Genomic DNA, 56,994 nt, shown 5'->3' on the forward strand with positions numbered 1-56,994 from the left:
TAGCCGAGATGAATGACTTTGTGTTCCTTGTCATGAACCCGCGAACGAAGCATGTCCCGTTTTATGATATTGCAACTGAGAAAGTGAACATTGACATTGAAACGGCTGATGCGTTTTTGATGTTTGATTATGATGGTACGGGATTTTTTGTCTTTTGGTAAAAAAATTTTTCGGTGATAGCGCCAATGCTATTTGTAAGGGAGTAACTGCAATGTACGTATGGTCTACATTAACGCATCATCGTGACAGATATGATGTTGAATTACACGGAACAAGGGTGTTTAGTGATACATGTTATCGTCAATATATTGAGAAGGCCGATCTTTTTTTACGGGAGTTGATAGGAAATGATGACTGTAATGTTTATATGCTCTGCATAGATTATTTTCAAAGCCCGTCCCGTGTTCAATTATATAAAAAGTTATGGAAAAATCTAGAATATGAATATGGATGGGATCTCGGATTGAAAGGGAAAGAACATGTGTTGCAAGTGAATGAAGGTGTTTACTTTTATGGGGTATGTGCGGTGGAAATGTCCCATCTCTTGGATCTCATCAATTGGGCACCATATGAGCGCCCATTACGGTTAGTGATCAGTAACAAAGATATTCAAGAGATAGATCTACTGTTATCACAAGTAAAGGTGGCGGATGGGGAACTGGATTTTAGCCCAATTTCTAACGGGAACTTTTTTGTCTTGATCGAAGAAGTTGATACAGAGATCACAATGGAGGCTCGGTCTGATGCCTTTCATCGTCTTAAAGGAGATGAACGCATTGATTCGGAGCGGCTACGCAATTTGCTTTCGGAAGCACAAAAAGCGTTTGTTGGAAAAGCAATAAATAAAGAGGCATTTGCTCAACTGAAAGAAGATGCCATGTATCATTGGGTGTTTATAGAGCAATTGGATAACGGCTGGGTGATCGCAAATATAGCAGCTAAAGATTTTCCGTGTTATTACTATGAAATTGGAAAAGATAGCGAAAGAGAATATAAGGGAACATTAGCTGAGTTTTTACAAGGAGATGAATGTATGGATATGTCAAGAGCTTACGAGGAATTCATTGAGGAAGTGGCAAGAAATGAAGAAGTTTGGACATTAGGTGGCCAAGATGGATGGGTCACGCTACGGGGACAAGATGCCGAATATAGCCTTGTCTTCTGGGGGACCTGCAAGAAGGCGGAGAAGGCACGGGATGGCGTGTGGGAAGAATGCCGTCCTGAAAGCATCCACATTGATCAGCTGTTGGGAGAAATGTTAGATGAGTTGGTTCAAGATAAACTAGAGATAAGTCTTTATATTGACGAGCAACATTCTATTTTAATGGATCCAAAAGAGTTAAAATCAGACTTATTGTATGAACAATATGAGATTGAGATGGAAAATATTGATGAGCCTGAGACGGTTGATGAATATAAAAAAGTATACGTGAATGAAGAGACGTGCACTGTGGAACAAAAAAAATCCATGAAGATAGATTATAGTGAAGGGATAGAAACGATAGATGAAGATCATTTCTTTGAACTGTACCGTGCCCCGAAGAAAAAGCGTTATGAAGCGTTTGTAAAAATGGTTTGTGATTATGAGGGAGTATATGCGCTAAAGAAAGATGGCGAATACGCAATGCTATCTATGGATGAAAAGGAATATGTGCCTTTTTGGCCTACGCGGGAGTATGCGCAATATTGTGCTGTGGATAGTTGGGAAGGATATGAGGTTGAATGTGTCAACTTTGAGGAGTGGAGACAGTTCTTCTTAATCTACCTTTTACGTAAAGACATTCATATCGCAGTTTTTCCAACACGGGCGTCTTATTTAGGTGTGAAGCCGGTTCAATTATTGATTGATATAGAGAAAGAGATGAGTAAGTATGCGTGATAAAAGAGAAGATGGCCTATGAAAAGCTATCAAAAGATGTTAGTTGGTTTTAAAGATGAAGATTTTAATTGCTACGCATCTAGAGGTGATTGGTTGTATGTAGCGAGTAAGACTGATACAAAGAAGGGACTGTTTCGATTATCTAGAGACCATCATTATTTTGTTACGTTAACTGAAAAAAGACTTCCAGCAGAATTTGGGGTTGTGAAATGTTTGGAAAAACCGATTACGGCTTTGGAACTGGCAAGAAAAGATTTCGATAGCAGGGAAATGGACCATCAACATATTACACGAGCGGTGCTTGAAGAATACGATTCCTTTTTGATTAAAGTAAATGCGCATCCTGAGCATACGCCGATGGCTACGACGTGGCTAGAGAAGCTCAATAAGGGATTAAGGAAGGAAAGGATGCTGCAGGTTCACAAAGTATTTTTTAGGCATCTTTCAAAGCAAGAAAAAGATGAATTATTGGGTGGGAGGCAGGCAAAGTTTAATTAATAGAACTTGAAAGTGCATTATTTTTATAGATCAAACTACCTATGAAAGAAGGAATATTTATGAAGCAACACTGTCCAAACTGTCAACGAGTTTTTACAACCGACGATTTATTAGATGCTAAAATACCATTCTCATTTAAATGTCGAAATTGTAAAGTGCGTATTTATGAGCTACGTGTGACTGCTATTTTGCTCGGGCCTATACTTTTGTTCACCGCTGCTTTGATTGTGCTAAGTGAAGCCATTCGCGGTTGGTTGGCACCGTCTGTGCCTGTAATAGAAAAAGTTCCAACTGTAGCGATTGTTTTTGTGTTCTTGTTTCCACTCTATTATTTTGGTATCAATATGTTCATAACTTGTTTGTACAAACGCGGAAGGTTTTTTGTCCGTAAAAAATTAGGGTGAGAAAAACCGTTTTAACCGATGCCATCATCCTTACAGCTGACAAAATAAGACAAAAAATGCATCACTGCGGTGTTACACTTAAATAAACAATTACACTTGTGACATTGGGGGATATTATGCAAAACACAAATGAGCCAGTGATCACGCTAACCAACACAGACACCACGACAGCAGAAATGTTGACACCAGAGATGATCATACAATTACAACAGTTAGAATGTTGGAGACGAGATCAGCAGTGGACAGAAGAAGTGATGCACGGATTGGCGGCAAACGCAGGAGCAAATCAAAGTCGTTTATTTTTCGATCAAATGATGTACACCGTCAAAAAAAGAGCACCTAAGCAGCTTGTCACGTTCATGAATGTTTATATACGTGGTTTGAAATATGGCGTTCATGTAAAAGACTCGTTTGAATACGCAGCGCTCTTTGAGCAAATACCATTATTAAAAGAGTTATTGGCACGTTATGCAGATGAGGAATCATTAAAAGAATGGATTGAGGTATACCAGTTTTTATCGAATATCGTTGAATTCTCTTGGAAAGCGGATAAAGTTTTTCAAACTGTTAGTGACTTAATTCATCGTATAAATGACAAAGAATTACAAGTACGGTTGTTTACTGCCCAATTAATTGCATGCGCACACCTAGGATATAAAGAGAAATTGGTGGCGGTTTTTAATATGGCGGAAAGAGAAGTTGAAGGATTAGAACAAAGTTTTATGAAAAATTCTTTAGTAAGTCGTATCGCCTTAGAAGCGGCATACATATCCTTTTATGTAAAAGGCGAATTTGATGCGGCCGAGAAATTGTATATGCAAGTGATCGCAAACAATGCAACCCCTTATGCATGGCTTGCTCGTGCCTCACATGGTCTATCTTTAGTAACATTATTTAAATCAAGGACGTTTTGTATGCGACAACTAAAAAAAGCAATGACTTACGCTAAAGAAGCGAATATGCTTGATTTCTATGACATGCTTGTGAACGAGGTTCATCCGTTTATACTAAATATGTATGGTGAGTACTTTGATGTAGAAGGTGTCGTACCAGAAGAGCAAGTTCATCAATACGTTGTTCGTGGTGATAAAGAAAGGGCGTTGCAATTGGCACAGGAAATGGAAGACAGTGGGAAAGGCAGCTCATTCTTAGTTTTCTATCGTGCAAAAGCATTGAAGAGCCTCACGTTATTGCAAGAAGCAAAACGCCAATTTGAAAACGGACGTTTTTCCTACATGATTTTTTTTGTTAATCGAGAGATTGCTAAAATGAAGGGGGAAATGACATAGACAATATTTAATCTACCCAAAATAAATGTTGTTGTCGCGGTGATGTTGCTGCGGCTTTTTTTATGCATTCTTTCTTGCTAAAATGGTATACATGTACATGACATTTGCAAATGAAAGAAAATCTTTGTAGTAGGGAGAGAAACGGAATGTACGGTCAACCATTGAGACAATCATTTTACCAACAACCTACACTTGAAGTAGCGAAAAGTTTGCTAGGTAAGGTTTTAGTAAAAGAGACGAGCGAGGGTATTGCGGCAGGGACCATTGTGGAAACGGAAGCTTATCTCGGACCTGAAGATCGCGCCGCTCATAGTTATGGAAATCGTCGGACGAAAAGAACAGAAGTGATGTTTGGTCCAGCTGGTCATGTATATACATATGAAATGCATACGCATTGTTTAGTGAATGTAGTCTGTGGCGCACTTGATATGCCCCATGCGGTATTGATTCGCGCCGTTGAGCCTTGTGTAGGAGAAGATTTGATGCGCAAACGGCGAGGAGACAACAAAAAGCGTACAGCTTTAACAAGTGGCCCAGGAAAGTTAACACGGGCACTCGGAATTACAAAAGCAGACTACGGACATCGGCTTGATCAGCCCCCACTCTATATTACAGAAGGAGGGATACAAATCAATGATGAACAAATGATGGTCGGGCCGCGCATTGGGATTGATGGGGCGAAAGAAGCGCGCGCGTATCCGTGGCGTTTCTGGGTGGAGGGAAACCCGTTTGTTTCAAGATGATGTAATCGTTATCCACTTTGTGTAATACGAATAAGACGAGCAGGGGTGCACCTGGTCGTCTCCATATGAAGTGGAAGTACGTGAATAGCACCGTTCGCTGATCTTTCCGAAAATAGAGTGGATGATAGTGATAAGAACTGTTCAGGCTCGTTGGTTTTGTTTTTGAGCAAAAAGTGCTTGCATTGTTGTCCGGTCTTGGACGAGATCAGCTAGCGTGTATTGATCTAGCACATTTAAATATGCTTGGAGTGCATTTGCTAAGATGTTCTTTAAGCCACACGCAGGAGAAATAATACATTGATTATTCTCTTTGTCAAAACATTCCACAAGATGGAAGTCTTCTTCTGTCTGCCGAACAACCGCGCCAATATTAATCTTCTCTGGTTGTTGTGCGAGACGGATGCCACCGTTGCGCCCTCGTATAGTTTGGATATAACCCATTTTTCCGAGTTCAAAAATGACTTTCATTAAATGATTTTTAGAAATGCCATACGCCTCAGCGATTTCTTGAATGTTTGCAAGCTTTCCTTGATTGTGCGTGTGTAAGTAGATTAACACTCTTAACGTGTAGTCAGAGTAAAGTGTGAGCCTCACTGGTTAGCCTCCTCTATCATCATTGATATCTATTATACTGATTTTTTAAAGATCTGTCTAAAGATGTGTCTAATTTTTTAAACATGTATTATACATATATATTTAAATCAATAAATAAACTACAATAAAGATGTATTTAAAATACATTTTAAAGGAGTGGATAGACATGGTGTCAGCGAAAACTGTGGAGATTGTTAAAGCGACAGCGCCAGTGTTAGCGGAAAAAGGAGAAGAAATTACCGCATGCTTTTATCAAAATATGTTTGCCGATCATCCAGAGCTATTAAACATATTCAATCATGCGAATCAAAAGCAAGGACGGCAGCAAGCAGCCCTGGCGCGAACAGTTTATGCAGCAGCGCTACATATTGATCAATTGGAAGAGTTGTTGCCGGTCGTCAAACAAATTGCGCACAAGCACCGTAGTCTCGGTGTGAAGCGAGCCGATTACCCGATTGTCGGTGCCCATTTACTACGGGCGATGAAAGAAGTGCTCGGCGTGGCGGCAACGCCTAATGTTTTGTCAGCATGGGAAGAGGCGTATGGTGTCATTGCACAAGTATTTATTGATGTTGAAGCAGATATGTATGAACAGGCAGCAACAGAAAAAGGGGGCTGGCATGACTTCAAGGATTTTACGGTTGTGCGTAAGGAAGAGGAGAGTACAAATATCACCTCCTTTTATTTAAAGCCACGGGATGGCGGGGAATTGCCACGCTATTTACCGGGACAATATGTCACTGTGCGTGTCCGAATTCCTGATGAGACATACATGCACAACCGTCAATATAGTTTATCTGCCGCGCCAGGAAAAGGATACATGCGCATTTCAGTGAAGCGGGAGGATGAGTGCGAGCCAAAAGGGGCCGTGTCCCTTTTTCTACATGAACAAGTGAAAGCCGGAGATGTTTTATCAATCAGTGCACCTGCCGGTTCATTTACGCTCAATGCCTCACATGATCAGCCAATTGTATTCATCAGTGGCGGTGTTGGTGTGACGCCATTATTATCGATGTTACAGACTGTCGCAGTAGAAAATCCAACCCGTCCTGTCACGTTCATTCAAGTAGCACAAGACATGACAGTGTGTGCGTTCCGTTCAGAGATAGAGGCTTGCTTGCACGAGTTGCCTGAGGGGAGAGGGCACCTTTGTTTAGGTGAACCACGAATCATTGCGCGCCAAATCAAAGAAATTTTATCGCAAATGTCTATAGAAGACAGTGATGCCTATGTATGTGGTCCCATTGGGTTCATGAAAATGGTCATTGACTTACTGCAACGAAGCGGGATGGATGGAGAAAATATTCATTATGAATGCTTTGGTCCTGACATGCCGCTGAAATAAAACAAGAAGTCGCATTCCTTTACTCAAAATGGAGGAGCGCGACTTCTTTACTTATTGTACAGTTTGTTTAATGTCCGCAATGATGTCACTTTGGTCAAGCTCGAGTCCATTGTAGCGCCGCACGACTTCGTGATCACCATTGATAAGGAAAAAGCTTGTCGAGTGGACGACTTCTTCTGGTGTATCACCATGTGCGACCGGAGAACGAAATCCTTCCGCTGAAAAGTCGACAATGGTTTCGACGTCATAGCCAGTTAAAAAGGACCATTGATCGGTGGCAGCGTTAATGTTGTCAGTGTATTGCTTCAGGTGAGCGGGTGTGTCTTTCTCCGGATCGACTGAGAAAGTGACAAAATGGATGTTAACGTTGTCCTTTTGTAACTGTGTCTGCAAATACCTCATGTTAGGGATCATTGTTAAACACACCGTTGTACAACTAGTGAAGGCAAAGCTTGCCAGCCAATATTGTCCGTCCAAGTCTGCTCGTGAGAATGATTCATTCTCTTGGTTTGTATAGGAAAAATCAGGAACAGTCAGCCCCGCCTCAGTCGCATCGAATTCAGATGAATGCCCAACCTCATACATCCAACTGCAGCCACTGAAAATGATAAGTAAAGCACAACTTGCTATGATGAAAATGTGTGTGCGTCCTTTCATGAAAATACCCTCTTTATCGTAAATTTAATGACGAGGAATATCACTAATCGTCATTTCACCGTCTTGGAGTTTTTCCTTTTTAAGCCATTGTTTAAACACATAGCCAATCATTGTCCCGTACACAATTTCTTGAAATACTTTCATTAACACACCAGCCAATTGTTGGTCTGTTCGTGCATCAAAGAAAGTCATGGATCTCGGTCCTCCGAACAGTGATAAAAGTGCGTCAGGTCCAACGTTTCCTGGCAAGCAAAAAGCCATTACTTTTGACCAAATAAGTGGATCAGTATACGTAGCATACATCGCTTCTGGTGCAAAAATAATGAGTGCGCATGCTGGGGTAATGAGGAGACCATTTGCAAAAATATAGAAAATACGTCGCAAATCTGGTAGTTTATACCCATTAGGTAACGGTGCAAGCATAAACCACCACATGAGGGCACTTGCTCCAAGTAATAGCCATTGATAGCCGCTATGTAGAAAGGGTGCTTGCATCAGCGTATCAAATATCATGGGAACATGGTAAAATGAAAACAGCCCATTAAAAAGTAATAGCGCGACAATGGGATGCCAAAAAAAATGACGAATCTTTTTTGCAGGTAATTTTGCATCGAGAAATATGTACCATGATTTGGGTATCCCAAGCAAAAGCAAAGGAACGGCAATAAAATAAGTAAAGACCATTTGCAACATATGAAATGTCATCATGACATGCCCAGCGACGAAAAACGGACTGCCCCAGCCAATATAAAGGGCACATAATCCTAATAGGAACAGGATCGGTCGCCCTTTTTTTCGTGCAAACCATATATATAATAGCGCAATGCTCAGGAGAGCAAATGCGAGTTCAGGTGTCCAGAGGGCGCGAAAACTGAGTTGTGATAACAACATTTCCACGGATATCCTCCTCCTTTATGGGTCGACAAACGTAGGACCGTGCTATTGCAAGACTATACCATTTTACTATAGCATAAAACAAGGAGAGAGAGAAATGACGTTTGCGGCATTTTTGTTACTTTTATTCTAGAGAGGAAGTTAATTTATGAGTGTAAGACATTTGATCGCGCTTGATTTGGATGGCACGTTGTTGCCTCGCAATCAGCAAATATCTCCCCGAACAAAGCGCGTATTACAAGAAGCAAGAGATGAAGGGCATGTCATTGTGATTGCAACAGGTCGCCCGTATCGTGCAAGTAGCAAATATTATCATGAGTTAGCGTTAACGACACCGATTGTAAACTTTAATGGGGCTGAGGTGCATCACCCGAGCAATCCGCAATATCCGAGAACAACTGCTTCTGTCAGTTTAGAAACGACGCATCATTTATTAGAAATATGCGATACGATTGGTGTAGAAAATGTGATGGTAGAAATGTCGAATGAATTTTACGTAGCACGAAACCATGGTTTTTTCATAGAACATTTACCAGGTTATACAGAACCCGCAGGCGTTGGATCATTACGTTCGCTCGTCCAAGCACCCCCGACGACGATGATGATTCAGTTAGAGAAAACACATGTACCAAGGATTCAAGTAGCATTAAATGAGTTGGGAGAATCGGATATTTTACATCGGTGGTGGACTGGCGACACGCATGTTTTGGAAGTCGCACCAAAGCACGTTTCAAAAGCAAGTGGTTTAAGCACAATCGCAGAAGCATACGGTGTGGAGCAGGCGCGTGTCATTGCCTTCGGTGACCAAGTAAATGATATGGAAATGATTGATTATGCGGGGCATGGCGTAGCGATGGGGAATGCAATTGATTCATTGAAGGAAATCGCGACAGCGGTGACGAAAACAAATGAGGAAGATGGGATTGCGCATTACTTAGAAAAGATATTATAACTAGTATTTTACTTGGATACAACATGCCCATGTCAGGCTGATGAGGGAGGGGAAATTTTGACGGCAACAGATATGATTGAAGTAATTGAATTGACATCCACATCGCCATTACAGACGAGGCAACAGCTCATCGCGCTATTTCAAAAGCAGCTCCATGAGATTACAACGCCGCAAGCTTTGGCGCAAGTGGAGGAAATGCTGGAGAGTGTGCTTGTACCTCAGTCTCAAGCACACTTGTTTGTAGCGCAGCTTGGGGGAGAAACGATTGCATTTGCCTTTTTTAACGTCCTTGTGAGTTTCCAAAAAGGAGGATCTTATATTTGGCTAAATGAGTTATATGTAGAGGATGCATACCGCAACCGAGGCATCGCTAGAAAATTGTTGTTAAAAATTGTTTACTGGGCTGAACATCGGAAAATGAAAGGGATTGAACTGGAGACGGGTTTGAATAATGAGGCAACAAAGGCATTGTATAACTCCCTTGGCTTTTACGAGGTTGTCTCAAAGCGATACAGTTTCCGCTTTTAAAGTAAGTTTTTGCATAAAAAAGGAGAAAAAGACGGCCATAATGAGCGTCTTTCCTCCTTTTTTGTGTATTAATAACAAATCTAGACATTCGTTTGAAGAATGCCCAATTTCTTTAAAACTGGGCGTTTGGCTTCTTTTTTTTGGTGCTGGTACATAGGATAAAGCAAGCTAACAAAAACGCGAGACAGGTTGGTTCATCTCATCTAAAGGAGGCTAGGGCATGCAGGAGGCTGATATCTTAATTGAATTTAAAGAAATTTCAATTAATCTATCGAAGCCAGCGCTTCATCGTTTCATTAAACAGATGATACGAGATCATTATCATCTTCATTGGCGCTATGACGCAAGTACCATATATTTGATGCTCCAGTTGGATGATGAGATGAACGAATTACCGTTTGAGCGAAATAAAGATTTTTTAACATTACGCGCAAACAAACTATGTATGGATGATCAGATTTTGGCAGAAGCTGTCGAGCAGTTATTACGAACAGAAAAAGGAGATGGCATTGTTAAGCGTATGGGTAGGGGCCCGATATCTATGACGTCTTATCAAAGTGGAGATATTGAGCTAATGATTGAAATAGATAGGAGTGAGAAAGGCATGACGAATAAACATGGGTCCATGACGCGTTACAAAGACAGTGGGGAAACGCTGAGGCCAGAGACGATTTATAATGTAACAATGATGGAGATTGATTACGCATTAATGGAGTTATTTGAGGCATTGGAGCTAAAAGACAAAGAAAAAATTGCATTGCAGAAACAGCGATTAAAAAAACTGGTATCAAAGAGAAAAGAGGTGGAACAACTGTTGTGATGAAATTGAAAGTCTGTTGCTGGCAAGCACACAACTGACGTGCTTGCTTTTTTCGGGGGAACAAAAGGGATAAAACGATACATATTAATAAATTCGTGCCGCATAAACAATGATAAACAATGATGGCACCTTTTATTTTAGAGCGAAAAGCATTACAATGAAAGGATACGGTGTAAGTAGGGGGTGCAGTGAATGAGAGCAGACAAGAATGATGTGTATGCGCGTATGATTAAGGAAGTGGAAAGAGCAGCGCAAAAGATTTACCGAAAACTTGTCTCTACGTTATATACAGCACCTGTACATATTGAATCACTTGTAAATGAATGGAAGAGAAACGAGGCGCAACTTTTTGAAGAAGCACCTTTATTTGTTTATATAGCCTGTCTTGAACAAGTTTTTTCCTTTGTGACATTAGAAGAATTGGTGCGATATGAACGGCGGTTTACTGATTTTGCACGCGGTATCACTGCAAACGTGAAGCAATTGCTAGAAAAACAAGATTTTAAGTCAAATGAACAATTTTTGACGCAAATGATTGTAACCAAATATAGTCGACATGCACGAGAGGAACGATCCCCGTGGACAATGTTGTTTCATATGTGGCAAGAAATGGCACCGGAGGAAGAGCTACAAAAGATAAAATTACAACTAGAGGAGCTGTATCCATTTAAGGAGGCAGCAAAATCCGCACAACTTGTCTGTGCCTATTTTTTTGTGCGTCTTCAAGAGGAAGAGCGCGCGCTATTAAGTTTGCAAGCACGTTCGTATGAGATCGAAACACAAGATGTGGCGATTCATATTGAACACTTGTCTAAGCGAGCACAATATATTGCTGTGAAGCGGTGGTTACAGGCATTGTTTCCTGGACAATCGATACATTTTGGTGCGCTGCAAATATATGCTGATCAAGCGGAAGTGGCACTTGCAGTACATCCAGAGGAAACGTGCATAAAAGTATGGAACCGATTTGTACAAAATCCAAGTGAGCGCACATTTATGATGTTGGTAGCGCCGTTAAATGAGACACAAACGGAGATCATATTACAAGATGTGCTGCCACGTTTACGCGCACGCTTGTTTTCTGATGGCGTAAGGTTATCATATGTGCAATTGTTGTATCGCTATCGCCGTTATGAGGAAGCAATGACATATTTTCTTGTGGATGAAGATCAGCCTTTCATGCTTTCCTCAGTGAAACGTGCGCTGTTACAGGCAGCAGCTGAAAATTACCCAGAGCAAGCAAAACCTATCTATCACCAATTTATTGTTCGTTTTGTGGAGAAAAGATCTCGTAAGCACTATATTGAAGCCGTGAATTATACAGTACAATTGCGTAAATTGTATGAAGCAACAAGTGATATGGAGCGATATGAGCATTTTCTTGAAAAATTAAAAGTGATGTACCGGACATCGCGAGTGTTTATAGAGGAGTTGAAGCGACGTGCCTGAGGAAAAAGTCATATTGCATGCTGGATGGTTAGCAAATGATGTGTTTATTTGGGGTGAACAAATGACAAATAAGCGTTCAGTGCAAACGGGCTTTGTGTATCCTTTTTTATTCGAGGCCTTTGAGTTGCGTTTGCGGCTTTACCGAGAAGATCCATCATCGTTCTATGGTACATTTATCCATACTACGCGCGCCCTAGTAGAAACGCCATTACATGGGCGCTTATTTCAGTCATTAGTTGGTGAATCGACCGTATATCAGGCAGATAACGATTGGAAAACGTATACATTTCCGGTTGAGGGCATTCGCTTATCAGTAGACGATCTTGCACAGCAATATGCTTTTTTGAAGACACGTGTGCACGATACACAATTTATTTTAGGAGACGATTTTACAGCTTTGCTTGTGTTTATTGATCAAGTACTGGATTTGATTGAGCGTGGGGCTGTTTGCCCGACAAATGAAGGGGCATGGGTACTTACGGTAGATGATGCATGGTACGAACAAATGAAACAACAATTTCCACTCGTATCTTATGCATTACGCTTAGAACAGTCAGCGGGGGTAAAGCCAGTTCAATTTTCAGTGGAGCGAGAAGAAACGGTTTTAAAAAGATTAGCAGATGCGGTTGTCCGTATGCTGATTGACAAGCCTCGTGTAAAGCCCGCATTTGTAAAGTGGCAATCATCTGTAGACGAAGTTTGGCAACCGTTTGTCGACCAATTAGGACACGGGCATAGGGGCAAGAAAGGACAAAAGAAGGCAAGGCAATCGATGCTTTCATCGCTAGGAATCACAGATGCAGTGCCATTTCAAACAGCGCTTACGCTTGTTGCGCCAAAGCAACCTGAAGAGGGTTGGTCAGTCTCATTGTCTGTCATTGATGTCAACCGTCCGGACATGATTGTGCCACTTGCACAAGTAAAAAAAGGTGCCCATCCGTGGCCAGTGGATCCGATGCCGAACATTCACATACACGTACAGACCATCTGTGTCGAAGTGCCTCTATTACAAGGGCTATCAGTTTCATCCCCGCAAGTATGTTTATCGGCTGACGAAGCATATACATTGTTTACAGTATATAGTGAACGCTTAAATGCACTTGGCGTTGAGCTCATTGTTCCAAAATGGGTGAAGAATCGATCACCACTTCAAGTTAAGATAAAAACACCTACGCAACTTCATGAGCGTTCTGTCGATCCTTTACTTAATTGGCAGACTGTCGCACATTTTGAATATGAAATTGCGCTTGGAGATCAGAAGATGGACCAGGAACAATTTCAAGCTTATGTAAATGAAAAACGCCCATTTATTCATGTCAACGGGCAATGGATTGCTTGGGATCCGATATTGGCATCGCGGTTACAGCAATATATGACTGAAATTCAGCAAAAGTTTTCATATATGGATGGATGGAAATGGTTTCATGAAGAAGATCCTGTGCAAATATGGGACGATGTCCATTTTGGTCTGGAATGGTCAGGAGAAATGAAAGAAAAGTTGATGATGCTCTATCGTGGCCAACCTGATGCTGTCGTGTTGCCACCAACAGTCGCTGACTCATTACGTCCGTATCAAAAACGAGGTGTCGAGTGGCTCGTTCATTTACGGCGTATTGGATTTGGCGGTTGTCTAGCGGATGATATGGGGTTAGGAAAATCATTACAAACGATTGTGTATATGCAATATGTGTTAAAGGCGCAACGAAAAGAAGGAAAGGAAGTAGCCCCATTTTTACTCATCGTGCCGACATCGTTACTATACCACTGGGCAGAAGAATGTCAGCGCTTTGCCCCAGAGCTACGCGTGTTTATCCATCACGGAAATGAAAGACTGGCTTTGGATGATGAACAACCTTTGAGAGTTGATGTTGTGTTAACATCGTATATGCTTGCGTGGCGTGATCAGTCCCTTTTTACGTCCGTTTGTTGGAATGGGCTCATATTAGACGAGGCGCAGCATATGAAAAATAAAGATACAAAACAACGGAGAGCGATACGTCGGATCGAAGCAACCCATCGCCTCGCATTAACGGGGACACCGATCGAAAATCGGTTGCAAGAACTATGGTCATTAATGGATCTTCTAAATCCATCTTTGCTCGGTTCGTATGCTTCATTTCAGAAGAAATACATTCGACCGATTGAACGTGATGGCAGTACAGTGCAACAGGAAACATTAAAAACATTCATTCGTCCATTTTTATTGCGACGGACAAAAGCAGATCAAGAAGTCGATATTCATTTGCCTGAGAAGCGGGAGGTAACAGAATACGTAACACTATCACAAGAGCAAGCGGCACTATATCAGGCAGTTGTCGATGATATTCGAACGCGTATCAAAAATGTCTCACGTGGAGAGCGACGCGCTGTTGTGTTACGGGCAATGACACGATTAAAGCAAATTTGTAATCATCCAGCGCAATTTTACAAGCGTTCGCAGACAGAGGCGCATGAGTCACGGAAATGGGATGCTGTCCTTGAAAAAGTTGCTGCGATTGCGGCGACAAAAGAAAAAGTGCTCATTTTTACACAGTATAAGGAAATGGGCAAATTGCTTTGTAAGGCATTGCAGCAGCAATTAAATCAACCTGTGCCATTTTTACATGGCGGGTTATCTCGAAAAAGGCGGCAAGAGGAAGTGCGGCAGTTCCAAGAGGAAGAGGACATTTGTGCGTTTGTTTTGTCACTTAAAGCAGGGGGAACGGGCTTGAATTTGACAGCGGCGACAAATGTGATTCACTATGATCGATGGTGGAACCCGGCAGTAGAAAATCAAGCAACCGATCGGGTGCATCGCATTGGTCAAACGAAGAACGTGTCTGTTTATAAATTTGTTACGACAGGGACGTTAGAAGAACGTATTGATCAACTGATTTTACGAAAACAGACACTGGTGGAAGGGATGCTAGCGCCATTGTCTGTTCCTTTAACAGAATGGAGCGATGAGGCGTTGTTGGCACTCATTCAGCTGTCTAACGAGGCGGGAGGAGGATCATGAGTGAAAGGCGTGTTTGTGTCATTTTGGGAGAAAGCGGCAACAACAGCAATCCCAACAGTAGAAGTAGAGAAGAACATGACGGAGTCAGGAACAAAAGAATGGCGGGCATTCATTTCTGCGCTGCAAGCGGAGGCGAAACGTGTAAGAGAAGAACGTTGTAAGTGATTGTCTAGATGAGTTGAGAAGTTTTTTTGAAAAGTGTATATTTGCCCTGTCTTTTTTAGGGGTGGGCGCATAAGGTAAGCATGAGGTCATATCAACCTTGTGAAAACCTGTCATGTAGGAGCGATTAGTCATGTCTGTGTATGTGCGGTATGTCGATCTTGATGGCTGTACGAACCGTTGCCTCTTACCAGAGCGCCCAAATGGATTTGCAATTTTTTTCTTTGCGGATCATGGCATTGATCGTGAGCTGCCCTTGAATCGATGCGAACCCTTGTTAAAGTGTTTATTGAAAGCGGGCTACACTGTGTTTACGTCTTCTTTGTATGGTGCTCATTGGGGGTCCAAGAGAGCGGTCCTGCATACAAAGAGACTGTTACACATGTTTTTAAAGCAAGAAACGGTGAATCGACGCATTTTTCTTTTGGCAGAAGGAGCCGGTGCGCTTGTTGCAAAACAATTACTATATGAGTCAGGGATTGAATTACGGGCTGTTGCTTTACTCAATCCAACCTTAAGTTTAAAATCTTACTTTGAACAAGAAGTAATGAATGATATAGATAGAAAACGTTATGAACGCGCATTGTCAGTGGCACATGGTGTTGCATTGCCAATTACAATGGCATGGTTGAAGAAACAAGACAATCTTTATCATCAAAAAGGGTTGCTAGCGCCAGTACGTATTTTTCGTCGACTTGTAAACAAAACACAAACATTGGCACCTTTACCAGAATCTGAACAAGTTGATGTTCACTTCTTGCCGACAGCTATTTCTAGTGAAGCGCTCGCAAAGCAACTTGTCGTTTTTTTTAAACAGTTTCAATAAAAAGAGTAGCAAACGAGGGGGAATCGATAATGGAAACAGTGGCAGTGGTCGGTGGATTAGGGTTCCTCGGTTTTCATCTATGTCGACGGTTGTTAGACGAAGGATACAAGGTGATTGCCGTGGATCCTTTACATACAGATCGAGCAAAAGGGCAGTTGGAATTAGAAATGTATTTGGGGCGGCATGCGGAATTTCAATTTGAACGAGTGGCGATTGAAGACTATCAATTGCCAGAAAGTGTGACAGCGGTTATTTACGTAGCAAACTTTGTAGATGAACATACGTCTTCACTTGAGGCAACGTTTCTTCAATGTAATGAAGAACGGCGCGTAATCATTGCTATGTCAGTTAACGAAGTATGTGCAAAGCAAGTAGAGGTACATGCAGAAGCGCGAGGGTTTGACTATATGCTTTTACAGTTGCCACTCATATACGGCTTACATCAATCGCAAAAGACAGAGGAAATGCTTTTGGGTGCGCGTGAGGCAGCGGATACACCTGACTGGTTATATATTGAAGATGCAATAAGTGTGTTGTTGTGTGCCTTGACGTTGACAGGGAGTCACGTCTGTAAAGTCGGTAATTGTGAGCAAGTACGAGAGGATGAAGAGGAAGAATCACTGTGCCCATTGGTGTTTGAGCCTGCATACACATTTGACGAAGGATTTGTGGCGTGGCAAGAGGAGAAAAAAGAATGGGCGCGGCAGCAAGCGTTGGAAGATGAGCAGTAAGGGAGTGAGACTTTATTGATGATCATGTTTACACGATGTATATATGATAAAGTGAATACTCATGATTGGGCTTTGGTACATCTCCTACGAGAGGAGATGGCGCCATGCCGTATATGAATCGCTGTCATTCACGGTTGCGACGAATAATGTCGAGCGCTTGAAGAAACGTTTAAGCAGCCTCAGTCCTGTAGAATGTAGGACTCAAGCCGCTTAGCTCAATTTTGTTACTTGATAGGGGGAATTCAGCATTTACCGTCTGGGGCGTTTCTCTAGGCGATTTCTTAGTGATATGACTTATACGTCATTCCAGTTCGAATACGCAAATGTTGTTTTTGTACCTATTTCGTACTACTCTACTTGAAAGAAAGAGTTCTCATGGAATGTCATATCCGGATACTTCTCTACCGCTGTCCGCATTTGGTAGTCATTTTCAAATAACGCAACGAGTCGCCCTTCACGATCCGTGACGAGGTTACGTTGTTTGTTTGCGAAGTTTGCCATGTCGGTTTCCGTCCCTGTGACCCAACGAGCGAGTGAGAACGGTTGTCGTGTTAACGTAATGTCAACGTGATATTCGGACTTTAGTCGATGCTCTAGTACTTCAAATTGCAAGACGCCGACAACACCGACAATTTGCTTTTCGAGGTGGCTGTTGTACGTACGGAACAGCTGAATCGCGCCTTCTTCTGTTAATTGTTGTAACCCTTTTTCATACGATTTATGTTTCAATGCTTCTTTCACGTGAATTTCAGAAAAATGCTCTGGTGAAAAGTGTGGCATTTCATTAAAGGTAAACGATGTGCCTTCGACGAGCGTGTCCCCAATCCGAAAGGAGCCAGAATCAAATAATCCGATAATATCGCCAGCATAAGCGGTATCGATTGTGCTACGTTGGTGTGCTAAAAATTGCGTTGGTTGTGCAAGCTTGAGCGTTTTGTTCGTGCGCGCGTGCTTGACGCTCATGCCACGTTTAAAAGTACCGGATGTAATGCGTAAAAATGCAACGCGATCACGGTGTTTGGCGTTCATGTTTGCTTGAATTTTAAAGACAAAGCCAGAAAATTGATTGTGCGTCATCGGATCAATTAGTCCAATGGAACTTTCTCTTGGGGTCGGTGCAGGTGCTAGTTTTAGGAAATGGTTTAAAAATGTTTGTACACCAAAGTTAGAGATGGCACTTCCGAAAAAAACGGGTGTCAATGTACCAGCAGCGATTTGCGTGACATCATAAGCATCCCCAGCTATATCTAATAAGGAAAGCTCTTCGCGAAATTGTTCAACAAGCGCTTCGTCGCCAATGACGTTATCAATGGTTGGATCATTAGGTCCATCGACAGAGATGATATCAATGTCTTTTGGGTTTTCCGGATTAAAGCATTCGAGTTGTTTTTCATGACGATTGTAGACGCCTTTAAAAGAATGTCCCATCCCGATTGGCCAAACCATTGGATACGCGCGAATGCCAAGTAATTGTTCAAGCTCTTCAAGTAAGTCAAATGGATCGCGCCCTTGGCGGTCTAGTTTATTAATAAACGTAAAGATCGGGATCTCTCTCATTCTACATACTTTAAATAACTTTTTCGTCTGAGCCTCGACCCCTTTGGCGGCGTCAATGAGCATTGTTGCCGAGTCAGCAGCGGTAAGCGTCCGGTATGTATCTTCGGAGAAATCTTCATGCCCTGGTGTATCGAGGATATTGACGTGATAGCCGTCATAGAGAAATTCTAATACAGAGCTCGTAACAGAAATCCCCCGTTGTTTTTCAATTTCCATCCAATCACTCATCGCATGTTTGGATTGTTTGCGTCCTTTTACCGTTCCTGCCTCACGAATCGCACCGCCAAAAAGAAGGAGTTTCTCTGTTAAAGTTGTTTTCCCGGCATCGGGGTGCGAAATAATCGCAAATGTGCGTCGGTTGGCTATTTCTTGTTGTGTATTTGTCCCCATGAAAAGTTGGACCTCATTTCTACTGATTAGATGAGTTCATTATAACAATCTTTCGTGGATCCAACAAACTGGACTAGACAGTGACATAGATTGTTTGCTAATATTAGGATGAGGTACTAATTCCAAGTACTTGTTTATATATCAAGGAATGGAAAGGTGTGCTCATTCATTCCTCATATATAGGAGAGGGAGCGAGGCGGATGGCAAAAGCAGGGATTCTAAGTATGGGGCGTTATGTGCCGGAAAAACGTGTGACAAATGAAGCGTTAGAGCAAATGCTAGATACAACAGATGAATGGATTAGAACACGAACTGGAATAGAAGAGCGCCGAATTGCTGAAGGGATCGAAACATCGGAAATGGCTTATGAGGCAGCATGTCATGCGTTGCAGACAGCAGAAATGGCAGCTGAAGCGTTAGATCTCATTTTGGTGGCGACAGTGACACCAGATATGCCTTTTCCAACCGTAGCAACGATGATTCAAGAGCGCTTAGGTGCGAAAAATGCGGCGGCGATGGATATTAGTGCAGCGTGTGCTGGCTTTATTTATGGTGTTGCAACAGCGGCACAATTTGTAGAGACAGGTGCGTATCGCCATGTCCTCGTCATTGGTGTTGAAAAATTATCAAAAATTACCGATATGGATAATCGTAATACCGCTGTGTTATTTGGCGACGGTGCGGGTGCATGTATTGTCGGCCCTGTTGCTGATGATAAGGGGATTCTTGCTTTTGATTTAGGTGCAGACGGCAGTGGCGGGATGCACATTCATCAGCAGGGGAAACATATTGAGATGAATGGGCGCGAAGTATTTAAGTTTGCCGTGAGACAAATGGGGGATGCATCTATCCGTGTACTCGAGAAAGCCGGATTAACGAAGGAAGATGTTGATTTTCTTATCCCACATCAGGCTAACATTCGGATTATGGAAGCGGCACGAGAACGGCTTGATTTACCATTAGAGAAAATGTCGGTGACAGTAAACAAATATGGTAACACTTCCTCAGCATCTATTCCAATGGCACTTGTAGAAGAACTAGAAAATGGTAAAATTAACGATGGAGATGTCATTGTTTTAGTTGGTTTTGGCGCAGGACTTGTATGGGGTTCTCTTGTTATGCGCTGGGGGCGCTAATTGATTGATGTAGAAATGATCATAGAAAGGGCGAATCAAAGTGAACAAAAGACGTGTAGTTGTAACAGGACTTGGCGCGGTAACACCGCTCGGGCTAGATGTAGAAACTTCTTGGAAACAAGCGGTCGCAGGTGTATCTGGGATCGGGCCACTGACGCGTCTTGACAAAGATGCGTTCCCGATGAAGATCGCAGCAGAAATAAAAGACTTTGACCCATCGGAATATATTGATCGTAAGGAAGCACGTAGAATGGATCGCTTTACCCAGTATGCGGTTGTAGCAGCAAAACAAGCATTAGAGGACGCGAAGTTTGAGATTACAGATGAAAATGCGGATCGTATTGGTGTATGGATTGGTTCAGGAATTGGCGGGATGGAAACGTATGAGTCCCAATTCCGGACTTTTTTGGAGAAAGGGCATCGCCGCGTCAGCCCGTTTTTCGTGCCGATGATGATTCCTGATATGGCGAGTGGGCAAGTGTCCATTTCGACGGGCGCAAAGGGACCTAATTCATGTTCTGTGACAGCATGTGCATCAGGAACAAACTCTCTTGGTGATGCATTTAAAGTGATCGAGCGTGGTGATGCAGATGCGATGCTCGCTGGTGGCAGTGAAGCACCTATCACAAGTATGTCGGTCGCCGGTTTCTGCTCAGCGAAAGCAGTCACAACAAGTGAAGACCCAACAACAGCTTCGCGTCCATTTGATCGGGATCGTAGTGGTTTTGTAATGGGAGAAGGTGCAGGTGTACTCCTCTTAGAAAGTTTAGATGCTGCCAAAGCACGAGGCGCGCACATTTATGCAGAAATTGTTGGTTATGGCTCAACGGGTGATGCTTATCATGTGACGAGTCCAGCCCCAGAAGGAGAAGGTGGCGCACGCTGTATGCAAATGGCATTAGATGATGCAAACATTGCACCTGAAGAGATTCATTATATAAATGCACATGGAACAAGTACGGAATTAAATGATCGTTTTGAGACGAAGGCAATTAAAACCGTTTTTGGTAAGCATGCATATGATTTGGCAGTGAGTTCAACGAAATCGGTGACTGGTCATTTACTCGGGGCAGCGGGTGCGGTTGAAGCGATCTTTACTATAAAAGCGTTAGAAGATGGCATCATGCCACCGACGATGAATTTAGAAAACCCCGATTCGGATTGTGACTTAGATTATGTGCCGAATGAAGCGCGGAAAGCGGATCTACAGGTTGCGATGAGCAATTCATTAGGGTTTGGTGGGCATAACGCGACGCTCGTGTTTAGAAAGTGGGTAGAGTAAGCAAAAAGCAGGGAATTTCCTGCTTTTTTACGTCCTGCGACCGTTCCCCCAAAGCTCCTCCTAAAAAATATGAACGAGCGCTCAATCACATGTATCTCTTTTGCGGAAAATGTCGTATAATAGACAATGATGACTCGTGGTGGAGGGATATAGATGAGATGGCAAGCGTTATATGAACAAAAAAAGAGGGGTACAGCATTAGAGGCATTGTCAAGCATCGAGGCTGGTGTGGACATTGTTTTGCCACTTGCTGTTGGGGAGCCGCGCGTGCTCGTTGAAGCACTTCCGCAGCATGAAAAGCTTGCAGGAAATCGTTTATTCCAAATGTTATCGCTTGGTCCCGTCATTGACGTCGATCCAGCGCGATTAAAAATTATTTCCATGTTTCTTGCCGGAGATGAGCGAAAAGCATTTTACAATAAGAAGATTGATCTGCTTCCAAACCACTTTTCTGATTTACCAGCGCTTTTGCAAGAGATTGCGCACCAACCTGTTGTATTAGCAACGGTTTCAAAAATGGATGATGATGGTTATTTTTCGCTCGGGACAAACTGTGATTATGTCATGTCTTTAGTTGAATCAGGGGCAAAAGTGATTTTAGAAGTGAACGAGCATATGCCTTATACGTATGGGAAAAACCATATTCACATTGAAGCGGTAGAGGCGTTTGTGGAAAGTACACGGTCACTTCCGGTGACACCTGAAATTCCACTTCGACAAGAGGATGAGCAAATTGGGAAGCGCATTGCAGCACTCATTAATAATGGCGCGACGTTACAAATTGGTTTTGGGGCGATCCCTAATGCAATTATGAATGATTTACGTGAGCATAAAGACTTAACGATTCACACCGAGATGATTCCTGATAAAGTCGTCGATTTAATGGAAAGTGGTGCAGTGACAAATGTGAATAATTTGCTTGCGCCAGGCACAATGACCGCTGCGTTTGCTTATGGAAGTCAGCGGCTATATGACTTCATGGATCACAATGAATCGATCCGAATGATGCCGGTTGACGAAACGAATAATAGTTGTCTCATGCGTGAAATGAGCCACCTATTTACGATTAATGCAGCAGTCGAAGTCGATTTGCTTGGTCAATGTAATGCGGAAACCGTTGCTGGTTCGTATTACTCTTCGACAGGTGGACAGGGTGATTTTGGTATCGGTGCCCGTATGTCGCGTGAAGCAACAGGTGTCATTTGTTTGCATGCGAGCGCAAAACAAGGTGCGATCTCCAAAATTGTCTCCCGTCTATCACCAGGAGCAGTCGTGACAACATCAAAAAATGATGTAGACATTGTCGTTACTGAGTATGGTGTCGCAAAGTTACGCGGCAAAACGATTCGTGAACGGGCAGCTGCGCTCATTGCGATTGCGCATCCAAACTTCCGTGAAAAGCTGACGCAGGAAGCACGGGAGATGGGATATTTGGATTAACAAAAAGAGGAGGTGCATGGAAAAAACCATGTACCTTTTTCCATTTAGGTGAAACTTTTATAAAGTTTGATTCGTAAATAAAGAAAAGTGAAAAAAGGAGGGCTTTTATGTCAGCGCTTTCAAAATGGACGGTAGTGTTGCTTGCTTTATTGATGCTCGGTGCTTGTAAACAAGGTGCCCAGGTAGACATTGAAGAGGAAGTAGAGAAGATGGTTGATTCCATGCTGGAACAGGATTTTAGTCACATTCACAGCAATTTCTTTGGAGAAATGGCTCAAGGAGAATATTCGATTGCTGACCTGGAAGAGTTGTGGGAGACTTATATTGCAGACGCAGGTGCTCATGTGGATACGAAGGTGGAAGTGGAAGAGCAAGAGGAATCGATTGTGGTGCATGTCGTACTTACATTTGAAAACGTGGTCGTCAAGTTCGAACTTACTTTTTCTAATCAAGGGAAATTACGTGACATTCAGGTAACAGAAACGAGTTTAGCGTTACCTAGTCATGCGGTGGAAGAAGACATTACCATTGGTGAGGGGACAAATTATTCATTGTCAGGGAAATTAACGATTCCAGGGAATGTGGAAGGACCAGTGCCGGCCGTTGTGATTGTGCATGGTTCGGGCGGTAATGATATGGATGGCGTACCAATGTTTCCATCACAGACGTACCGAGACATTGCTTACGGACTGGCTGAACAAGGGATCGCCTCCATTCGGTATGATAAGCGCACATTCGTTCATTTGCCAGAGCTGGTTGCTGAGTTTGGTGCGCGCTTTACTGTATGGGAAGAAACGATTGAAGATGCGCTATTTGCGACCGCGCTTTTAAAAGAAGACGCGCGTATAGATGCAGATGCTGTCTATCTTGTCGGCCATAGTTTAGGGGGCATGTTAGCGCCGAGAATGGATGTCGAAGGTGGAGATTTTGCGGGATTAGTCTCTCTTGGTGGGAGTCCGCGGACGTTTTGGGAAATATATTATGACCAACTGTTAGAGTTTGGGGCGGAAAAAGATGAAGAAGAACGAGTAGAATGGGAAGCATGGCTCATGTCGGAGCGGGAAAAAGCAGAGAAACTACTTGATTGGACAGAAGAGGAAGCTGAAGCAGAAACAGTGTTTGAAATGCCAGCATTTTACCTTCGCGACATGTTGACATTTGATATGGAAGAGTATATGCATACACTTTCTAAGCCGTTGCTTGTATTACACGGTGATAAAGACGCACAAGTTCGGACGGAAACAGACTTTGTTGTGTGGCAACAGCTGCTTGCGGGGCAGGAAAAAGCAACATTAAAAAATTATCCGCAGTTGAACCATTTGTTCGTGCGAGAGGCGCCGAATAAAGAAAAATTTGCTGGTTATCAAGTACCGGCTTATGTTGCAGAAGAAGTCATTGTGGATATGGCGGAATGGATGAAACATTGATAGGGTGGAGGAAAGAGACGATGAAAGACTGGATTGGAAAATTGGTAATGATCAGTCTTAGAAAAGGGTGTTGAAACTTTCAATTCATCGTGAGCATAGGATATAATGAAGATGGAGTCTTAGTCCCTGGCTATGTCACAAGTTGGAGATGAGCGTGATGGCTACAGAAAAAGTTATTGTGTTTTACGATGGTTGGTGTTCTTTTTGCAAAAAAAGTGTTGCGCATTTGCGGAAGTGGGATCGACGTGGGCGGTTACAGTTTCTTTCTTTTCGTGAGGAGGGAATCACGGAGCGATATGGGTTAAATGTCGAGCGGTTGGAGCAGCGCATGCATACGTATGAATTAGACAAAGATCGGGTGAGAGAAGGCATTCATAGCATCCGTGTCATTGCGCGCCAAGTGCCTCGCTTACGTGCATTTGTACCACTCTTATGGGTGGCATCTGTGATAGGGCTTGGTCAATTTGTGTATGACCAGATTGCCGCCAGGCGCACAATTCTGCCGACAGGCGGATGCGAGGATGGTGTATGTCAAGTACCGTCCTTACAGCAACAAAAAGAGGAAGACGGGTGAGCTACTGGTTTGCGATATAATCGCTGAGCCATGTTGTCGCCTCTTTTTTTGTCGTCACTTCACCATTGAGTTGTGCACATGTGAGCGCAAACAACCAGTGGGAAAAGTGAGGACTGGGTGTGTGTCCTAATGTTTGTAAGTCTTTTCCCGATAAAAGAGGTGTGCATGTGACTTCTTTTCGCTGTTGTACGTAAGTAAGCAAGCGCGTTTGATCTTGATGAGAAAGTGCATAAGCTGCAAATATGATACTTTCATCAGAAATAAATGCAAGTAGTTGATGAAGCTCTCCTTGGGTTGTTGTCTTATTCACCTTATCCCACGAGACTGTGCGCCATTCTCGTTGGCGCCTTTTTTCTATCTTTGTACGTTCATACTTTTCAAGTGGCGCACCGCATGATAGTGCGAGCAGTAATTCAAACGGTTGTAGCTTCCCTGCCTCATTAAGCTTGTAAACATGGTTCCAGGCGTCTGACGTTGGTTTTTTCCCAAAAAGCGTATGCCATACATGAAGTGCGTCAAGCATACGGCTCCCGTTATATAAACCGCGTTCTTCGGTTAGTCGTTCAAGCTCGGTGTAAAGCCTATCAGCGCTAATCATATGTAACGCATCACCAACATTTTTAGCGTATGAGACGGTCGCTGGATCAAGTTGGAAATCAATTCGTAAAGCGAAGCGCACAGCACGGAAAATGCGTGTTGGATCATCTTGAAAGCTTTTTGGATGGAGGACGCGAATGGTTTTTGTTTGTAAATCATTGTGTCCATGATACAAATCTATGAGTTCACCAAAGCGCGCGCAATTTAAACAAACAGCGAGTGCATTAATGGAAAAATCGCGCCGAGCCAAATCTTCCGTAAGAGAGGAACGAGTGACGCGTGGGAGTGCGCCAGGGTGGTCGTAATATTCTTTTCTACAAGAAGCAATATCAATGATTTTTTTGTTGTTTATCCATGTCGCTGTTTGGAAATGATCGTGTATATGTACTTGCCCACCATATGTTTGTGCAAGATGGTTGGCAAATTGCGGTGCGTCTCCTTCGACCGCAATGTCAAAGTCTGTATGTGGACGCGAAAGTAGTAAGTCCCGCACACTCCCACCGATAAGAAAGACCGGGAGTGTCATTTCATCCGCTTGCTCAGCAATCTGTTCTAAATAAGATACACGTGATGTGCCAAAATAAGTGATAAATGTGTTGCGTGTGATATGTGTCAACGGTGTATGTACTCCTCTCTAAACAGCAGTTATGATTAAGTATAGCAAAAAAGCCATGATCCTAGTCTACTAGAATGATGGCTTTTTACTTTTATCGCGCAAAAACATGGTTGCCAATGACGATGGTCCGTTCTCGTGTAGCAACCCAACTGCTTGTGGCTGTAGCAGGATTATAAAAATAAAGTGAACCTTGCCCTTGTCCACGATAAGCAAGTGCTTCATTGACAGCCCGTCGTGCTTCTTCATTTGGGGTTTGATAAATCGCACCATCCAGTACAGGAGAGAATGCGTAATGCCCAGATGGCATGACTTGATAAATGACATCATGGACGTTGTTTGGATAGGATGGATGATCCACGCGGTTTAATACGACAGCAGCGACAGCGACTTTTCCTGCATAAGGTTCGCCCTGCGCTTCAGCATGAACAAGCTTAGCCAACAATTCCCGATCTGCGTGAGAAACGGCAGCAGGGATCGTGATCGTTCTCCCAGTGTAAAGTGTTGGTTCTTTCATGTTGTTAATCCGCATAATTGCAGCTTGTGGAATTCCGTACCGCTTACTTAAAAGGTAGATCGTATCCCCTGACTGAACGGGATGTGTTAAAGTCTTTGCTTTTACTTCAGTGATGGATAAACAGTGAATGCTGATGAATCCGATCAATACATATAAAATCTTTTTTAACATCGTAGTGTCACCTCTTAATTTAAAACGATCAGATAAAATGCACATAGTTAATCACTATTTTAACAGAAATGAGTATAGAAAAAGAGAGGTAAAGTTGTCCATTTTTTTATGAATCACAGTTGTAAATAAAGAGGCATGTGGGCGCAAACCCTTTTGTTACAACGATGTAACAAGAAAAGCGCGTCATTACAGTTGTGTAACAGTTCAAAGAAATTTCCAGCTGTATTTTTTATTCCCATTTGTAATGGAAGTTTTCATACCAAGGTTCATTCCACTGTCATAAATGAGACTCAGTTGGTATTACATGAATCTTTTACCATAGAAACAGGTGATTTTCCTATGCTACGATGCACTCAAGAACAAATCAATGACGGCGCTGTGAGAAAGAAATGCGTGCGAACTTATAGGAGGACGTTAAGATGAAAAAATTATTGATTGCTGGAATTGCAGCAGCAACGTTGGCGGGGTTCTCGTCTACAAATATGGCAGAGGCTAAGGCAGGTGTTTATGTATCTGTCGATGGTCCTTATGTTTACAAAGTGAAGAAAGGCAACAGCTGGAACAACTGTTATTCACTAGGAAGCATGTTGCGTGATATGAAAGTGACGTATAAGCGTTTGGATCGAGGCACGATGAACTTGCAAGCTTTGTTAGAAGAATTGACTGCTGGTGAATGGTCAAAATACTTAACTGTCACACCAACACAACATAAGCCTGAACAAAAAGAACAGTCACCAACAGAAGAAAAGGCGCCTGAGAAGAAAGAAGAAAAGGAACCATCCACAACACCTGAACCAAAACAAGAAGAAAAAGCACCAAAAGAAGAGGTACCAGTAGAAACCAAAGAACCTGAGAAAAAAGAAGAAGTACCAACAGAAACAAAGACACCGGAGCAGGAAGTTGAAACACCTGCACCAGAAGAAGTAAAAGAAGACAAAAAAGAAGAAGTGGAAACGCCAAGTGAACTGACGCAAGAAGAACAACAAATGGCAGATTTAGTGAATGAAGCGCGGACGCAAGCGGGCTTAGCGCCATTAAAAGTCAATATCGATTTGACAAAAGTGGCACGTGTGAAATCGCAAGACATGATTACAGGAAATTATTTTTCACATAATTCCCCAACATACGGTTCACCGTTTGATATGATGAGCAGCTTTGGTATCCAATATCGTTCTGCAGCTGAAAATATTGCAGGAAATCAAACGGTAGAAGCAGCGCATCGCGCACTGATGAATTCTTCTGGTCACTACGCGAATATTATGGGAGATTTCACAGAGGTTGGAATTGGCATTGTCGACGGTGGTCCTTACGGAAAGATGTTTACACAAATGTTTAAAAAGTAATCTTAAAAAGGCTGACTGGATCGTATCCATGTCAGCCTTTTTACCGTTTATTCATCTTTTTAAATGAACTTGTTCAATATAATGCTCAGCACCTTTTGTTAAAATAAGGTCTGCTCGTTCCCGTGTTGGATAAATGTTTTTCTCCAAGTTGACACCATTGATCGTTTTCCAAATCGATGTAGCAATATTTGTCGCTTCCTCGTCGCTGAGATCACGGTAGCGATAAAAGTAAGAAGAAGGTTGTTGAAAAGCGGTATTTCGAAGTAGATGAAAGCGCTCAATGTACCAAGATAAAATCATTTCTTCATCTGCATCAACATAAATGCTGAAGTCGAAGAAATCAGAGACGAACATATGTGGCAACCGTTTCCCTTTTTTATTCACTTGGAGGACGTTAATGCCTTCTACAATGACAACATCTGGGTCTTTTAATGTTTGTACTTTATTTGGTTCAATATCGTAAAATAAATGTGAGTATACGGGTGCAGAAGTTTCAGGTGCACCGGCTTTTAAATCCGTTAAAAAGGAGAGTAGTCGACGAATATCATAGCTCTCGGGAAAGCCTTTCCGTTTCATGATCCCACGTTTTTCAAGGATCGCATTAGGATATAAAAAGCCATCTGTTGTGACAAGCTCGACTTTAGGATTTCCGGGCCAGCGAGACGCAAGTGCCTGAATGAGTCTAGCTGTCGTGCTTTTTCCGACAGAGACACTCCCAGCGATACCAATAACAAATGGGACACGCTTTTTAGTGATATTTAGAAATTGATTCATTTCATCATGTAAGCGTTTACTGTGACACATACGGCGATAGAGCAGTTCTGAGAGGGGCAAATAAATGTCTCTTACTTCCGCTTCAGAGATGGACTCATAAATGCCTTCTAATCGTCGGCGCTCTTGCTTTGACAATGACAGGCCTGGGCGTGTACATAAAGCGGCCCATTCATCACGGTGAAATGTTGTAAATGTGTCTGTCGTTCTTGTTAATTCGTCTGTTGTCATCAGGAAGTCTCCTTTGAGAAGTCAGCAAAGTGGACAAGGGAAAGCGGCACGACCACAAATCTACGCGAACTTCTAAGTCTATACAAAGTAAGGACGTAATGTTCAGTGAAAATGTTTTTCTGTAAAAGAAGCGTAGCATGGTTTACAGTGAGAATCAAGAAGGATGATAAATTTCAAGCGTAATGTGTGGGGAACTGATGAGGACAATATAGAAAATGAGCAAACGAAATGCTTTACCATAGTAACGATAAGGAAACCCATTACGTTACTTTCGGTAAAGCATGGAGGAAAACAAATCACCAACAGGAATGTCTTTCATTTGCTCCATCAACCTTGCGAGCTCCTGCTGGTTTTTTAATGAGCCTTCTAATAACACCTGAACTGTTTGCTCACGATCAATTAAAATTGATTGCACAGATAGGGCATTTGTTAATAATGCTGTGACGATAGCAATTTCAGTCGGTGTAATTTTTGACTGCTTTTTTGAACCAAATGGATTTTGTTGACCAGTATATGATTGTCCCTGTTTGTTTGAGGCATCGTTCCACATACGAACCCTCCCTCTACGAATTGAAGACAACCAATGGGCTTGGCGGGATGGTATCAGCCCCAGGATCAGGGAATAAGTCAAACAAAAAGCTAAAAACGACAAATAGTGTCACGACAATAAGAATGACGACGGATATGCCAGATGGTACATTCATCGGAGTGATCACCTACTTTGAGGGGTTGCTATACTTTATGCACATGGGCACAATTGGTGCGTATGTTGAAATCATCTTAAGAAGTAGTTTAAGAAAGGTGCTCCATGGTCATACTGAGTCCAAAGAGTGAACATGCAAGGAGGCACTTGTTAATGGTGATGATGAGAGATGTATGGGTAAATTGGTTTGAAGGAGAAGAGAACGGATATAACGTATGTCATTTTCACGAATGGCGTAGTGAAGACAGGGTGGAAGTGCTTGATCAAGTTGTATTATTACGTGGGGATGAAGCACTTGTCGATTATATTGAAAACCATTTATTGGAACTCCCGGAAGCTTTATTGGAGGATGTGTATCAAAAGAGTTATTTACGGAAAAACATGTCACGCATTGAGCTTGATTACTGCTTTATTATTTCTGATGGGTACCGGATTATAGCGGTGGATACAATGGGTTATAAAACGCCCATTCGTAAAAGTCGTTTAACGCCACGTCAAGAGCAGCTCGTATACGAGACGTTAAAAGACCAAGAAGTGGTTTTTTACACACTTGATTCGGTAGTACCAGAAAAAGAATATCATCTCCTTTCCCCTAATCCAGCTGATCTGAAAGGGTTGACACGTAAAGAGCGTCAGTTGAAACAGTTGTTATATATGGTGCTTGACCAACTGCAATCGGCAGGCACTGATGCAGAATTAAAGTATTGGTGTACGGAGTGGTGCCCTGTTGCTTATAAAGTGCTGCAACATAAGGAAAGGGAAGAATTATGGGATTACTTAATTTCTGGTGTACGTAAAGGATGGAGCGAGTCTCATTATGAATTGTGTGAGGCCATGGTAAAAGGACAACCTTTCTTTGAAAAATTATGGGAACTTGAACACCCAGAGAGGGTAAAGTAAAGGAGTGTTTACAATCATTGATGTAGCCTCTATAATGAACATGAGTAGTTGACGAAGGAGGCACGTGTGAAATGGGAAATATGGATTCTCTTGCATATTTAATCATGCAAGTTCTCACAGTCGTTTTACTTGTAGGCACGCTCGGTTTGTCATTTTTTGTAGGTAAGGTATGGAAGAAGACAAACGGTTATTAAATAACATGTGTACTGCACGAAAAGCTGCGCACTATAGCCTGTCGATAGGCTGTGGGCGCGCTTTTTTGTTGTACATTCATAAAAAAGCTTCAATGAGCATAAAGGAATAGGGAGAGCTTGGGAAAGGAGAAATATGGATGAAACTGTTGAAAACCTTTGGTGGTGTCGCCACATTTGTAGCGATTGGCGTTGTAGGTTGGGTGTATTTTCAGGCGGAACAGGTTTCTCCTTATGATGTTGAAGCGATTGTGAAGGAACGGGCGGAAGGGGTGCATGTTGGCAATATTGCGCCATCTTTTACACTTAAAACATTATCAGGTACGCAAGATGGCTACCTACCTCGCCCAGGAAATACAATCATTCATTTTTTTGCGACGTGGTGTTATCCGTGTCAAGAAGAAATGCCATTCATTGTGCGACTTCATGAACAGTTACGCGCACAGGGAGATACGTTTTTAGCTGTAAATTTAACACATGAAGGGGACAGGCAGTCGGACCTATCAGCCTTTTTAAATCACTTTGAGGCAACATTTGACCCCGTATTAGATGAGCGAGGAGACATACAGCAGTTATATCAAATTGTTGGCATACCAACGACCATTGTCATTGGTAGAGATGGGATCATTGAAGATAGAATTACTGGAGCATTATCACCACAAATGATCGATCAGTGGGTTTCTTTTTAAACATGGGTTATGTTAATAAGGTGTCGATTTTTGTATCTAATTCCTGTAACAATTGACGGGCAGTTGCATCATTGACTTTGTCATAATGATGTTTTCCACCAGGTGCTTCATCAGCTGCATCGGCTTCTGCGACAACTTGCTGTAAGGGGGTCAGTTGTAATGTACTTCCAGGTAAATACGAGTCAGTATGAAGTAAAACAGCTAGTGCAATTTCTTTTGCTTTCTTCGGATGTTCGCCAAGGCGAATGAGTAATTTGTGTGCACGTTCAGCACCTTTAATGGCGTGAATATCATAGGCACGATAAAGGGAAAAGTCCCACTTACCGTTTCTGTACCAAGTATAATGTCCGATATCGTGCAAAAAAGCGGCCTTTGTAGCCAAATCTGGGCAGACATTTTTTTTATTCGCGAATGCAAAGGCGAGAGAGGCACAACGAATTGCGTGAGCCATACCCGATCGTTGAATATATTTTTGCGCAATATGATGGTGATAGATGTCAAGTAGTTTCACGTCTCGCATCACACGTCTCTCCTTTTCTACAGCGATGTGTGCTTATTTTTTAACTATCTATGATATAATAAAGGCATACATTTGTAAAGGAGGGATACCTTTTGGGTTTAACACATGTTTTTTCCAAAGGTGAAGAAGTGGCCAATGCGATTACACACGGGATTGGTGCATTGTTTAGTGTTGTAGCACTGACATTGCTCGTCATTCAGTCAAGTTTGTATGGAACGGGCTGGCATGTCGTTAGTTTTACCATTTATGGGGTAACGATGCTTCTTCTGTATATTTCCTCTACAATGGTGCATAGCTTAAGGCCTGGAAAAGCAAAAGACGTGTTTGAGATTTTCGATCATGCTGCCATCTACTTATTTATTGCAGGAACGTATACACCGATCTTACTCGTTGTTGTTGGTGGCGCATTAGGATGGACGTTATTTACCATTGTGTGGGGGCTGGCAGTTGTCGGAGTTGTATTTAAAGTATGGTTTGCCAAACGTTTTGTCATTTTGTCGACATTGTTTTATTTACTTATGGGGTGGCTTGCTATATTTGCTTTTGGTCCTATTCGTGAGTCACTGCCATCTGTAGGATTATGGTTATTAGTGAGTGGTGGCATTGTCTATTCACTAGGTACGATTTTCTATATGTGGCGTTGGTTTCTGTATCATCATGCGATATGGCATATGTTTGTCGTGGCCGGCTCTGTTTGTCACTTCTTACTAATTATTCGATATGTTTTGCCTGTATCAGTATAAAACAACAAGGATGGCACGAGTGCCATCCTTGTTGTTTTTATACATATCCTTTCGGGAAATAACTGGACCATTTTTCATCGACAGTACGTGCTGTTTTGTCATCGACAACAACTTCATCAGGATAAAAAGGTTTCATCCGAGCATCAATAATGATTGGACCTTTATATCGAATATTATTGTGGACAATATCCGCTTTCGCATAAACATCGTGTGCCGGATCGAACCTTGTAAAGGTCGTCCATAGAAATAATTTTTGTGTGTAGGAGATGTTGGCATCATCAACAATAAAAACGAGCTGCCAGTCTTTAAAGGCTTCCTGTGCATGGTCTTTAAGCCAAGCCCCATAGTCTTCATGGCTTGTGTAACTTGGGCCTGCAACGACGAGACAGCCGCCACAGTAGGGTTTAATATCAATGGCACCGTCGACATGACCCCCTGTATACGTATGTGTCAGTGACCGAATGGGTTCTCCGAGTCCAGTCATAATGGCTTTACTACCGGCGTTGAATCGGCGACCAGTGTAGTCAAGTGTGTCCATGGATGTATCCGTTAAAATTAGCAGGTCACGTTCTGGTTTAAATCGCTCAAGGACTGCTTCTAACAATTCACTAAAGTGATTGAGATTAACCGTTTTGTTTGTGACCATCAGGAATTTTGTTAATGAAAGTTGTCCTTCTCCTAGAATACGAATGGCGTGTGTTAAACCTTCTTTATAATAAGAGTCACGTACAATCGCGCCAGTAAGAGAGTGGACACCTGTCTCACCATAAGCTTGTAAATCTTTGACACCGCTCATGACGAGTGGGTATAGCGGCTTGATTAAACGCTGCAAGTACTCGGCAATGTAATAATCTTCCTGATATGGTTTCCCAACGACAGTCGCAGGGTAAATAGCGTCTTTACGTCGCCACATGTGCTGAACATCAAACACTGGGAAATCGTGTTGTAAAGAATAATACCCATAATGATCACCAAATGGTCCCTCAGGTTCGCGTACATGAGGGGGGACGACACCAGTAAAGGCAAATTCTGCCTCTGCAATAAGTGGATGCGGATGGTGATCCACTTTGGCAGTTGTGAGCTTTTCTCCCATAAGTAAAGAAGTAAACATTAGTTCAGGTATTGCTTCAGGAAGCGGGGCAATTGCTGATATCATTAATGCAGGAGGTCCGCCAATAAATAAACTTGTTGGCAAAGCTTCATTCCGTTGTTCAGCGGCGTAATGGTGAAATCCGCCGCCTTTATGAATTTGCCAGTGCATACCGGTACGATTCTTTTCGCGTAATTCAATACGGTACATACCGAGGTTATGCTCATTTTTGTCTGGGTGCTCTGTATAGACGAGCGGTAATGTCACAAAAGGACCGCTATCATCTTTCCAACCAGTTAAAGCGGGTAAGATGTTCATGTCAACATCTGTGGTGTGTACCGCGGTTACTGGCGCTTTGTTTACAGAAATGTTTTTTGTGCCGAGGTTGAGGACATTGCGAAATAAGTGTCGCTCTTGCCATAATGAAGAGATACTAGGTGGCATGAGTCGATCAAGTGCACTTGTTGCTTGCTGAACAAAAGTTTCAGGTTTTGGACCAAACGCCATATTTACACGGCGAATTGTACCAAACAAATTGGTCACAACAGGGAACGGGCTTCCTTTGACATTGGTAAAGAAAAGTGCAGGGCCTTGTTCCTCAATGATTCGTCGATGAATTTCTGGGATTTCCAAGTATGGGTCGACTTCAGTTGTTACTTCAACGATCTCTTTTTCTTCTCTTAACTGATCCATAAAGGAACGTAAATGAATATGCATTTGAAAAACCTCCGTTTGGGGAGTTGGCAGTATATACGCCAATAACCCGTGTCACTCCTCTTCTATCATACGTGTATTCGCTAAAAAACTCAAAGGAAATCCTGTGAACGGAATCAGATCAGTGGAAAAAATGTGGTATGAGCGGTATAATTTTTGTAAAGGCTATCATCAATTGGCGAAATGGACGAAAGGAGAGGAAAAAGTGCAAGTAACCCGGAAGTATTTGATCGCTGCGTGCACAGTTGTGGGATTGGGTCTCATATTGTTGGCAAGCAATATACAAGTAAATTCAGGGAAATCACTCTTGATGCACCCCCAAAAACAGTTAGGGGAAATGTCATTTGACGTGCCAATTGGGACAACGCGCTTTCTTCATCAAACGGACGTCCAATTTTCTTACCCGAAAGAGGGGGTACGTGGGATTTACGTAAGTGGCCCTTCAGCAGGTGGAACGCGTTTTTCCTCAATGGTTGAACTTGTTGAAAACACAGGATTAAACGCAATGGTCATTGATGTAAAAGATGATTTTGGTCATGTAACGTATCAACCTGATGAGCATTCGCCTTTTTATGATATTGCTAAGCCTTATATTAAAGATCCAAAAAAATTGATGAAAGTGCTGGAAGAAAAAGAGATTTATCCAATTGCGCGGATTGTTGTGTTTAAAGACACTGTTTTAGCAGAAAAACGTCCAGATCTTTCCTTTAAGGACGGCAAGGATGTTTGGGCAAACAGTCGCGGCGAAGCATTTGTCAATCCATTTTTAGAGGAGGTTTGGCGCTACAACATTGCGATTGCTGAAGAAGCAGCAAAAATGGGGTTTCGTGAAATCCAATTTGATTACGTTCGTTTTCCCGAAGGTTTTGAGCATCGTGATGAACAGCTGAAATATGATACGGGCAAATATGGAGAGGGGGATGACAGTCATGTTCAGCGACGTGTAACAGCTGTCACTGACTTTGTCGCTTATGCACGAGAGGCGTTATCTGCCTACAACGTGGATGTATCGGTTGATATTTTCGGCTACGCGGCAACTGTCGTAGATACCCCAGGGATCGGACAAAACTTTCTCCGGATTGCTGAAAATGTAGATATCATTTCTGCAATGATTTATCCGAGTCATTGGACGGCTCATTTTGGCTTAGATAAGCCCGATTTATACCCATACGAGTTGACTGATGCATATGCTAAGGTGGAAACGGCATTATTAAATCAGCTGAAGGAAAACAAACCGACATCAAGACCATGGATTCAGGACTTTACTGCTAGTTATTTAGGGGAAGGTAATTATATTCCTTACGGTGTCAAAGAAGTTGAAGCGCAAATAAAAGCACTGTATGATAATGACATCGAGGAGTTCTTGCTGTGGAATGCAGGCAATAACTATACAACAGGTGTTCATTATGATAATCCAAAGTAGCGTATTTTTCTTTCCCTATTACAAATGTTAATGGTAAGTGTTTAAAAAATGAATGGAGGATGAAGCGTGTCAACATGGTATGAAAAGCTAGCGGAATATTTTCCAATTGAAGAAATGAAGTCAGAAGAACATATGAAGTTGTTGTTAAAGGAGAAAGGTGACATCTATCACAAAGATGAAAGTCCAAAACATGTATTGATGTATGTCGAAACAGAGGACTTTGTTTTTGTTGACTATTTGTTTGTATCTCGCGAAGCAAGAGGAGAGGGCATGGGGAAAAACTTGCTCATGAAGCTGAAGCGCAAGGGAAAGCCGATTATACTCGAAGTTGAACCGATTGATTATAAAGATACAGATACAAAAAAACGGCAGCGTTTTTATAATCGAGAAGGGTTTAAGCATGCGAAGTCTATAGGGTATCGTCGTCGTTCTCTTGCCACGAATAAAGTAACAGAGCTGGAGATTTTATATTGGACACCAGATGATGAAGATGAGCATAGTATTTATGAAAAGATGTGCCATACGTACGAAATGATTCACACATATAAGGATGAGCATTTATATGGTGAATCTTACGAAGAGGTAGATGAAGTGTTGACATTAAATCATAATCAGTCGCAAAAATCGTAGACATTTTCTTATAAGGGTGGTGGAGCTATTGAAGCAAAAAGATAAATTGAAGCAGAAACGACGGGGTTATTTAAAGGACGTATTTAAAAAACGATTGGAGCATTGGAAAAAGCGCCGTGGTCACGTATATCCGCGTCCACAGTCTTATAAGGTGAGTGCTTAAATAGAGATGTATCAAGTATGTGGGGTGTCGCAATGTTCGCTACAGAAACATACTCTCACACATTTTTTATCTGATATTTGTCTAATTTTAACCGCATTGCACTATACAGCGATTCTGCAACCTTGTATAATAGAAGGTGTGATAACGTAAACAATCGGTAGAAAAAGTAGAGAAATTAAGATTGATGAAGGAGAGGTTTCGGTATATGGTCACATTGCTAACATCCCCTAGCTGCACATCGTGTCGAAAAGCAAAAGCTTGGTTAGAAGAACATGATATTCCTTTCGAAGAGCGAAATATTTTCATGTCTCCTTTGTCTGTAGAAGAAGTAAAACAAGTAGTTCGTATGACAGAGGACGGCACTGATGAGATTATTTCTACACGTTCAAAAGTATTTCAAGATTTAGAGGTTGAATTTGAGTCTTTGCCAATACAAAAGTTATTTACCATTATTAGTGAAAACCCAGGCTTATTGCGACGCCCCATCATTTTTGATGAGAAGCGTTTACAAGTAGGGTACAACGATGCAGAAATTCGCCGGTTTTTGCCTCGGAAAGTGAGAACGTTCCAACTAAAAGAGGCGCAACGCCTTGTAAATTAATTAATCGACCCTTCTATAGGTGGCCGAAGCACCTGTAGAGGTTTTTTACATTCGGTTGTTCGCTCCAAGTAAAAAACATTTGCAGGTGCTTCGGGACAGAACCTTCTGACTATTTTCTGTGACATAGGTAAAACATCTTGACAACGGAGATAAACTGAGAGAAAATAAGGAATTACAGACAGATTAAACTGAGCTTGAAACGCGTACATGTAATTAAGAATAGGGGGGAAACGAGTATGGAAATCGAGCGAGTCAATGATTCAACGATTAAGTTCTTCATTACGTATAAGGATATAGAAGCACGTGGTTTTGAGCGAGACGAGATTTGGTATAATCGTGAACGCGGAGAAGAACTTTTTTATGACATGATGCGTGAGGCGACACACCATGATGAGTTTGAGCTTGATGGCCCCCTATGGATTCAAGTTCAAGCGTTGGATCAAGGGCTTGAAATTATTGTTACACGTGGTCAAGTCTCAAATGGGAACGTGAAGCTTGAAATCCCCCTAAATGAGGATTTACTTGAAGAAAAAAGACAGTCAGACGATATAGAAGAAGCCCAAAGCCTGCCTTTAGAAGACGTAGATACGTTGGAAATTGTCATCGGTTTTGTCGATATTGAAGACGTTATTTCGTTAAGCCACACAGTTTCTGCAAATGAAGTGATGAATGAGCTGTACCATTATGACGATCGGTATTACTTATACGTTTACTTCAGCAATGAGGTCATGAATGAAGAGGAGCAAGATAACCTTCTTAGCCGGATGCTTGAATATGGATATGAGTCCGTGTTGACCATTCACCGTTTACAGGAGTATGGAAAGAAAATTATTCCGTCAGAAGCTTTGGCAAAAGTACGGCGCACTTTTTTTAGTAATGAGTAACAGTGGAAAGATAAGCGCATGATGTTGTGAAGTCGCACATCTGTATGTAAATGATGTGCAGGTGTGCGAGCTGAACGCACGAGATTTCTGTATGGAAGAGGTGTAGAAATGCTGCAGGCAGTAAACCAAGATGGAGTAAAACGTCATTTTTTGGAAGCGCTTACAGAAATGGAGTGGCGCGAGCGTAAACGACATGAACGTTTTTTCTGTCCTGTTTGTCAAGAAGAAGTGTTAATCAAACTTGGGAAGAAGAAAAGGTGGCATTTTTCTCATAAGTCACGAGCACGTTGTCCTGCCGCTCGGCATGGAGAGACAGATGTCCATCGTTTGGGAAAAGAAAAATTATTTCGTTGGTTGCAGTCGCAAGGAGAACAAGTCTCATTGGAATACTGGATTCCTGAAAGCCGACAAAGGCCAGATTTATATATATGCGGTGAACGACAAGTTGTGATTGAATATCAATGTGCAGAGATGACCGTCGATCAGACAATGAAAAGAACAAAAGCTTATCGTGCTCAGCGTATGAATGATCTGTGGATTTTATCGGGTGCACGTGTACGCCGACGAATGACACAATTGTTTCGATTTCGATTATTTGAATGGTATATGTCACAAAACAGACATTACGAGCGCTATTTCGTTTATTTTGACCCGCAGTCAGACACATTTTGTTTTCTTCGTCATGTCATTCCCCTGGATGTTTCCTCATGTTTTGCTACGTATACATTGTTTCCATCATCAGAAGTGACGCTTTCCCAATTGTCTCATCCACCACCAATGATGCCATCTTATGAAGCATCAATACTATCCTATCGACAGAAAAGAAGGAAGAGCCCGGTTTATCGTTATCAACATCGAACTTTTTTATCATATTTATCTTCTTATCATTGTCATACTCCCCCACTTGAGGCCGGTTGGCCACTACCTTCCCAATGTTATATCCAAATCCCTTGTGATATTTGGCAAACTCATTTTTTGTTCTCCTTTGTAGCGACGCAACAAAATGGCGTCATTTTATTTGATCAAGCATGTTCTTTCTTGAAGCGCCTATTTGCTACTTTCCCACATGCGATTGTACCCTATTGCCGTCGACGCGATGTGATAGAACGAATTGTGAGTGAATATTTACAGTTACTATGTGTATTTTCTTCACTATTACCGCGCTCTGCAAGTACCTTCGTTTGTTGTTCCCCTCCACATAGTGAATGGACAGAAGAAACAGAACGCCATCATATAAAATATTGGGAAAGTCTATTTGTAAATCGCACTTCAATAGCTATGTTGGAAGGAGGAAAAAGTAGCAAAAAAGATGAGTATAGAAAAGGGAGAGGCGATGGCGGTAGGAGCGAAAAGGGATAGGGAAATCGGGAAATGGAAAAAAAGGAGTTGCCAAGGCGGTGGTTTTCCGTTAAAATATGGTTAATTGCAATTCACATTTTCTTCTTCGATAAAAAGAGGCTGTTCCAAGTGGTTGATGACTTGGGACAGCCTCTTTGTGTTTGATGAGAGTAGCGCTATCGAATCCAGCGCCAAAAGGTGCCATACCTAAAAGGAACAGCTTCAATTTTTTGTTGTAAAAGAAGCATTTTGAGCTGCCGCTCGGCTTCATCCAGGCTAAGATCCAATACAACGGCTACTTCAAGCGTAGCAACAAAATCAAACTGTTGTAAGAAAATTTCTAATGACAGCGAGTTCGATTTCCGAGGTGTAAATCCAAGCATGTCTGCTAACACTTGTACGTAAACCGAAAAAGGATACTCACCAGATATTTTAATACCAGCCTCTTCTGTATGTCCATTAAAAAAAACAAACGTAGGCACAGTTTCGACGCCCATTTCACGGGTTGTTTGCAAGTCGCACTGTAATGCTTTTACGGCGCTCGTGCTGGTTAAATCAGTGAGGAAGGCATCAACATCAAGCGAAGCCTCTTTTGCGCAGGTAATTAAAACTGTTTGGTCAGTAATGCATCGTTGTTTTAAAAATAATGCTTCCCGTAATTTACGTAAAAAAGCATGACCTGCCCTAGGTCCCTGTAGCTCGGCTGCTTTAATTGCGAGTGACACTTTAAATGGTTCGAGGTCCATATCTTGTATAGGAATGTTACCAGCAGAAGACATACTATGCTGACGTTCAATTGTAATGGAATTTAAATGAGCGTTACGCGAGCCACGGCTATTCCAAGTTGTTAATTTCCCTGCTACTAGAATACGAATTTTCAAGTAGTGACCATATTCTACCCGCAATTTTTTTAAGATCGGTTCCATTGACCAACATTGTGAACAGAGAGGATCAATAAAGGTATAAATTTCAATTGGTTTTTTTGTTGTCAGGATACGATCGTTGGATGTAATGCCGCAGACACCAAGTTGTTCATCGCACGTATTGTGTGAGTAATGCTTGATGTTCATTGGTCAACTCCTTCCTTTTCATCATCGTGGTGTTGGATGGTTAATCATATGGTGTGCAGTCAAAGTGAAACGATGCATCATGTGCTCGCGTAAAGGACCCGAGAGTCCGATGTCATCCATGGCATGTGCCATACATGAAAGCCATGCTTCTGCTTGGACAGGCGTGATGATAAAAGGCATGTGGCGTGCTCGGAGTCGAGGATGTCCGAATGTCTCTGTGTAAAGGGGGGGACCCCCAAGAAATTGAGTTAAAAATTTTTTTTGTTTCGCTGCTGTTTCTGTTAAGTCTGCCGGGAATAAATGTCGTACTTCTTCATGAGATGATATATGTTGATAAAAGGTATCGACAAGACGAGAGAGAACCTCTTCTCCTCCAAGTGCGTCAAAGGCGCTTTGTTGTTGTTCAGGAACGGGCTTATTTCGATTGTACGTCATGAACCGTCTCTCCTTATCGTGGTGCATATGAATGGCATAGTTTTGTGCTACTTATTCTATTTTATCAATCGCTTACGAAGACAGCAACTTTGCTGATCGATCTTAAGGTATGTCATTGGCGTGACTGGTAGGAGTGAAAAAGACGCCCAATCTTACTCACGGTTGGAATTGGTTGTGTACCGACTTTGTCGAGAAGATTGTTTAAAACTTCTTGCGCATGTGTCATGGAAGAGCCTTCAAATTCCACTTCGTAATCCTCTGTTTGTAAATAAAAGCTATGATCAAGACAGAGCAACCCATTTTCATAAGAAATGACTCTTCTCTCAGTACGTATACGACCAAGGGGTGTCACATTTATGGGAGAACCTACTAACGAGGTGATGGCAATCTTAACAGGTCCCTCTGGGATTTCACCAGATTGTAGGAGCGCAGACATATCGGGTGTGAACGGTTGGTGTGTTTCTAATAGCCCATCCTGAAAGGGTTGTTTGAATGTAAGTACGGTGTCCGTCTCTTTTGTTCGTACACGAAGTGCAGCCCCATGCTGTTTAAGCGTAAGTGTCTCTGTATCATAGTAAGTATTTTCTTGTGAAATCGCGGTGTAAGTGGGGAATAATTGTTGCAGACGTATAAATGTTTGCTTTTTTACGAGGGACTTCGCTTCAAATTCAACTTCTTTTTTCATTTTTGTGCTCCTTTTATTCATGCTCTGTCCGTTATTATACGGCGAAAGTGTGGTTTGTGCAAAGGATGTGCAGCATTTGTATAACAGTTGTGGTAAAATAGAGGCAGTTAAGTGGATCATGTTTGGGAGGACGATGAAGTGATAGAGCAATGGAAAGTAGCATCGATTCAAACGAACTATGAGGATGGTGTGGCGACCGCAATATTAGCTTCTCCAATGCGATCTCTACCTGTTCATTTACTTCAAGCAAAAGATCATGTGCTTGTTGATTCTCATGGTTTTGCTTTTCTATATATGTTAGAGGCAGAGGAAATGTACCATGTGCTTCGTTTTGAAGAAGATACATGGGCACAATTAAAAGATGCTTATGAGAAAGAAATGTCACTGTATGTGCAATTAGGCAAGGAAACAATACTGCAATTAACGGGATTAAATGAAGAGATGGCATTCCTTCTAGAAAACATTTCTGGTAATAGCAACTATGGAGCGGATTTTGAGCAAGCAGTCCGGCGCATATTTTTTCAAGAAACAACATAATACATAGATGCTTCCAGAGCGACAGTAGGTGACTCGATGAATTGGCACTCGTTTTTAACGCCGTACCAACAAGCAGTGGACGAGCTAAAAGTGAAATTTAAAGGAATACGAGAACAATATGAGCAAACGTCAAAGCATACACCGATTGAATTTGTGACTGGCCGTGTGAAGCCTGTATCAAGTATATTAAATAAAGCCATGCGAAAAAAAATTGCATTAAATGAGTTGGCGGAGAAGATGCAAGATGTTGCTGGTGTGCGGATTGTCACGCAATTCGTGGAAGACATTGATACGGTACTACAACTCGTTCGTTCGAGAAAAGACTTTGAGATTATTTCTGAGCGTAATTACATTCAACAGAAAAAGCCTAGTGGTTATCGCTCCTATCACTTAGTATTGCGCTATCCAGTGCAAACAATTGAAGGAGAGGAACGAATTCTTGTTGAGTTACAAGTCCGGACGCTGTCAATGAACTTTTGGGCAACGATTGAACATTCACTCCGCTACAAGTATAGTGGGGAAATTCCTGAAGATATTAATATTCGATTGCAACGTGCATCAGAAGCGGCGTTTCGATTGGATGAGGAGATGTCTATTATTCGTGATGAAGTGCGTGAGGCACAACGTACGTTAACGACAAAAGAGGAACAAAGCCGACTTGGTAACTAGCAGAGAGGAGGGTATGTTTGAAATTTATTGTTGCTTCTCGCGGAGACACATTATCAAATGAATTGCAGCAGGTAATCGAAAACCGGCTATGTCAAGCTGAATTAATAAAAGACACGCGATCGCCTGATATGGTCATTACGGTTGGTGGGGACGGCACGTTTTTACAAGCGTTTCATGACTATAATGATCGATTAGATCAAACGGCTTTTGTAGGCATACATACAGGCCACTTAGGTTTTTATGCAGATTGGTCACCAAGTGAAGTGGATGCACTTTTGACACACATTATTAAAACGCCGTATCAAGTCATCGCGTATCCGTTGCTTGAAGTTGTGATTCGTTATGCTAATAATAGAGAACCAGCGCGTTATTTAGCCGTCAATGAATGTACAGTCAAGAGTATGGAAGGTTCTCTTGTGTGCCATGTAGAAATTAAAGGAGAGACCTTTGAAACGTTTCGTGGTGACGGACTCTGTATGTCGACCCCTTCAGGGAGTACAGCTTATAATAAAGCATTAGGAGGAGCGATTCTTCACCCGTCGCTTGCATCTATTCAGTTGTCAGAGATGGCCTCCATTAACAATCGCGTGTATCGGACGTTAGGTTCTCCACTTGTATTGCCACAGCACCATACTTGTCTACTTAAGTTAATCAATGGAGAAAAGGCACAAGTAACGATCGATCACTTCACATTGCCTGTTCATCAGGAAAAAGTTGAGACGATCCAGTGTCGTGTTGCGGAGGAAAAAGTCCGTTTTGCTCGTTTTCGTCCATTCCCATTTTGGAAACGTGTGAAGGAGTCGTTTATTAGTGACTAATGCGATGTCCTGGGTTGTGCAAAAAGAAGAAGCGCCCATGCTTTTGCGAACGTTTTTACGAGAGAAAAAGTCAGTCTCTAAGCGACTGTTGGCGGCAGTGAAATTTAAAGGTGGTCAACTGGAAGTGAACGGACAAGAGGTGACAGTGCGTCATTTATTGCAGCCTGGTGACACAGTACGGATGGTGCTACCCCCGGAGTATCCAACGCTTCAACCAGAACCTACCCCGTTTATGATTCATTTTGAAGATGACCATATACTTGTGGCAGAAAAAAAGGCAGGCATGTCAACGATTCCCTCTAGGGAACACCCGTATGGGTCATTGGCGCAAGCAGTGTTACATTATTATCAGGAACATCAAATTCAGGCAACGTTTCATGCGGTCAATCGTTTAGATAAAGGTACAAGTGGTCTGTTGCTTATCGCAAAACATGGTTATGCACATGAACGGATGTCTCAGTTACAAAAGCAAGGGCAATTAAAGCGGTGTTACCAAGCACTGATTCAAGGCCAATTGCCCCCTACACTGGATGTCATTGATGCACCAATTGGTCGGCAAGATACGAGCATCATCACGCGTGAAGTACGTGCAGATGGGAAGTGCGCACGAACGCATGTGAAGACAGGGGCATCTTCTCCAGATTATAGCTTAATCGAGCTGCAACTTGAGACTGGGAGAACACATCAAATCCGTGTGCACTTAGCATATGTAGGGTATCCTTTAGTGGGGGACGAACTATACGGGGGACAGCCAGCTACTTTTGCTCATCAAGCGTTGCATTGTCACAAACTTGCGTTTAAACACCCTTTTTCTGGAGAGTGGTTATCTTTTCAACTTGCGTTGCCTTTTTCATGGTTTCCTTATATGAAGGGGATGGCCTGCACTTGTGAGTAGTGTTGGATGAACGGTTAAAAAAATTAAATATATTCATGTGGAGGGACAAAAAATGAGACAATTAAATTTATCAGACCGCACATATGTTGTGATGGGCGTAGCAAATAAGCGTAGTATTGCATGGGGCATTGCGCAAGCGCTAGCTGGAGCAGGGGCGAACTTGATTTTTACGTATGCAGGAGAGCGGTTAGGGGAAAATGTTCGAACCCTTTCAGAGACGTTGCCTGGAGCGCATCATGTATTCCCGTGCGATATTACGAACGATGAGCAAATTGAACAGGCATTTGCACATATGAAAGAGGCTGTGGGTACAATACATGGCCTTGTTCACTGTATTGCATTTGCAAATAAAGAAGAATTAGAAGGCGAATACTTAAACGTGACCCGTGAAGGTTATTTACTGGCCCAAAATGTAAGTGCCTATTCTTTTACAGCTGTAGCAAAAGCTGCGCGACCACTCATGACAGAGGGCGGCAGCATGACAACATTAACCTATCTTGGTGGGGAGCGTGTTGTGCGTAATTATAATGTGATGGGTGTCGCCAAGGCTGCACTGGATGCGAGTGTGAAGTATTTGGCCAACGATTTAGGGAAGGATGGGATTCGTGTCAATGCCATTTCTGCAGGTCCAATTCGGACGCTTGCGGCTAAAGGAATTAGCGGCTTTAACGATGTCTTAAAAGAGATTGAAGAAAAAGCGCCTCTACGGAAAACGACAACACAAGAAGAAGTGGGAGACACAGCGCTGTTTTTAGCGAGTGATTTGGCTCGAGGGATCACTGGCGAAGTTATTCATGTGGACGGTGGGTATAACATTTTGTCCTTATCATAAGAAATAAGACCGATACAATGAAAAAGGCGTGCAATGACAATAGAAGCACGTCTTTTTTGTATCAGTCTTAGAAAGTTTACAATTATGAGTATTATCCACCATTAAGTGGACCAGTTGGCACCGGTAGATCCAATATTTTAATCACATTTTTTAGTTTAGATTCTAAAACCATTTCTTTTTTAAAGATGGCATCTAACATGGATTCTACACTCTCATTAATCTCTATAATTTGCGCTACAGTGGCAGGGGGACCGGTAATACCTGGTAGTGTACCGAGTACATATTGAATTTTCTCACCTTCGGCATTAATGATATGCGCAAGACCCATTTCTTCCATGGCAATAGAGGCTAACAACAAATTTACGACGTCATCACGATCAATGGTAATCGTCGGTGTAAAATTGGGCATATTTGCTTGAGACATATGATTCCCTTCTTTCTATAGGCGGTTATTCAATCATATGCACGGTTTCATTTATCTTGCTTGTATGATAATAAAAAATAGATCAACATGCCATTCCGTCATTTTTACTAATTGTATTCATACATATGCAATAGGAACGTTTTTTAGAAAGGGTGTGAAGGAATGAGTGAAGAATCTTTACGACCATTACGATTGACAGGCATACAGTTACAGCAACGGTTGATTCACGTACAGTCAGAAAATAATCGCTTGAAACGAGAGTTGGCACGTTATAAAAATGAATACCACTATGATATGATTGATCAATTAAAGAAGGAAAATGAGCAATTGAAACAACGCATTTCATTAATCGAGGAGGAAAAACAAATCAATGAAGAACCAGTAATTGTTGGTCAGCATTTTGTGCAGGACCAGCCGGAGGAAAGTTTACATCGTAAAGAAAGTGCCGAAAGTAATTTTTTCGTTTCTCACCAAGAGAGGGAAACAGATTTAGAAGAAAAAAAGGAGCATAACTTAAAACATTCAGGTGAAGAGGATTGGTTTTCTCATAGTGTAAAAAGCCGTTCACGTTAAGAGAATAAGGAAAAAACCGTTGCATGATTTTACAGCAACGGTTTTTTGTGGGAACTGTTTTACAGTCGCTCTATCGGTTTCTCTGAAGCAATTGGACAGTTACGTGTGTCAAATAACATGTTGCTATGTTCGGTAATCATATTGTAGTCAAGACAAGAATGATCAGCGGTAATGAGTACAAGTGTGTGACGAGCAAGTGTTTCAGGTGTTAGTGGGATAGACGTAAGCGTTTCTTGATCAATCGTCATATGTTCGATGTAAGGATCATGAAAAGAGACGCTCATTCCTTTTAAACGTAATTGGCGAGCGATAAGGGGAACAATAGATTGTCTTAAATCATTGACATCTTTTTTGTAAGAAATGCCAACAAGTAGAACGGAAGCATCCTTTTGATTGATGTTGTGTAACAACGACTGGACACGAGAAGCAATGTAATATGGTTGCGCATCATTAATTCTTTTGGCTAAGTCGATGAAGTCTGTTTGGATATTAGACTGATTGGCTTTCCACTTTAAATAAAGTGGATCGACAGGGATGCAATGTCCACCAATACCAGGGCCAGGCTCATAGTGGCTATAACCATAGGGTTTTGTTTTTGCGGCATCTAAAACTTCCCATACATCAATATCAAGGTCATGACAAATACGTGCCATTTCATTAATGAAGGAAATATTGATAAAACGCTGTGTGTTTTCTAATAGTTTTGTCATTTCTGCGACTCTTGGAGATGAGACAGGGACGAGTTGATCAAAAACAGGTGTGTATAATTGAGTAATTTCTTCAAGACATTGAGGGGTCACACCGCTTATGACTTTTGGAATTGTTTTAAAGAGATAAGATGAATCACCTGGATTGATTCGCTCAGGGGAATATGCAATATATACATCTTCTCCAACAATAAGATTTTCCTGTTCACACAAAGGAATGAGGACTTCCTCAGTTGTTCCTGGAAAGGTTGAACTTTCTAATACAATGAGTGTGCCTTTTTTAATGTAAGGAAGTAATGACTTCATTGCTGTTTGGACATAGCTTAAATCAGGAGACTGGTCCATAATGAGTGGCGTGGGCACACATAAAATAATGGTGTCGACTTCTTTAACGCGTTTAAAGGAAGAAGTGGCAGTAAAACCTCTTCCTTTTAACGATGTGATCGCCTCGTTTGAGACATCTGATAAGTAAGAAATACTTTCAGATAATTTCTTTATTTTATTTGTGTCAATGTCGATACCTAGTACTTGATCGTGATGTTCAGATAATGAAATGGCTAATGGTAAACCGACATAACCTAGTCCGACAACGGCTATACGTTTTCTCACAGGTTTATTCACTCCTTTACGCACTCCTAATAGGTGTACCAAAAACTAGGCGAGTGTCTATACATTAATTTACTGTATTCATGAATGACTTAAATGTGAATCAAATAAATTGTTTTTAGCAGGATTTAAAATAACAAGGCTAGTCACTAGCCTTGTTTGCACGCTTATTTTTTTGACAGCAACACTTGAGTTGGTGTTTAGCCCCTTTCTTTTTTTTGTTCTTTTTAAATGATTGAAAGGTATATTGATCAGTAGACGCTTTTTTATGTGTCATTGTGTTCTCCCCTAATGGTTCATTTGATGCCATAATGTATGCATTGATCTTTATTTTCGTCCGTTTTTAAAAAATAAATATGCGAATGCCGCACATATTGGCGCGAAAGTCATACTATACAGTAGTCCGAACACCTAGAAACAAGGTTCAGAAAGAGATAGCTTTTCGCTAAAAAATTCAAAGGAGGTCCCTCCATGAGTCACGATCAGGAAAAACACAGCGTGTGTATCAGCGTGCCTAAAGTATTTGACTGGGTCACACGTCAAGTCGACTTACCTACAATTAGTTTTAGGGAGCCGGAGCTGACGGATATATTCCCTTGTGATGAAACGCCTGGGGAATCATTGTGTGATTTTCTTGAGGATTTTCCAGGATACACCACTCGGTGTAGAGTATTAGAAGAATCCTTATTAACGAGGGAAGTCACCGATCCTGCATGTCGGGTACAAGTAAATGTGTGCCTGCCAAATGGCAAAGAGGTTTGCTTGGAGAAAGTAAAGGTGTTGGCAAAAGGGTTGCTAGAAGTTGACATTTTGGATAGCACAGGTGATGTCATTTGTACATCTGATCCGATTGAATTCGCCACGATCCAGACGTTCTATTTATGCGCACCAAAAGATACATTGGTTGATGCATTTATCTCTGCTGGTCAATGTGACGCTGAAATTGTGTGTGACGATACGTTTGCACAATTAGATATTTCTTTCTCCTTCTGCTTAGACATCCATGTATACGCAGATGTTCGACTTGAAGTAGAGGCAGCGTATTGCAAACCACGAAATGAATTCCCAGTTACAGACATTGTTTGCCGCGATAACAAGTTCCCACCTCAATGCCCGGTTGTATTTCCAGGCAGTGATCAATGCCCACAACCAAGTGTGAAACAATCATCGGACTGTTAAATAATCCGAGCCGTCTTCTAGGGGACGGCTCGGTTCTTCTTATTTTCAAATGTCCTACATAAGAATATGTATACACGAATGAATGAGGAGGTTGTTACAATGAGTCAGCACGAACAATGTATGTTAGATCCATCCGTAATTCAGATGAAACAGCAGTTATTACACTTTCGTTCAGAAATGGTCCGTCAAGACCGTCTACTTAAGCAAGTGGAAAAAAAATTACATGAAAGAGAAAGGGCCATAGCCGAATTGACTGAACGACTAGCAGAGTTGACAGAACATTCTACAGTCATAGATGAAGGTGAGAATAAGGAGCATGCCTCTATTCAAACAACACCGCTGATTCATCCTTTTTTTACGTATTCAGTTATTATGCCGACTCTTCCTGAGGAATCACTTTTAATCAAAGGACATTTTGTTATTAAAAATGAAGGATCAGTTCCTTTAACAGAGCCAATTATTTGTTTGTCATTTAATCACGCTGAAGATGCCAACTTATCGGGAAAGATTAAAAGGCATCATTCAAATAAGAAGAAGGACTATCAAATTTCTCGTGAAGGGGTCATGGATGCTTGGCACTATGTAGAAGAGAATGCCGAAAAGATTGCGAAAGAAACCGGAGAGTATTGGTTAAGGCCCCCAGTAAACACGCTCTCTCCAGGTAAAGAACTTGTTTTTTCTGACTTTGAGATTACAGTCCCTACTAAAACAAATATATCACACACGGTACAAGTATATGGATTTGTTTACAGTTCAGAGTTACCATCAGGACAACAAGCAGCGAACGTCGTTACACTTACACGCGTATGAAGATGTTGTTCATTTCCTCGGGCTATCGACGTGTATATCCATATTTTGAACAGGCGCTTTGTCGTGCGTTTGCACAAGTAGGTGTGAAGGTGGTTGGAGAGAAACCGTGTCCAGTTCAGAGGGTTGCAGCGTTAAAGAAATTGTGTGCTACCCACCAAGTGGATTGGTTGTTTATGTTTTTAGGTAATCATTTGCCGGAGGACTTTCGGCAAGCGTTACAAGCACGTGACTTGCCCCCACTCGCCGTCTGGTTTACAGAAGATCCTTATCATATCGAACGATCAATTAACGTTTTGCCGGTTGTAAAACGTGGCTTTACTGTTGAAGAGGGTGCTGTGAAGTTTTATCAAAAACTCGGTGGGAATGTCTCATTTTTACCGTTAGGGTATGATGGAGATACGTTTTATCCACAGGAGAAAAAGCAAGTTTATGATGTGTGTTTTGTCGGCCATCCTTATCCTGAACGTGTCACGTTGTTAAAATCACTCGCATCAGCACTGCGCATTCAAATTGAAGTTGTTGGTCCATGGAGAGTTGATCAGCTTCCAAAAAAAGTGATACATCGATCGCGATGGTTGCACCCTCGTGATGTTGCGCATTGTTATCATCGGGCAAAAGTGGTGTTAAATACATTTAGACCTTATGAAAAAGGAGGTAGAGAGATTTTTGCAAAAAGTGTCAACAATAGGTCGTTTGAGATTGCCGCTTGTGCTGGATTTCAATTGAGTGAACATCGTCCAGGCATTGCCCGCTTTTTTTCGAAACAAGAGATTGAGACATTTACAGACACAAAAAATTGTATTCAAGCAGTTCGGTTTTATCTCGAAAACAAAAAGAAAAGAGACGAGAAAAGAAAAAAAGCGGCAGAAGAAGTACGACGCGCACATACCTTTTTCCACCGTGCATCTCATATTGTGTCTCAATTACAAAAAGTTAATTGAACTGGAGTTGTTGTTTCAGAAGAGACACTTCATCAAGATGTTGGCACAAATAGTCCAATTGCTTGTAAAGCCCTTTGCCATTGTGCGTTTTGACGACCCATCCTCCCTGTTTTTTGAGGACGGTTTCTGCTTGCGCGCCGAGGTGGAAGCACAAGACAGGGTATCCGAGTGTCAGTGCTTCGTGGGTAGTGTGTGAAAATGCTTCTGGGCAAATAGAGGGAATACACACGATGTCAATCTCATCAGCGAGCAATTTTTTTTCTATATTTGCCGTTGTGTATGTTCCGCGTTTAATAAGCAAAGGCGATGCTCGTAAAACACGGGCAACTTGTCCATAACTATACAATTGAACAGGCAAAGGGTTAGACTTTAAGTACGTAAGTAATTCTTTCACCGGTTGCTCCCCTTTATGCCGAAATAAGTGACCGAGTAACGCTACACGTAATGGTAGGTGTGGCGTTTTTTTTGGTAGGGAATGTCTTTTAAGCGCAACCACATTAGGAACGACGTCTATAGAGACGTCCGGAAAAAAAGAAGCATAAATTTGTTTGACGGTGTGGCTTGGCGCAATGATTCGTGTAGCCTTTTTAAATAAAGTATAAAAAGTGTTGCGCCATTTCGTGATAGAAGGGGTGTGAGGACGTAACATCATTTTCATCTGTTTTATTTTATCAGGATGTATACACGCATCGCAGGTGCTGCTACTCGTGGGAATATGACAATAGTCACCATTCTTTCGCACGAAAAAGAGACGTGGACAAATTGCAAAGAAGTCATGTAAGTAAATTGTTAGCGGCGATTTGATTTGCTGGACAAGCCATAGGCAGTCTTGGAGTGGAATATTGGCCAAATGTCGGATAACAATACCTTTAATTGGGAATCTCTGCAGCTTTTGTGCAACCCGCTTCATAGTGGGCAAGTACTCTTTTTTTCCTGTTGGGTTGGTGAAAATGTATTGTGCACCACGTTTATAGCAAAAAATCATAGGAGACGACATTGCACGCATAGATTGGGCAATGCCGCCACCTCCATTATGATGGATGACAAACGTATAACTGGTCACCATTTACGCAACCCCGTTTCAATGATTGCTGCAACCCATGCGGCGCTTAAGATGATGATGATGGGAATGAAGATGGTTGGGAACAGCACAAATCCAAAATATAAGAAAATTGCTGCCCAAATGCTTGAACACCAGTAACAAGCAAGTAAAGCACCAATCCAATATTGTATCCCAGTTCCTTTAGGGTGTGGATAGAGGACAGTTTCTCCTTCCTCTTCTTCTTCCTTCCACGTTAAAAACTGTTCCCGAATTGGTGCGGTGATTTCGTCTTCCACCATGAGACGTGTAAATCTTCCAACCGCTAAAGCAAGTAGTAACCATTCAAATCCACCAAGCATGCTTATCCCCCCTCGTTTCATATTATGAAGGGGGGCAAGCATATATAACGGTCCACAAATGAAATATGAACAAACGATCATTGTCTACGTCCAGTAAAAGTGCGCAAAAAACGTGAAGGGTATACACGTTTTGTGCGATAGTATGTTGGCACAGAAATCGTAAGGTGTGTTTTCGCTCGCGTCATTGCCACGTACATGAGACGGCGTTCTTCTTCTAATGGTGCTTCATCTCTGCCTCGTAAAGCATCTAATGCATATTCGTGCGGAAGGCTGTTTTCTACAGCCCCAAGGATATAGACATGGTCAAACTCAAGCCCTTTTGCGCGATGGATGGTGAGTAAATGAACACCATCTATATGGGTGTTTAGTTGTTGTTTCTCTCGGTGCATCGAGGTCATTTGCTCGATATAGCTTAAAAATTCGGGTACTGTATCAAATTGGGCGGCGATCACTTGGAGTTGACGAAAATCATCGCTTCCTTTATCCATTTTATGTCCCTCATGCCCTTGTTTTTTTAATGTGTCTTTAAAGCCAAGTGTATGTTCAACTTTGTTGAGCGCTGCGGTTGGTGTAAGTGCTTGAAGAGAACGACATTGTTCGGGCAGTGTTTGCAGCCTTTTTTGCTGGAAGGTAGGCAAGTTCTCTAAAAATGAGAGCGCTTCGAGTGAACTGCACTGATGTGTTGTTTGCAATAAATGGATGTCTGAGATGGTTGTACGTTTCAAGAATAATGCTTGTAAAAGATCACTTAGTACAGTGATGTTTTCTTCATCTTGCCCGATACGTAAAAAGGCGAGGGCGCAACGGACCATGTTTCTTTCATAAAAACTGAAAAAGTCTTGTTCAATTGTAAAAGGAATACCGGTACTCATAAGCCGTTCAATGATTGCGCGGGCAGCGACATTGGTCCGGTAAATGATTGCAATCTCCAATGGTGACACACCGTCATTTAGTGTTTGCTGGATGTCTTCCGTAATCATTGTTGCTTCCTCTTCTTCATTGTAAGGATAAAACAAGTGTGGAGATATGTCCGTTGTATACTGGGCCGTTAACGTTTTTTTAGTTCGACGTCTATTTTTAGCAATGACTTCATTTGCGCAAGAAATAATGGGGTGTGAGGACCGGTAGTTTTCTGTTAAATAAATGGTTGTTGCTTCTTGATAGATATCTTGGAAGGATTGGATATAATTTGGGTCACTTCCGCGAAAGGCATAGATGGATTGATCGTCATCACCGACCACACATAAGTTGTGGGTAGGTTGAGCGAGTAATTGAATGATGTCAAACTGGATTTTATTAATGTCTTGGAATTCATCTATTGCAATATAAGCAAATCGTTGTTGGTAACGTTGCAAAAGCGACTCATTATCTTGGAGTAAGTGCAAACAACCAATTAACATGTCATCAAAGTCAAATCGTTGCGCAGTGATGCGTGTCTGTTCGTAGCGTTCGTAAAGGTGGCGGCAACGTTCTTCAAATATGTCTGACGGTTCCACTTCATTTGGGGCAAGCAGATGGTTTTTCCAGTAGCTAATTTGCGTAAGTGCTTGGTCAAAAGCAAACGAGTCGTCTGTTAATCCGAGTTCGTTTCCAACTTCTTTTAAAAGTTGCACCCTTTGCCATTCTGGTTGTAACAACTTTGCTGGCTGCCACTGATTGGGCGCTGCATGTTGTAACATCGTATAAAATAAGCTATGAAAGGTACGAATGACAAGTGTCTGCACACTTTTTGGATCAACTCCTGGGTATGTGCGCATGCGGACGCGCATTTCTTGCGCTGCTTTGGCAGTAAAGGTGATGAGCACCATTTCTTTTGGCGAAATGTCTGCACATGCGATCATGTAAGCTGCTCGACTGGTTAATACGCGGGTTTTCCCGCTACCTGCACCTGCTAGTAGACACAAAGGGCCGTGGACATGTTGAATCGCTCTCCATTGATTGTTATCGACAATAATATTTTTTTCAGCGAGTATATTGCGGTAACGATGGCTAGCAACAGATTGTTCAGTGATTGGTGGCCTAAAGTCTGACATTTTTGTCATGGCTGTTGGCGCCCGCCATTTTGAAGGAGTAGGGTTAGTTAAGATTGCTCGGCGTTGTGGCAGGGAAAAAGATCCGATTGTTGTCGCCGCAGTTTCCTCTTTTGCCGCTTGTATGCGTTCATAAGCGGCTATTTCCTCAGCACATCTCATATCTGAGTCAGGATGGACAAACGTTGGCGCTTCATGAATTGGAAAACGCATGTCGAGTGGAGCCCCGCAATGCAAGCAGGAAACCGCATCTTTTTTACTCGCTAAATATAGTGCGTGCCACTTTTCACGCGGATATGTAGAAAAGGAGACCGGTTGATTTTTATAGAGAGCTGTTTTTATCGCATCATGTTGCACGATGTGACCTCCTCAAATGGTTATGTAATAAGTATCGTATCAAACTGTGCCGGGAAAGCACAATAAAATGTGTCAAAAAAGCAGGAAACATAGATGACATGCGCGAAATAGTACTGTAATGAGAGGAGTGATGAATGGAGATGGATGACGTTTTTAGCGCCAGTCAGGCGTTAATAAAGGAAGCGATAAATAGACAGGCGAGCGATATTCACTTTACCCCGCAAGAAGATGGCTACCGGATTGCTTACCGGATTCATGGGCAGATGAACGATAAAACCATTTTGCCTTGGATGGAAGCAGTGCGATTGCTTAGCCACTTCAAGTATACCGCCGGAATGGACATTGGAGAACGACGAAAACCACAAAGCACGTCGATGACATTTACGCACGAACAGCAAACATACCATTTACGCCTTTCCACCTTACCAGCGAAAAAAGCCGAAAGTTTAGCGATTCGGCTCACCCCCAGATTTGCTTCGTACACTTTAGATCAACTTCCAGTATTAAAATCCCATAGCAAACGACTAAAAAGTTTCCTAACATATGAAAGTGGTTTATTACTCTTTACTGGCGCCACCGGCTCTGGTAAGACGACAACGTTGTATGCGTGCATCAAAGCATTGCTTGCCCAAAAACAGCGGGCAATTGTGTCAATTGAAGATCCGGTTGAGCATGAAATTGATGGTATTGTGCAAGTAGAGACGAATGAACGGGCGGGGATTACGTTTTCTTCGGCATTAAAGGCAGTATTGCGTCACGACCCTGATATCATTGTAATTGGTGAGATACGTGACCAAACGACGGCCCAGCTTGCTTTTCGAGCAGCCTTAACAGGACATTTAGTGTTGGCGACGTTGCACACCGGGAGCGCACGTATGGCGCGCCACAGGCTCGAACAATTTGAAATTGCCCAGTGCGATTGGATGGAAGCAATACGAGCAATTATCCATCAAAAACTTGTGCCCCTAAAAGATGGGGACAGACGAATGGCATTATATGAATGGTTGACATGTATAGAAGAGGACATAAGTCAGGCAACAAATACGACGGTAACCATCCCTCATGCAGCGCGGCGGGCTTGGAGTATTGGTACAATTGATGATGCGACGTTGCAAAGTTTGTGCGGAAAAAAGGAGGGAGGTAGGTGAGGAGAAGGCGAGAGAAAGATATGCTTGAGACGATTCGATTTTTAGAGCGATTAGGACGGTTACTATCACAAGGATATGCGATGGATGCAGCGCTTGCCTTTCTTGTTGTGCACAGTTCCGCGCGCCTAAAAGCGTGTATTGCCACAATTCGAGCGGGACTTCAAGATGGGCAGTCCTTTCATGATAGTGTTGAAGTGCTGGCGTTACCAAAAGAAATTTGGTCGTTTATTTACTTCTATGAACAACAAGGAACCCTTGATGAAGGGCTGCTCAAAACGTCGCAGTTGGCGTTAAAAAGACAACAAACAACAAAACAATTACAAAAGTTGTTGCGTTACCCACTACTGCTTGTTTGGGGCACAGTGCTCGTCATCCTCGTTTTAAACCAGTTAATTGTGCCGCACTTTTCCTCTTTGTTTGCGACAATGAATACGGACCCACCTATGATGACCCAATTATTCTTCGCATTTATGCGGTATCTCCCAGTTGCATTGCTTTGTTTTGTGCTTGTTGTTGGCGTTGTGGTGCTTTGTTTTTTTCTACATTTTAAAAAGCGTTCTCCTCACGATCAGATGTCTTTCCTGTTAAAAAGAAAAAGCTTGCGTCCAATTTTACAAAGAGTCATCACGTATTACTTTGCTTTACAAATGGGACGCTTGTTACAAGCTGGCATGACGATAAAAGATGCGTTACAATTGTTTGAAGGACAACGTCAACTCCAGTTTTTACGAGAAGAAGCGACGTACATCAGAGAGCGATTAGCGCAAGGCGAGGCCATCGAGGCAATTATTTTTGAACGGGATTGTTTTATGAATGAGTTGGCACTTGTCGTTGAGAATGGGACGAGAACAGGTTCTGTTGCGCGTGACTTGCAACATTATAGTGACTGGTTGTATGAGGAAATGGATGATCGCATGCAAAAGGGTGCAACGTGGTTACAACCATTATTGCTCATATTCATTGGTGGTTTTGTGTTTACATTGTTTCTTGTTGTGATGTTGCCGATGTTTGAAATGATTGGTGCGATTGAATGAGGAAGACTTTTCCACTTTACGCAAGCGGGCTTTTTGAATGCGCCAAATATTTTTTTCAAAAAGCCCTTGCGTACGCTCACAACGTGTGATATATTATTAATTGTCGCTGTTACTTAACGGAATGCGGCATACATACAAAATCATTTGGGGCCTTAGCTCAGCTGGGAGAGCGCCTGCTTTGCACGCAGGAGGTCAGCGGTTCGATCCCGCTAGGCTCCACCATGTTATTTTTAAATGTTTAATGGAGGAATACCCAAGTCTGGCTGAAGGGATCGGTCTTGAAAACCGACAGGCGGGTTAAACCGCGCGGGGGTTCGAATCCCTCTTCCTCCGCCATTTAAAATGATATTTTTTCGACGCGGGGTGGAGCAGTCTGGTAGCTCGTCGGGCTCATAACCCGAAGGTCGGTGGTTCAAATCCGCCCCCCGCAACCAAA

Annotated in this window: 61 protein-coding genes and 3 tRNA genes (1 of these 64 running past the window's edge); 45 read left to right on the forward strand and 19 right to left on the reverse strand. The window is 42.1% G+C overall.

Annotated elements, in window-relative coordinates; all coding sequences use genetic code 11:
- The 6 genes from BLT29_RS00840 to BLT29_RS00865 all read left to right on the forward strand — a co-directional run.
- A protein-coding gene (locus tag BLT29_RS00840; protein ID WP_090774414.1) for a hypothetical protein crosses the window boundary here: on the forward strand, positions 1–161 show its 3' end. The gene continues 649 nt to the left of window position 1, outside the view; 161 of the gene's 810 nt are visible here — the last part of the coding sequence; the start codon falls outside the window, past its left edge; the stop codon is at positions 159–161.
- A gap of 50 nt (positions 162–211) precedes the next feature.
- The gene (locus tag BLT29_RS00845) at positions 212–1,879 is read left to right on the forward strand and encodes a DUF2750 domain-containing protein (protein ID WP_090774415.1); all 1,668 of its coding nucleotides are present in this window, start codon (positions 212–214) and stop codon (positions 1,877–1,879) included.
- 18 nt (positions 1,880–1,897) lie between these two features.
- Entirely contained in the window at positions 1,898–2,377 is a 480-nt protein-coding gene (locus tag BLT29_RS00850) for a hypothetical protein (protein WP_090774416.1), read from the forward strand.
- Positions 2,378–2,436: 59 nt separating this feature from the next.
- A complete protein-coding gene (locus tag BLT29_RS00855; protein WP_090774417.1) occupies positions 2,437–2,781 on the forward strand; it encodes a YcnL family membrane protein in 345 nt (114 codons plus the stop codon).
- A gap of 116 nt (positions 2,782–2,897) precedes the next feature.
- Positions 2,898–4,070 (forward strand): AimR family lysis-lysogeny pheromone receptor, encoded by a 1,173-nt coding sequence (locus BLT29_RS00860; protein ID WP_090774418.1) that lies wholly within the window; start codon positions 2,898–2,900, stop codon positions 4,068–4,070.
- A 146-nt stretch (positions 4,071–4,216) separates the two neighbouring features.
- Positions 4,217–4,813, forward strand: a complete 597-nt coding sequence (locus BLT29_RS00865; RefSeq protein ID WP_090774419.1) for a DNA-3-methyladenine glycosylase — start codon at positions 4,217–4,219, stop codon at positions 4,811–4,813.
- A gap of 141 nt (positions 4,814–4,954) precedes the next feature.
- Here the strand turns inward: BLT29_RS00865 and BLT29_RS00870 are convergent, their stop codons facing one another.
- Positions 4,955–5,407 (reverse strand): Rrf2 family transcriptional regulator, encoded by a 453-nt coding sequence (locus BLT29_RS00870; RefSeq protein WP_090774420.1) that lies wholly within the window; start codon positions 5,405–5,407, stop codon positions 4,955–4,957.
- A gap of 166 nt (positions 5,408–5,573) precedes the next feature.
- On the opposite strand from BLT29_RS00870, the gene hmpA reads away from it, so the two are divergent.
- The gene (hmpA, locus tag BLT29_RS00875; RefSeq protein ID WP_090774421.1) at positions 5,574–6,752 is read left to right on the forward strand and encodes an NO-inducible flavohemoprotein; all 1,179 of its coding nucleotides are present in this window, start codon (positions 5,574–5,576) and stop codon (positions 6,750–6,752) included.
- A 51-nt stretch (positions 6,753–6,803) separates the two neighbouring features.
- On the opposite strand, the gene BLT29_RS00880 is transcribed toward hmpA, so the two are convergent.
- Both BLT29_RS00880 and ctaG read right to left on the reverse strand, forming a co-directional pair.
- A complete protein-coding gene (locus BLT29_RS00880; protein ID WP_245700963.1) occupies positions 6,804–7,409 on the reverse strand; it encodes an SCO family protein in 606 nt (201 codons plus the stop codon).
- A gap of 24 nt (positions 7,410–7,433) precedes the next feature.
- Positions 7,434–8,306, reverse strand: a complete 873-nt coding sequence (gene ctaG / locus BLT29_RS00885) for a cytochrome c oxidase assembly factor CtaG (protein ID WP_437182614.1) — start codon at positions 8,304–8,306, stop codon at positions 7,434–7,436.
- 145 nt (positions 8,307–8,451) lie between these two features.
- Here ctaG and BLT29_RS00890 point away from each other — a divergent pair, with 145 nt between their 5' ends.
- The 8 genes from BLT29_RS00890 (at position 8,452) to BLT29_RS00920 (ending at position 16,769) form a co-directional block, all read left to right on the forward strand.
- On the forward strand, positions 8,452–9,255 hold the full coding sequence (locus BLT29_RS00890) for a Cof-type HAD-IIB family hydrolase (RefSeq protein ID WP_090774422.1): 804 nt from the start codon (positions 8,452–8,454) through the stop codon (positions 9,253–9,255).
- Between the two features lie 57 nt (positions 9,256–9,312).
- Positions 9,313–9,783: a GNAT family N-acetyltransferase gene (locus tag BLT29_RS00895; RefSeq protein WP_245700965.1), complete on the forward strand. Its 471-nt coding sequence runs from the start codon at positions 9,313–9,315 to the stop codon at positions 9,781–9,783.
- A 220-nt stretch (positions 9,784–10,003) separates the two neighbouring features.
- Complete coding sequence (locus tag BLT29_RS00900) at positions 10,004–10,603, forward strand: YkzI domain-containing protein (protein ID WP_090774423.1); 600 nt, start codon at positions 10,004–10,006, stop codon at positions 10,601–10,603.
- Positions 10,604–10,795: 192 nt separating this feature from the next.
- Positions 10,796–12,052 carry a hypothetical protein gene (locus BLT29_RS00905; protein ID WP_090774424.1) on the forward strand — a complete coding sequence of 419 codons (1,257 nt, stop codon included), beginning with the start codon at positions 10,796–10,798 and terminating at the stop codon, positions 12,050–12,052.
- The gene (locus tag BLT29_RS00910; protein WP_090774425.1) at positions 12,045–15,050 is read left to right on the forward strand and encodes a DEAD/DEAH box helicase; all 3,006 of its coding nucleotides are present in this window, start codon (positions 12,045–12,047) and stop codon (positions 15,048–15,050) included. The genes BLT29_RS00905 and BLT29_RS00910 overlap by 8 nt, the downstream gene beginning before the upstream one ends.
- Positions 15,051–15,215, forward strand: a complete 165-nt coding sequence (locus BLT29_RS13225) for a hypothetical protein (protein WP_176763723.1) — start codon at positions 15,051–15,053, stop codon at positions 15,213–15,215.
- Between the two features lie 130 nt (positions 15,216–15,345).
- Positions 15,346–16,038 (forward strand): hypothetical protein, encoded by a 693-nt coding sequence (locus BLT29_RS00915; protein WP_090774426.1) that lies wholly within the window; start codon positions 15,346–15,348, stop codon positions 16,036–16,038.
- Positions 16,039–16,067: 29 nt separating this feature from the next.
- On the forward strand, positions 16,068–16,769 hold the full coding sequence (locus BLT29_RS00920; protein ID WP_090774427.1) for an NAD-dependent epimerase/dehydratase family protein: 702 nt from the start codon (positions 16,068–16,070) through the stop codon (positions 16,767–16,769).
- Positions 16,770–17,117: 348 nt separating this feature from the next.
- Here BLT29_RS00920 and BLT29_RS00925 read toward each other — a convergent pair whose 3' ends face one another.
- Positions 17,118–18,716 (reverse strand): peptide chain release factor 3, encoded by a 1,599-nt coding sequence (locus tag BLT29_RS00925; protein WP_090774428.1) that lies wholly within the window; start codon positions 18,714–18,716, stop codon positions 17,118–17,120.
- Between the two features lie 200 nt (positions 18,717–18,916).
- Here BLT29_RS00925 and BLT29_RS00930 point away from each other — a divergent pair, with 200 nt between their 5' ends.
- The 5 genes from BLT29_RS00930 to BLT29_RS00950 all read left to right on the forward strand — a co-directional run bounded on the left by BLT29_RS00930 (position 18,917) and on the right by BLT29_RS00950 (position 24,575).
- The gene (locus BLT29_RS00930; RefSeq protein ID WP_090774429.1) at positions 18,917–19,852 is read left to right on the forward strand and encodes a beta-ketoacyl-ACP synthase III; all 936 of its coding nucleotides are present in this window, start codon (positions 18,917–18,919) and stop codon (positions 19,850–19,852) included.
- A gap of 40 nt (positions 19,853–19,892) precedes the next feature.
- On the forward strand, positions 19,893–21,134 hold the full coding sequence (gene fabF / locus BLT29_RS00935; RefSeq protein ID WP_090774430.1) for a beta-ketoacyl-ACP synthase II: 1,242 nt from the start codon (positions 19,893–19,895) through the stop codon (positions 21,132–21,134).
- Between the two features lie 153 nt (positions 21,135–21,287).
- Positions 21,288–22,574 carry an acetyl-CoA hydrolase/transferase family protein gene (locus tag BLT29_RS00940; protein WP_090774431.1) on the forward strand — a complete coding sequence of 429 codons (1,287 nt, stop codon included), beginning with the start codon at positions 21,288–21,290 and terminating at the stop codon, positions 22,572–22,574.
- A gap of 107 nt (positions 22,575–22,681) precedes the next feature.
- Positions 22,682–24,001, forward strand: a complete 1,320-nt coding sequence (locus tag BLT29_RS00945; RefSeq protein WP_090774432.1) for an alpha/beta hydrolase — start codon at positions 22,682–22,684, stop codon at positions 23,999–24,001.
- Between the two features lie 157 nt (positions 24,002–24,158).
- On the forward strand, positions 24,159–24,575 hold the full coding sequence (locus BLT29_RS00950) for a thiol-disulfide oxidoreductase DCC family protein (RefSeq protein WP_176763724.1): 417 nt from the start codon (positions 24,159–24,161) through the stop codon (positions 24,573–24,575).
- 1 nt (position 24,576) lies between these two features.
- Here BLT29_RS00950 and BLT29_RS00955 read toward each other — a convergent pair whose 3' ends face one another.
- Positions 24,577–25,788, reverse strand: a complete 1,212-nt coding sequence (locus tag BLT29_RS00955; RefSeq protein WP_090774434.1) for a CCA tRNA nucleotidyltransferase — start codon at positions 25,786–25,788, stop codon at positions 24,577–24,579.
- Positions 25,789–25,879: 91 nt separating this feature from the next.
- Entirely contained in the window at positions 25,880–26,473 is a 594-nt protein-coding gene (locus tag BLT29_RS00960) for a cell wall hydrolase (protein WP_090774435.1), read from the reverse strand.
- A gap of 419 nt (positions 26,474–26,892) precedes the next feature.
- Between BLT29_RS00960 and BLT29_RS00965 the strand changes: the two genes are divergently transcribed.
- Positions 26,893–27,816, forward strand: coding sequence for a CAP domain-containing protein (locus tag BLT29_RS00965; protein ID WP_176763725.1), 924 nt, complete (start codon positions 26,893–26,895; stop codon positions 27,814–27,816).
- Positions 27,817–27,867: 51 nt separating this feature from the next.
- Here BLT29_RS00965 and coaA read toward each other — a convergent pair whose 3' ends face one another.
- The 3 genes from coaA to BLT29_RS13230 all read right to left on the reverse strand — a co-directional run bounded on the left by coaA (position 27,868) and on the right by BLT29_RS13230 (position 29,522).
- Positions 27,868–28,818 carry a type I pantothenate kinase gene (gene coaA, locus BLT29_RS00970; protein WP_090774436.1) on the reverse strand — a complete coding sequence of 317 codons (951 nt, stop codon included), beginning with the start codon at positions 28,816–28,818 and terminating at the stop codon, positions 27,868–27,870.
- A 265-nt stretch (positions 28,819–29,083) separates the two neighbouring features.
- Positions 29,084–29,368: a hypothetical protein gene (locus tag BLT29_RS00975; protein ID WP_176763726.1), complete on the reverse strand. Its 285-nt coding sequence runs from the start codon at positions 29,366–29,368 to the stop codon at positions 29,084–29,086.
- A gap of 13 nt (positions 29,369–29,381) precedes the next feature.
- Positions 29,382–29,522 (reverse strand): hypothetical protein, encoded by a 141-nt coding sequence (locus tag BLT29_RS13230; RefSeq protein WP_176763727.1) that lies wholly within the window; start codon positions 29,520–29,522, stop codon positions 29,382–29,384.
- Positions 29,523–29,674: 152 nt separating this feature from the next.
- Here BLT29_RS13230 and BLT29_RS00985 point away from each other — a divergent pair, with 152 nt between their 5' ends.
- The 3 genes from BLT29_RS00985 (at position 29,675) to BLT29_RS00990 (ending at position 31,301) form a co-directional block, all read left to right on the forward strand.
- Positions 29,675–30,421: a DUF3603 family protein gene (locus BLT29_RS00985; protein WP_090774438.1), complete on the forward strand. Its 747-nt coding sequence runs from the start codon at positions 29,675–29,677 to the stop codon at positions 30,419–30,421.
- Positions 30,422–30,492: 71 nt separating this feature from the next.
- A complete protein-coding gene (locus BLT29_RS13805; protein ID WP_281241389.1) occupies positions 30,493–30,615 on the forward strand; it encodes a hypothetical protein in 123 nt (40 codons plus the stop codon).
- Between the two features lie 137 nt (positions 30,616–30,752).
- A complete protein-coding gene (locus BLT29_RS00990; RefSeq protein ID WP_090774439.1) occupies positions 30,753–31,301 on the forward strand; it encodes a TlpA disulfide reductase family protein in 549 nt (182 codons plus the stop codon).
- A gap of 7 nt (positions 31,302–31,308) precedes the next feature.
- Here the strand turns inward: BLT29_RS00990 and BLT29_RS00995 are convergent, their stop codons facing one another.
- Positions 31,309–31,821 (reverse strand): HD domain-containing protein, encoded by a 513-nt coding sequence (locus BLT29_RS00995; RefSeq protein WP_090774440.1) that lies wholly within the window; start codon positions 31,819–31,821, stop codon positions 31,309–31,311.
- Between the two features lie 92 nt (positions 31,822–31,913).
- Between BLT29_RS00995 and trhA the strand changes: the two genes are divergently transcribed.
- On the forward strand, positions 31,914–32,564 hold the full coding sequence (trhA, locus tag BLT29_RS01000; RefSeq protein WP_090774441.1) for a PAQR family membrane homeostasis protein TrhA: 651 nt from the start codon (positions 31,914–31,916) through the stop codon (positions 32,562–32,564).
- Positions 32,565–32,601: 37 nt separating this feature from the next.
- On the opposite strand, the gene BLT29_RS01005 is transcribed toward trhA, so the two are convergent.
- Positions 32,602–34,371 carry a UbiD family decarboxylase gene (locus BLT29_RS01005; protein WP_090774582.1) on the reverse strand — a complete coding sequence of 590 codons (1,770 nt, stop codon included), beginning with the start codon at positions 34,369–34,371 and terminating at the stop codon, positions 32,602–32,604.
- A gap of 121 nt (positions 34,372–34,492) precedes the next feature.
- Between BLT29_RS01005 and BLT29_RS01010 the strand changes: the two genes are divergently transcribed.
- From BLT29_RS01010 to BLT29_RS01030, 6 genes are all read left to right on the forward strand, one after another.
- Entirely contained in the window at positions 34,493–35,791 is a 1,299-nt protein-coding gene (locus BLT29_RS01010; protein WP_245700967.1) for a putative glycoside hydrolase, read from the forward strand.
- Positions 35,792–35,905: 114 nt separating this feature from the next.
- Positions 35,906–36,421 (forward strand): GNAT family N-acetyltransferase, encoded by a 516-nt coding sequence (locus tag BLT29_RS01015; RefSeq protein ID WP_090774584.1) that lies wholly within the window; start codon positions 35,906–35,908, stop codon positions 36,419–36,421.
- Positions 36,422–36,449: 28 nt separating this feature from the next.
- Positions 36,450–36,584 (forward strand): hypothetical protein, encoded by a 135-nt coding sequence (locus tag BLT29_RS13810; RefSeq protein WP_281241390.1) that lies wholly within the window; start codon positions 36,450–36,452, stop codon positions 36,582–36,584.
- A gap of 205 nt (positions 36,585–36,789) precedes the next feature.
- Complete coding sequence (gene spxA, locus BLT29_RS01020) at positions 36,790–37,185, forward strand: transcriptional regulator SpxA (protein WP_090774442.1); 396 nt, start codon at positions 36,790–36,792, stop codon at positions 37,183–37,185.
- A gap of 236 nt (positions 37,186–37,421) precedes the next feature.
- Positions 37,422–38,069, forward strand: a complete 648-nt coding sequence (gene mecA, locus BLT29_RS01025; RefSeq protein ID WP_090774443.1) for an adaptor protein MecA — start codon at positions 37,422–37,424, stop codon at positions 38,067–38,069.
- Positions 38,070–38,177: 108 nt separating this feature from the next.
- On the forward strand, positions 38,178–39,428 hold the full coding sequence (locus tag BLT29_RS01030; RefSeq protein WP_090774444.1) for a competence protein CoiA: 1,251 nt from the start codon (positions 38,178–38,180) through the stop codon (positions 39,426–39,428).
- Positions 39,429–39,583: 155 nt separating this feature from the next.
- Here the strand turns inward: BLT29_RS01030 and BLT29_RS01035 are convergent, their stop codons facing one another.
- From BLT29_RS01035 to BLT29_RS01045, 3 genes are all read right to left on the reverse strand, one after another.
- The gene (locus BLT29_RS01035) at positions 39,584–40,477 is read right to left on the reverse strand and encodes a ClpXP adapter SpxH family protein (RefSeq protein ID WP_090774445.1); all 894 of its coding nucleotides are present in this window, start codon (positions 40,475–40,477) and stop codon (positions 39,584–39,586) included.
- Positions 40,478–40,498: 21 nt separating this feature from the next.
- Positions 40,499–40,912, reverse strand: coding sequence for a globin domain-containing protein (locus BLT29_RS01040; RefSeq protein WP_090774446.1), 414 nt, complete (start codon positions 40,910–40,912; stop codon positions 40,499–40,501).
- A 112-nt stretch (positions 40,913–41,024) separates the two neighbouring features.
- On the reverse strand, positions 41,025–41,597 hold the full coding sequence (locus BLT29_RS01045) for a CYTH domain-containing protein (RefSeq protein ID WP_176763728.1): 573 nt from the start codon (positions 41,595–41,597) through the stop codon (positions 41,025–41,027).
- A 111-nt stretch (positions 41,598–41,708) separates the two neighbouring features.
- Here BLT29_RS01045 and BLT29_RS01050 point away from each other — a divergent pair, with 111 nt between their 5' ends.
- From BLT29_RS01050 to fabI, 5 genes are read left to right on the forward strand one after another with little or no spacing between them, the layout of a single operon-like run.
- Positions 41,709–42,134: a UPF0738 family protein gene (locus BLT29_RS01050; protein WP_141769825.1), complete on the forward strand. Its 426-nt coding sequence runs from the start codon at positions 41,709–41,711 to the stop codon at positions 42,132–42,134.
- Between the two features lie 36 nt (positions 42,135–42,170).
- Positions 42,171–42,803 (forward strand): GTP diphosphokinase, encoded by a 633-nt coding sequence (yjbM, locus tag BLT29_RS01055; protein WP_090774449.1) that lies wholly within the window; start codon positions 42,171–42,173, stop codon positions 42,801–42,803.
- Between the two features lie 17 nt (positions 42,804–42,820).
- Positions 42,821–43,621, forward strand: coding sequence for an NAD kinase (locus BLT29_RS01060; protein WP_090774450.1), 801 nt, complete (start codon positions 42,821–42,823; stop codon positions 43,619–43,621).
- A complete protein-coding gene (locus BLT29_RS01065) occupies positions 43,614–44,516 on the forward strand; it encodes an RluA family pseudouridine synthase (RefSeq protein ID WP_245700970.1) in 903 nt (300 codons plus the stop codon). Before BLT29_RS01060 ends, BLT29_RS01065 begins: the two co-directional genes overlap by 8 nt.
- A 52-nt stretch (positions 44,517–44,568) precedes the next feature.
- Entirely contained in the window at positions 44,569–45,348 is a 780-nt protein-coding gene (gene fabI / locus BLT29_RS01070; protein WP_090774451.1) for an enoyl-ACP reductase FabI, read from the forward strand.
- Positions 45,349–45,439: 91 nt separating this feature from the next.
- Here fabI and BLT29_RS01075 read toward each other — a convergent pair whose 3' ends face one another.
- Positions 45,440–45,772 (reverse strand): alpha-helical endospore appendage domain-containing protein, encoded by a 333-nt coding sequence (locus BLT29_RS01075; RefSeq protein ID WP_090774452.1) that lies wholly within the window; start codon positions 45,770–45,772, stop codon positions 45,440–45,442.
- 162 nt (positions 45,773–45,934) lie between these two features.
- On the opposite strand from BLT29_RS01075, the gene BLT29_RS01080 reads away from it, so the two are divergent.
- Positions 45,935–46,345 carry a hypothetical protein gene (locus BLT29_RS01080; RefSeq protein ID WP_090774453.1) on the forward strand — a complete coding sequence of 137 codons (411 nt, stop codon included), beginning with the start codon at positions 45,935–45,937 and terminating at the stop codon, positions 46,343–46,345.
- A 59-nt stretch (positions 46,346–46,404) separates the two neighbouring features.
- On the opposite strand, the gene BLT29_RS01085 is transcribed toward BLT29_RS01080, so the two are convergent.
- A complete protein-coding gene (locus BLT29_RS01085) occupies positions 46,405–47,661 on the reverse strand; it encodes a nucleotide sugar dehydrogenase (protein WP_090774454.1) in 1,257 nt (418 codons plus the stop codon).
- Between the two features lie 468 nt (positions 47,662–48,129).
- Between BLT29_RS01085 and BLT29_RS01090 the strand changes: the two genes are divergently transcribed.
- The 3 genes from BLT29_RS01090 (at position 48,130) to BLT29_RS01100 (ending at position 50,588) form a co-directional block, all read left to right on the forward strand.
- A complete protein-coding gene (locus BLT29_RS01090) occupies positions 48,130–48,837 on the forward strand; it encodes a BMQ_0737 family morphogenetic spore coat protein (RefSeq protein ID WP_090774455.1) in 708 nt (235 codons plus the stop codon).
- A 99-nt stretch (positions 48,838–48,936) separates the two neighbouring features.
- Positions 48,937–49,647 carry a hypothetical protein gene (locus BLT29_RS01095; RefSeq protein ID WP_090774456.1) on the forward strand — a complete coding sequence of 237 codons (711 nt, stop codon included), beginning with the start codon at positions 48,937–48,939 and terminating at the stop codon, positions 49,645–49,647.
- An 89-nt stretch (positions 49,648–49,736) separates the two neighbouring features.
- Entirely contained in the window at positions 49,737–50,588 is an 852-nt protein-coding gene (locus BLT29_RS01100; protein ID WP_176763729.1) for a CgeB family protein, read from the forward strand.
- Here BLT29_RS01100 and BLT29_RS01105 read toward each other — a convergent pair.
- From BLT29_RS01105 to BLT29_RS01115, 3 genes are all read right to left on the reverse strand, one after another.
- The gene (locus BLT29_RS01105; protein ID WP_090774458.1) at positions 50,581–51,654 is read right to left on the reverse strand and encodes a glycosyltransferase; all 1,074 of its coding nucleotides are present in this window, start codon (positions 51,652–51,654) and stop codon (positions 50,581–50,583) included. The genes BLT29_RS01100 and BLT29_RS01105 overlap by 8 nt on opposite strands.
- Positions 51,648–51,989: a DUF1360 domain-containing protein gene (locus BLT29_RS01110; RefSeq protein ID WP_245700972.1), complete on the reverse strand. Its 342-nt coding sequence runs from the start codon at positions 51,987–51,989 to the stop codon at positions 51,648–51,650. The genes BLT29_RS01105 and BLT29_RS01110 overlap by 7 nt, the downstream gene beginning before the upstream one ends.
- A 77-nt stretch (positions 51,990–52,066) precedes the next feature.
- On the reverse strand, positions 52,067–54,376 hold the full coding sequence (locus tag BLT29_RS01115) for an ATP-dependent helicase (RefSeq protein ID WP_245700974.1): 2,310 nt from the start codon (positions 54,374–54,376) through the stop codon (positions 52,067–52,069).
- A gap of 134 nt (positions 54,377–54,510) precedes the next feature.
- Here BLT29_RS01115 and comGA point away from each other — a divergent pair, with 134 nt between their 5' ends.
- The 5 genes from comGA (at position 54,511) to BLT29_RS01140 (ending at position 56,992) form a co-directional block, all read left to right on the forward strand.
- Positions 54,511–55,524 (forward strand): competence type IV pilus ATPase ComGA, encoded by a 1,014-nt coding sequence (comGA, locus tag BLT29_RS01120; protein WP_090774460.1) that lies wholly within the window; start codon positions 54,511–54,513, stop codon positions 55,522–55,524.
- Positions 55,521–56,558 carry a competence type IV pilus assembly protein ComGB gene (comGB, locus tag BLT29_RS01125; RefSeq protein WP_090774461.1) on the forward strand — a complete coding sequence of 346 codons (1,038 nt, stop codon included), beginning with the start codon at positions 55,521–55,523 and terminating at the stop codon, positions 56,556–56,558. Before comGA ends, comGB begins: the two co-directional genes overlap by 4 nt.
- Before the next feature lie 146 nt (positions 56,559–56,704).
- Positions 56,705–56,780: transfer RNA gene (locus tag BLT29_RS01130), tRNA-Ala, on the forward strand.
- Between the two features lie 21 nt (positions 56,781–56,801).
- Positions 56,802–56,894: transfer RNA gene (locus tag BLT29_RS01135), tRNA-Ser, on the forward strand.
- A gap of 21 nt (positions 56,895–56,915) precedes the next feature.
- Positions 56,916–56,992: transfer RNA gene (locus tag BLT29_RS01140), tRNA-Met, on the forward strand.
- Positions 56,993–56,994: the final 2 nt, after the last annotated feature.

The sequence above is a fragment of the Shouchella lonarensis genome, assembly GCF_900096965.1.
Classification (GTDB): Bacteria; Bacillota; Bacilli; order Bacillales; family Bacillaceae_D; genus Shouchella; species Shouchella lonarensis.

Excerpts from the sequence above, each read along its gene's own strand:
- BLT29_RS01090 (WP_090774455.1), top strand. The coding sequence starts at position 48,130 with ATGAGTCACGATCAGGAAAAACACAGCGTGTGTATCAGCGTGCCTAAA.
- BLT29_RS01030 (WP_090774444.1), top strand. The coding sequence starts at position 38,178 with ATGCTGCAGGCAGTAAACCAAGATGGAGTAAAACGTCATTTTTTGGAA.
- BLT29_RS01040 (WP_090774446.1), bottom strand. The coding sequence starts at position 40,912 with ATGACGTACAATCGAAATAAGCCCGTTCCTGAACAACAACAAAGCGCC.
- BLT29_RS01005 (WP_090774582.1), bottom strand. The coding sequence starts at position 34,371 with ATGCATATTCATTTACGTTCCTTTATGGATCAGTTAAGAGAAGAAAAA.
- BLT29_RS00890 (WP_090774422.1), top strand. The coding sequence starts at position 8,452 with ATGAGTGTAAGACATTTGATCGCGCTTGATTTGGATGGCACGTTGTTG.
- BLT29_RS00850 (WP_090774416.1), top strand. The coding sequence starts at position 1,898 with ATGAAAAGCTATCAAAAGATGTTAGTTGGTTTTAAAGATGAAGATTTT.
- BLT29_RS00990 (WP_090774439.1), top strand. The coding sequence starts at position 30,753 with ATGAAACTGTTGAAAACCTTTGGTGGTGTCGCCACATTTGTAGCGATT.
- BLT29_RS00930 (WP_090774429.1), top strand. The coding sequence starts at position 18,917 with ATGGCAAAAGCAGGGATTCTAAGTATGGGGCGTTATGTGCCGGAAAAA.
- fabI (WP_090774451.1), top strand. The coding sequence starts at position 44,569 with ATGAGACAATTAAATTTATCAGACCGCACATATGTTGTGATGGGCGTA.
- BLT29_RS00920 (WP_090774427.1), top strand. The coding sequence starts at position 16,068 with ATGGAAACAGTGGCAGTGGTCGGTGGATTAGGGTTCCTCGGTTTTCAT.
- BLT29_RS00950 (WP_176763724.1), top strand. The coding sequence starts at position 24,159 with ATGGCTACAGAAAAAGTTATTGTGTTTTACGATGGTTGGTGTTCTTTT.
- BLT29_RS00945 (WP_090774432.1), top strand. The coding sequence starts at position 22,682 with ATGTCAGCGCTTTCAAAATGGACGGTAGTGTTGCTTGCTTTATTGATG.
- BLT29_RS01045 (WP_176763728.1), bottom strand. The coding sequence starts at position 41,597 with ATGAAAAAAGAAGTTGAATTTGAAGCGAAGTCCCTCGTAAAAAAGCAA.
- comGA (WP_090774460.1), top strand. The coding sequence starts at position 54,511 with ATGGAGATGGATGACGTTTTTAGCGCCAGTCAGGCGTTAATAAAGGAA.
- BLT29_RS00925 (WP_090774428.1), bottom strand. The coding sequence starts at position 18,716 with ATGGGGACAAATACACAACAAGAAATAGCCAACCGACGCACATTTGCG.
- BLT29_RS00975 (WP_176763726.1), bottom strand. The coding sequence starts at position 29,368 with ATGTGGAACGATGCCTCAAACAAACAGGGACAATCATATACTGGTCAA.
- BLT29_RS00995 (WP_090774440.1), bottom strand. The coding sequence starts at position 31,821 with ATGCGAGACGTGAAACTACTTGACATCTATCACCATCATATTGCGCAA.
- BLT29_RS01075 (WP_090774452.1), bottom strand. The coding sequence starts at position 45,772 with ATGTCTCAAGCAAATATGCCCAATTTTACACCGACGATTACCATTGAT.
- spxA (WP_090774442.1), top strand. The coding sequence starts at position 36,790 with ATGGTCACATTGCTAACATCCCCTAGCTGCACATCGTGTCGAAAAGCA.
- BLT29_RS00845 (WP_090774415.1), top strand. The coding sequence starts at position 212 with ATGTACGTATGGTCTACATTAACGCATCATCGTGACAGATATGATGTT.
- BLT29_RS00865 (WP_090774419.1), top strand. The coding sequence starts at position 4,217 with ATGTACGGTCAACCATTGAGACAATCATTTTACCAACAACCTACACTT.
- BLT29_RS00860 (WP_090774418.1), top strand. The coding sequence starts at position 2,898 with ATGCAAAACACAAATGAGCCAGTGATCACGCTAACCAACACAGACACC.
- BLT29_RS01110 (WP_245700972.1), bottom strand. The coding sequence starts at position 51,989 with ATGCTTGGTGGATTTGAATGGTTACTACTTGCTTTAGCGGTTGGAAGA.
- BLT29_RS00905 (WP_090774424.1), top strand. The coding sequence starts at position 10,796 with ATGAGAGCAGACAAGAATGATGTGTATGCGCGTATGATTAAGGAAGTG.
- coaA (WP_090774436.1), bottom strand. The coding sequence starts at position 28,818 with ATGACAACAGACGAATTAACAAGAACGACAGACACATTTACAACATTT.
- BLT29_RS00985 (WP_090774438.1), top strand. The coding sequence starts at position 29,675 with ATGGTGATGATGAGAGATGTATGGGTAAATTGGTTTGAAGGAGAAGAG.
- BLT29_RS01035 (WP_090774445.1), bottom strand. The coding sequence starts at position 40,477 with ATGAACATCAAGCATTACTCACACAATACGTGCGATGAACAACTTGGT.
- mecA (WP_090774443.1), top strand. The coding sequence starts at position 37,422 with ATGGAAATCGAGCGAGTCAATGATTCAACGATTAAGTTCTTCATTACG.
- BLT29_RS00900 (WP_090774423.1), top strand. The coding sequence starts at position 10,004 with ATGCAGGAGGCTGATATCTTAATTGAATTTAAAGAAATTTCAATTAAT.
- BLT29_RS00960 (WP_090774435.1), bottom strand. The coding sequence starts at position 26,473 with ATGTTAAAAAAGATTTTATATGTATTGATCGGATTCATCAGCATTCAC.
- yjbM (WP_090774449.1), top strand. The coding sequence starts at position 42,171 with ATGAATTGGCACTCGTTTTTAACGCCGTACCAACAAGCAGTGGACGAG.
- BLT29_RS13230 (WP_176763727.1), bottom strand. The coding sequence starts at position 29,522 with ATGAATGTACCATCTGGCATATCCGTCGTCATTCTTATTGTCGTGACA.
- BLT29_RS00965 (WP_176763725.1), top strand. The coding sequence starts at position 26,893 with ATGAAAAAATTATTGATTGCTGGAATTGCAGCAGCAACGTTGGCGGGG.
- BLT29_RS00940 (WP_090774431.1), top strand. The coding sequence starts at position 21,288 with ATGAGATGGCAAGCGTTATATGAACAAAAAAAGAGGGGTACAGCATTA.
- BLT29_RS00880 (WP_245700963.1), bottom strand. The coding sequence starts at position 7,409 with ATGAAAGGACGCACACACATTTTCATCATAGCAAGTTGTGCTTTACTT.
- BLT29_RS00855 (WP_090774417.1), top strand. The coding sequence starts at position 2,437 with ATGAAGCAACACTGTCCAAACTGTCAACGAGTTTTTACAACCGACGAT.
- BLT29_RS00915 (WP_090774426.1), top strand. The coding sequence starts at position 15,346 with ATGTCTGTGTATGTGCGGTATGTCGATCTTGATGGCTGTACGAACCGT.
- hmpA (WP_090774421.1), top strand. The coding sequence starts at position 5,574 with ATGGTGTCAGCGAAAACTGTGGAGATTGTTAAAGCGACAGCGCCAGTG.
- BLT29_RS13805 (WP_281241389.1), top strand. The coding sequence starts at position 30,493 with ATGGGAAATATGGATTCTCTTGCATATTTAATCATGCAAGTTCTCACA.
- BLT29_RS01015 (WP_090774584.1), top strand. The coding sequence starts at position 35,906 with ATGAAGTCAGAAGAACATATGAAGTTGTTGTTAAAGGAGAAAGGTGAC.
- BLT29_RS01105 (WP_090774458.1), bottom strand. The coding sequence starts at position 51,654 with ATGGTGACCAGTTATACGTTTGTCATCCATCATAATGGAGGTGGCGGC.
- BLT29_RS01095 (WP_090774456.1), top strand. The coding sequence starts at position 48,937 with ATGAGTCAGCACGAACAATGTATGTTAGATCCATCCGTAATTCAGATG.
- BLT29_RS01080 (WP_090774453.1), top strand. The coding sequence starts at position 45,935 with ATGAGTGAAGAATCTTTACGACCATTACGATTGACAGGCATACAGTTA.